This is a genomic window from Verrucomicrobiia bacterium, assembly GCA_019634635.1.
In the GTDB taxonomy this organism is placed as follows: Bacteria; Verrucomicrobiota; Verrucomicrobiia; order Limisphaerales; family UBA9464; genus UBA9464.
On record JAHCBB010000035.1, the window covers coordinates 1 to 47,983 of the forward strand.

Genomic DNA, 47,983 nt, shown 5'->3' on the forward strand with positions numbered 1-47,983 from the left:
CGGCATGGTCGTCGCCAGCGCCCTGCGTCAGGGCATTCAGCCTTCGCGAACGCTCTACTTTCAGAGCGCAACGCCGGCCGGCATGTTTGATCTCAATCCAAACCTCGACCAGCAGCCGCTGCTCCTCGCTGAACTAAATGCACCGACACAACTCAAGACACCCGACAATTATTTCCCCCACGGGGGCTATCGCGGATTCTTGATCGGGGCTACAGGCGAAGCCGTTAACTACTATAACATCGAGGATTTTGCGCTTCAAACAGGCTCGTTTGCGTTCAACACCATTGATGCAAACTGGATCAAGAACCAGACACTGAAACCCCACCTCCCAGATGCGAATTTCAGCAGAGGTTATCTGTGGATAAAAGTAGTGCCGACCTCAAGTCTGTTTCAGGGGTATCTCGGTATCCGCGCTTCGGCCATCAAGCTCTTGCGCCCGGTGACGGACCCTCACGAGACTCTGGCATTCATCGCTCGATCAAGAACCAAAGCGCTTGGGGCGGAGCCGGCGACCCGTGGATCGCTCTCGACGGATAGTCATATCAATCTGGAGCAGTTTGGATTGAGGAGGGCAAGAAGTGATCACAGTGGTCAGTTCATGAGGACGGCCCAGGAAACATCGGCACTATTCCAATCTATAGTCGCACATTTACAATAAAATGAATAAATTCGGCGCCGCCACGACAATTGTCGCACTGACGTTGATGGCAATTTTGTTTTTGAAACCATGGCGACAGTTGTCACCCAGAAAACTACGTCTGATTGCTGAGTCAACTGGCACTTCTTTAGCGAGTGAGGTGACATCCTCAAACGTGCTCTCTTTCCGAATTCCTGAGAGCCTTGATGAAACTTCTCAACGAGAATGGTTGGAAAAGAGGCTCCAGCCAGAATCGCTGAAGGATCCGGAGTTGCTCAAGTACTTTGAAAACAGTCAGCGGGACAGGTTTTATGACTGGCGCCAGCCAATTAACTTCTGGGGGATTGTGCTGGACGACTCCGATCAGCCGGTAGCGGGAGCACAGGTCCATCTCGACTGGAGTGACTTATCCCCAAACGGCACCAGCGAAGCGTGGGTTCAAACGGATGCCAACGGGCGTTTTCAACTTCTGGACAAAAAAGGCAAGGGCATCAGCGTCTCCGTGGAAAAGGAAGGCTATCGCCGATGCCGCTGGGGGGTGATTGGCTTCGAATATGCCAATCCATCGGAGCGAAACTTTCACCGACCCGATCCCAACCGGCCGGTGCTGTTCCGATTGATCCGGCGGGGGCCACCGGAGCCATTGGTCCACCGGCAGCGGATGGAATTTCGGGCTCCGAAGGATACCGGCAGGATTCGCCTCGACCTGCTGGGCCAACGCGCCGTTGGCCCCGAGGAATCCGGGGTGGATCTGGTCATCGAAGCGGTGACCGGCGAGGTGCGCCGGGAACGACTCAACGCCTGGTACGAATGGAAGGTGGTCCTGTCCGTTCCGGACGGGGGGCTGCAGCCCGGCTCGGAATGCCCACCGGCGGCACCCGAGGACGGCTACCTTCCGCGGCTCGAGTTTTCCGGTCGCGTCGAGGGGCGCTATCCGCGCCATGAACTGGATGACTGGTTCTTCGTGAAGTCGCGGGGAGGACAGCACGTCACCCGGATTCGACTGAGGATTCAGTGTGTCCCGGACGGAGGGGGCGCCCCCGAGGTCTCCATTCCCGAGTACTCCCTGAATCCCGCGGGCTCGCTGAATCTGGAGTTCTATCCGGAGATGAACGTTGAGGAGCGATACTACATTCCGGTGGGCCGGTGAACGTGCGCCGACCGTGGCGTGGTGCGTTGCGCGGTGTTGTCGCCCGGTCGAACGGGATGATTCTGCATGGCGTGCGTCTTGCCTGCACGTCCCCGGGTCCATAGCGTCGTCGGCTCATGGATGTCCCGCCCGCCAGTGTCGCGCCGTCGGGGTTTCGGCGCCTGGCGGGCTGGGTGGCGGCGGGGCCGTGGTGCCAGTCCGCCCGGCGCCTGATGGAGCGCAATTTCGAGCAGTATGATCTCCCGCTTTCGCGGTGGGGCAAGCTCGCGGCCGGCTCGTGGCTGATCCTCAATGACTATGCCGAGGGGCGATTCCCGCCGCGCTTCGAGGACCAGCAGGCGGCCTACCGCGCCGAGATGGAGTTTCACTCCTCGATGACGAGTTACACCCGGCAGGAATCCATCGCCGGCCACGTGGTGAAGCCGTTCTGGACCCCGGAGTGGTTCCTCCAGTACTCGAAGTCGTTTGCGCGCCTCTGGGAGGTGCTCCGCAGCCTCGGGCTGCAGCCGGGTGCCCGCCTGCTGGAACTGGGCTGTGGCGCGGGCTGGATGACGGAATTTCTCGCGCTCGGCGGGTATGTCATCACGGGGACGACGATCGCGCCCGACGACGTTCAAATCGGCGAGGGGCGCATGCGCGCGCTCGTGGCGCGGGGCCTGCCGGCGGAGCGATTGCAGTTTCGCCAGGCGCCGATGGAGTCGGTGGACACGGCGGTGGCGGATTTGCCCCGATTCGACGGCGCCTTTGTGTTCGAGGCCTTGCACCACGCCTACGACTGGCAGGCGGCGATCCATGCCGCCGCCCGCTGTCTGAAGCCGGGCGGCTGGCTGCTGCTCGCCAACGAACCCAACCGGGTGCACACCCTGGTGAGCTACCGGGTGTCACGCCTCACCAATACCCACGAGATCGGGATGAGCGGCCCCGCCCTTCGCGCCGAGCTCCGGGCGGCCGGCCTCGGGGAGATTCGCACTTTCGCTCCCCGGCTCGATCTGCGCCTGACCGCACACTGGGTTGCCGGACGGGCAGCCGCATCCGGCCCGGGATCGCCCACGGATCTCCGCGACGTCCCATGATGCCGGCTTTCGCGCATCGCGACCCCTTCGCGGGGCGGTCGGGACGGTCGTCGTGGGGTCATGAAATATCCGGGCTGACGATTCCCGGTGGTTCTGCCGGCAGATGAACGCCCTCGGCGCGGGCCATCACCGCGGTCGCGAGGCAGTTGCCCACCAGGTTCACCGTGGTGCGCGCCATGTCCATGAGTTCGTCCACACCCAGAATCAGCAGGACCCCCTCCAGCGGCAGGCCGAAGGTGACGAGCGTCCCGGCGAGGATGACCTGCGCGGCCCTTGGGACCCCGGCCATGCCCTTGCTCGTGAGCATCAAGGTCAGCAGGATCGCCATCTGCTGTCCGAACCCCAGATCCATCCCTGCGGCCTGCGCCACAAAGATGGACGCCACGGCAAGGTAAAGGGTCGAGCCATCGAGGTTGAACGAGTACCCCATCGGCATCACGAAGGAGACGATGCGCTGGGGAATGCCGAAGGCCACCAGGCGCTTCATGGCTTCCGGCATGGCGGCGTCCGAAGACGTGGTCGTAAAGGCCACCAGAATGGGTTCCTTCAGCATCCCAAGAAACCGTCGCACCGGCACGCGCGCCCATAGCGCCGCGGGCCAGAGCACCGCCAGGCAGAACACGAGCAGGGCTCCGTACAGGGTGAGGATGAGCAGCCCGAGCTGGCGGAGGACGCCGAGGCCCCCGTGTCCGACGGTCACCGCCATGGCGGCACCGATGCCCAGCGGCGCAAACTTCATCACCAGGCCGGTGAACTTGAACATCACTTCCGCCAGTCCCTCGCAGAAACCCAGCACCTGCTGGCGGGGAGGCCCAGACACCTGGGCCAGCGCCACCCCGAACAGGATCGCAAATACCACGACCTGGAGAACATCATTGGACGCGGCCGCCTCGAAAAAGCTCCGTGGGACCAGATGTTCGAGGATCCCGGAGAAGGTCACCGGGGCCGTGGACTCAGGGATCTCCCCGGGCCGGGGCGGCGGCAGGGCCACACCGTCGCCCGGACGCACGACATTGACGGTGATCAGCCCGATGCCCAGGGCGAGGGTCGTCACCACCTCAAAGTAAATCAGGGCCTTCAGCGCCAGCCGCCCGACCGCGCGCAGGTCACCCGCATGTCCCGCGATGCCCACGACCAGGGTGCTGAACACCAGCGGCACCAGGATGCACTTGATCAGGCGGAGGAAGATGTTCGAGACCACCTTCAGGTGCTGGGAACCTTCCGGAAACACCGCGCCAATCGCGACGCCCGCAACCATGGAGATCAGGATCCAGTGGGTCAGCGAGAGGCGGCGCAATCCGGTGAGGACCATCGTGGCGAGGGTGGCGGGGGCCGATTGAAAATCCCAGCGGGAACCGGCCGGTTCCGGGAATCGGGGTCCGCGAGCGTGTGGCGACGCCCACACGAGCGGTTCGTGGTCGCACCAACACCCGGCTGGCGACGCCGCCCGGCGGCCGGGTCAACGGACCACCTGGAGCGATACGGGTATCACTCCCTGGGCCAGCGGTGCGATCCGGGCAAAGGCGCCCTCGCTGAGATCAATGATGCGCCCCTTGAACGGTTTGAACCGGTCATTGATCCGGACCACGACGCTCTTGCCGTTTTCCAGGTTGGTCACCCGCACCCGGGTGCCGAACGGAAAGGACTCATGAGCGGCCGTGATGCCGTTCTTGTCGAAACGCTCGCCGTTCGCCGTCAGGCGGCCCTGATATCTGGCGCCGTAGTAGGTGGCCTTCCCGCGCAGGACGGCCTGCGATCCGCCGCTTCCTGTTGGTGTGGAGGTGGCACGAGACGCACCGGACCCGGACCGGGATCCGGAGGACGCACCAGGGCTGGCGCAGCCCGCCAGGAGGAGTGTCGCCAGGATGGATGCAAGACCGGCGGGAAAACCGGCACCCCGCGGGTTGCGACCCGGCGCGTCCCCTCCAGGGGTGGGGGACCCGGAACGCCCTCCTTGTGATGCAACCCGGACCGCCGCGAATTGATTCCCGGACATGGTTTCCGAACCCTATTGGCGATGGCGCGTCGAGGCCACGAGGAATCCTCTCCCGAGCGGGCGGTCCACAGAACGCAAGCACTCCGGATTCATCACCTTCCTCCCGCAGCCCGTCCTTCCGGGTGCCGCGGAACGTGGTCAGCCGGCGTCGGAGGCCTTCAGTACCGGCACCTGCAGGAACACCGGGGCAACGCGTTCCGGACTGGATGGATGCGGGTCCATGGTGGCCTGGTGCGTCCACCGCATCTCCCGCGCCACCCCGAGGATCGAAAGCCGCGCCAGACAGAACAGCACCGCCGCCGAGGTTCCGACCACGAACCCCGCCACCCCCAGCACCACGGTGGCGGCCAGCATGGCCACCCCGAGGAGCATTTCCGCAGTCATGGCCTGCAGGCCGCTCGGAACGCGCCCGAGGAACTTGTTGGTGCGCACGAACGGGGCGCGTTGATTCCACAGGCACTTCACCCAGCTCGTACTGAAGATCCATCCGAGGCCCACGTGCGCCGCGAACCCCTGACCAATTTCACGCAGGCTCCAGCCCTCCGGACGCAGACTGTGAAACAGCACGCCAAAGCGGAGCACGTAAAAGGTCACCAGGGTGATCCCGGCCACCGGCACGAGGTAGACCTGCTCGGGTCGCATGGTCCCGGTGGCTGCCAGGCCGGCCAGCACCAGCAGGCTGAGGGAGGGCACCAGGTTGAAGTTGAACCAGGCGGTCAGGTGCGCGAGCCAGCCAACCTTCTGTTTCCAGTGGAGTTCCCGGCCAAGGAAAATCCTGCCTCCGTGCCGGCGCAGGATCTGCGCGTTCCCAAACGCCCACCGCCAGCGCTGCTTCTTGAGGTCCCCGAGGTCATGGGGCATGAGGCCCGCGCCCACAATCTCCGGCGCATAAACCGTCCGGAATCCCGCGAGGTTCAACTGCAGTCCCAGGGCCGCGTCCTCGGTCACCACCTGCGTGTTGAATCCCCCCACCGTCTTCAGGGCCGACACGCGGATGAAACTGAGGGTCCCGGTCGCGGGAACACAGCCCAGGCGGTTGGCTGCCGCCATGTAGCCGGAGAAAAAATGACGGTAGTCCAGGGTGACTCCCAGGTTGCCCGGGCCGGCATTGCGATAGTGCTGCGGAAACTGCACCAGGCCCACGGACGCATCCGTCACGTAGGCCATCGCCCGCCGCAGCGCCTCCGGCGCCACGACGTAGTCGGCGTCCACCACGAAAATGAACCGCGCCTCCGGGTTCATGAAGCGGCGGAAATGATTCATCGCGCCCGCTTTGAAACCCTTCAGGCCCTCGGCATGCAGGAACTTGAACCGGGATCCCAACGCACGGCAATGGGCCTCGACCGGACGCCACAGCGACGCGTCCGTCGTGTTGTTGTCCATGACCAGCACTTCGTAATGCTCCCAGTCGAGCCGGGCGAGGCTGTCCAGGGTCTCAAGCAGCAGCGCCGGCGGCTCATTGTGGGCCGGCACATGAATCGAGACGAAGGGTTCCTCAGCCGCCGGCCGGAGTTGCCGTGGTGGTGGCCGGACCGGAAGCCGGGCGGCAACGAACTGGACGCCCAGAATGAACAGGTGCACGGCGGCGTTGACCCCCAACAGGAGGGCATGCCACAGCGGAAACAGGACCAGCAGCAGCACGGCGGCCAGACCGCCGGCGACCCAAACGACTCTTCTCATCAGTTCAAAGCTCCAGGGTTGCGATTGCCCGTCCCCGGGCGCGCCCGGGGACCGTCCTGGTCCACGCGCCGCTCCCTGCGGACCCCATGGACCTGAGCCCTTGTTTTAACCCAGTACCCCGGGTTCCGCCCAGCGATGATTGGCGGAAATTGGAGCGGTCCCACCTTCCGGACCTTCAGCCGGAGGGGCGCCTTTGGTCTGTGCAGCCCGGCAGGACTGTGGCATTTCCTGAAGGTCGCGAGGCTCCGCGGTTTCCGGCTGCGTGGATCGCCTCGTTTCACGCCGCGGCTTGAACGAACGAATTCCGACCATGCCACTGAAAGAGATCGCCCGGAAGGCCCACAAGTTCGCCGCGCCGTATCGTGTCACGAGCGGGAAGCAATTCCGGCTCGATTCGTGGGATCCGGCCGACACGCTGCACCTGGGTTCGGAGGACAAACCCCGCGCCCGCGAGGCGCTCGCGCTGGGTGTGGAGGCCCTCTCCGGGCTTCAGGACCGGCTCTACGCCCAGAACCAGTGGGCAGTCCTGCTCATTTTCCAGGCCATGGATGCCGCCGGAAAGGACGGGGCCATCAAGCACGTGATGTCCGGCATCAACCCCCAGGGATGCCAGGTCTTTTCCTTCAAGGCCCCGTCGGCCGAAGAATTGGACCATGACTTCCTCTGGCGCTGCATGAAGCGGATGCCGGAGCGCGGGCGGATCGGCATCTTCAACCGAAGCTACTACGAGGAGACCCTGGTGGTGCGCGTCCACCCGAAGCTGCTGGAGAAACAGCGACTGCCGCCGGGGCTGGTGACCCGGCGGATCTGGAAGGACCGGTTCCAGGACATCCGGTCTTTCGAGCGCTACCTCGCCCGCAACGGCGTCGCCATCTGCAAGTTTTTCCTGCACGTATCGCACCAGGAACAGAAGCGGCGGTTCCTGGAGCGCGTGGACAACCCGGAGAAGAACTGGAAGTTCTCCGCGTCCGACATCCGCGAGCGGGCGTTCTGGAAGGAGTATCACGAAGCCTACGAGGACATGATCCGCCAGACGGCCGCGCCCCATGCCCCGTGGTACGTGGTCCCCGCGGACAACAAATGGTTCACCCGGGTCGTGGTGGCGGCGGCGGTGATTGACACCCTGCATTCGCTCCACCTGAAGTACCCCAAGGTGGGCGAGGATCAGTTGCGGGAACTGGCCGCCGCCCGCAAGGCCCTGGTGGCGGAGAGATGAAGCCCCGGGCGACCACTCATTTTCCACCACCGGGTGGCCCATCCGGCCGATCCGGACGACGCTCCACAGGCTGATCATTCGCGATGCGCTCCTCCAGACATCCCCTTTTGTACGAGGCGAACACCCGGGTGTGGCTCACCCGCCTGCGACGCCAGCTCGACCGCCGGGTCACCCTCGACGACATCCCCGACCCCGAGCTCGACGCATTGGCGACGGCGGGTTTCGAGTGGGTTTGGATGCTCGGGGTCTGGAAGACCGGCCCTTTGGGACGTGCGATCTCTCGGAGCCGCCCGGAGTGGCGGCGCGAGTTCGAACACGTGCTGCCGGATTTGACGGACGCCGACATCGGCGGCTCCTGTTTCGCCATCCAGGAGTACACCGTTTCGCGGGACCTGGGCGGGGCGGCGGCGCTGAAGCGCCTGCGGGCCCGTCTCGCCTCGCGGGGCCTGCGGCTGATGCTCGACTTTGTCCCAAACCATCTCGCCCCCGATCATCCCTGGGTGGTCTCGCATCCCGATTACTTTGTCTCCGGGACCGCCGAGGATCTCGAACGGGCACCGCAAAATTACTTCCCGACGACCCGCAGGGACGGTGTCTCGCGGATTCTCGCCCATGGACGGGATCCCTGGTTTCCCGGATGGCCCGATACGGTGCAGTTGAACTACGCAAACCCGGAGGTGCAGGCGGCCATGACCGACCAGTTGCTCCAGGTGGCCCGACAGTGTGATGGCGTCCGCTGCGACATGGCCATGCTGCTGCTGCCGGAGGTCTTTGAACGGACCTGGCACCGCGCCGCCCCGGAATTCTGGCCCGGTGCCATCCGGCGGGTCCGCGAGGCTCACCCCGGCTTCCTGTTTCTTGCGGAGGTGTACTGGGATCTCGAATGGACCCTGCAGCAGCAGGGCTTCGACCTTTGCTACGACAAGCGCCTTTACGATCGGGTGTCGAACGGGGCTGCCGGACCGGTGCGAGATCATCTTCGGGCGGACCCCGCATACCAGGCCCGTCTGGCCCGCTTCCTCGAAAATCATGATGAGCCGCGGGCGGCCGCCGCGTTCGACCCGGGCCGCCACGGCGCCGCCGCGGTGCTGACATATCTGGCGCCCGGCCTGCGCTTCTTTCACCAGGGGCAGCGCGAAGGCTGTCGCGTCCGCATCCCAACCCATCTGGTCCGCGGTCCCGAGGAGGTCGTGGATGACTCCCTCCGCCACTTCTACAACGCCTTGTTTGACGTCCTGTCCCTGCCGGCCGTCCGGGAAGGCGACTGGCAGTTGCTGGACACCCCGTCCGCCTGGGAGGGCAACGGCACCTCGGAACACTTCATCGCGTACGCCTGGACGTCCGCCGACGGGCCGCGGGTGCTGGTCACCGTCAATTTCTCGGGGAATCGCGGCCAATGCTTCGTCCGCCTGCCGTGGGCGGACCTCCCCGGGCGCTCCTGGCGTCTGCGCGACCAACTCGGCACGGCCAGCTACGATCGCGAAGGCGACGACCTGGCCGCCCGCGGCCTGTACCTCGACGTTCCTGCATGGCACGCGCACGTCTTCGAGGTGTCGGTTGCCGGCCCCGTGCAGGACGTCCCCGCCGCCTGAGGTGGCGGCAGCGTCTGGGATCTCCCGCGCCGTCATGCCGGATTGCCCGACCTGTCACACGTCCCTCGACACCCGAAGGCAACGGGAGGGACTCTTCTTTTTTTGCCCGGGCTGCCATGGCCGCGCGGTGACCTTCCCGCAGATCCGGCGGGTGACGGGTGACGCCTACATCACCGGGCTCCTGGGGCAACTGAACCGGACCTCCGTGCCCGGCACGCATCCGTGTCCGTTCTGCAGCCGTCCGATGCGTGAATTCCATTCCAAGGGGCCTCCGCTCGAACTGGACGCCTGCAAGGGTTGCGGGGTCGTCTGGTTTGACACCCGGGAGTTTGAATCGGTGCCCGAGGGGGCGGTTTCCTCGGAGCACGAGATCCATCTTCAGGGACTCGAAGCGATGGCCCGGCACCGCCTGGAGCAGCTCCGGAAGGAGCGTGCGTCGGATTCCGCGCCGGAAGAATCCTGGCAATGGGTGCCCGCCATTTTTGGATTTCCAATCGAATCCGACAGTCCCTCCCTGCGGCGGTACCCGATGCTGACGTGGGGCCTCGCTCTCGGGATTGTCCTGGTGAGCGGGATCGCCTTCGTCCACCTGCAGGCGGCCGTGGACCGCTTTGGCTTCCTCCCATCCGAGGCGTTCCGGTTGGGCGGACTGACCTGGATTTCCTCCTTCTTCATTCACGCGGGGTTCCTGCACCTGGTGGGCAACCTGTATTTTCTGCTGATCTTTGGGGACAACGTGGAGGACTACCTTGGTCGCTGGCGCCACGGCCTCCTGATCCTTGGGGCAACCCTTGCCGGGAACCTGGTGCATTTCCTGTTTGATCCCGCATCCTCCCGGCCCTGCGTGGGAGCCAGTGGCGGCATCTCGGGGATCGTCGTCTTCTATGCGCTTCAATTTCCCCACGTCCGGCTCGGATTTCTGTTCCGGTACTTCCTCCGCTTCCGCTGGATCCACATGCCCGCCTGGGCGGCGCTGGTCCTCTGGCTGCTGCTCCAAGGTCTGGGTGTCGTCCACCAGTCCCGCGGTCTCAGCAACGTCGCGGCCACCGCCCACCTCGGCGGCGCGGTGGCCGGATTGGGATTCTGGCTCTGGTGGCGGCGGCATGAGCTCCCCGACGCAAGGGAGGCAGCGGCGTAGTCGGAACACCCCTCAGGGCTTGCGCCGGGACTTGTCGAGTGGCGCCCGCAGGACCTGCGCCCCCCCCGAGACAATCTCCCCACCCACGTCCGTCATCCGGCGGGCATGGCGCCGCAATTCACGCCATGAGGTGCGGGTGAGGCCCATCAGGCCGCCCGGGGTCAACACCAGCTGCGCGGCGCTGCCCAGGGTGAGCATGGGGTTGAACGGACGCATCCGCCGCATGGTGCGCCAGACATCCTCCGGTGCGTGGGCTTCGGCCTCGTTGACCCAGCCCAGCAGGTGCGTGCTCAGCAGGCAGCCGACCATGGAGAGGGCGATCAGGACGTGATAATCACGGATGGGCTGGCCGAGGAATTCTCCCAGGACATCGGGCAGCAGCCGCAGGAGGGCGCCCCCCAGCAGCGGACCAAAGGCGGTCATCAGGCTGGTCAGGGCGAGAAATACGGCGACGTAGGGCGACTTGTTGGCCGGGGCGAGCTTGAGCATCAGGTTGAACTGGCAGAGTTGAAACCCGGCGGTCGTCGCCCCGACCACGAGGAAGCAAAAGGCGAGGTGCCAGAAGAACCGCTCTCCGGCCAGCGACCAACTGGCCAGGGAGACCAGGGCCCATACCAGGGAGCACACGGACAGCACCGGCTTGTTGCCGAAATGGTCGCAGAGGCGTCCCCAGCCCTTGAGCGTGAGCAATGCGCCCACGCCGGCGATCGCGGTGAGCAGGCCCACGTCGCCCATCGGACGGTGCAACCCCTCAATCAGGAACCCTGTGTAGAAGGGCTGCCCGAGGTTGAGCATCAGGCTCCAGGTGCCAACGAAGAGCACCAGCTTCAGGTAGTTGAGATTCCCGATCGGTTGGGCAATTTCGCGGAGGTTGGGCGGCTCCGGGGCGGGGGACAGCACCCCCGGCGGAAAGCGCATCCGGGTGAGGAACAGGAACCCGACCAGGCGCGCCAGTCCTGCGGCCGCGAAGATCCATCCGAAGGTGATCAGCGTATTCTGACCGATGTCCGCCAGCCGGCTCGCGACCACCACGGCCAGAAGGGTCCAGAATCCAAAGATCAGGTTTCGACGTCCGAAGAAGCGTCCGGACAGCCGTGGTGGCACCAACTCGGCAATGGATGCCGACCACGCGACGGACGCGAGGCTGTTGGCCAATGTCGCGATGACGAGGACCCACCCAAAGACCGGGCCGCGTTGCGCCTGCGGCAGCCAGGGCAGGCATCCAACCACGCCCCACGGTGCGGCGCTGCACAGGAACGAGAGGGCCATGATCTGGTACAGGGACCACCGTCGCCGGAGCCAGATCACCAGCGGCGGCTGGATCAGGTTGCAGGCGTGCGGCAGCGCCGCCATCAGGCCGACGGCGGCGGGGCCGAAGCCCAGGGCCGTAATGGCAAAGCCGATGACGAATGGAAAACTCGGCATCGTGAGGTTGAGCATCGGCACGCTGAAGCTCGCCTCGACGGTGGAGTACTTGAGGGAGAGCAACAGTTCACGATGTCGAAGTCGGCTCATGAAGCGGCCCGGCGACGCTGCCACCCTGCCGCTTTCCCGGCGAGCCCGCGCCCGCGTCGTGACCGTCCCGCGTCCGGGAAGCCCGCCGCCGTGTGCCGCGCGGGAAGGAGGGCATTGCGTTGCCGCCCCGAGTCCGTACTCTCCCGGCCGTGGATTCGCAGCTCCTCCAGTATCTGCCGGTACTCCTTCTGTTGCTGGTCGCGATGGGCTTTGCGGGCTCCACACTGGTGGTGTCGGTGCTGCTGGGGAAGCGCGGTCGCCGCACGCGGACCAAGGATGTCGCTTACGAATGTGGCATGGTTCCCGAGGGACCGGGCAGCGCGCGGCTGTCGGTGAAGTTTTTCCTCGTGGCCCTGCTGTTTGTCCTCTTCGACATCGAAGTGGTGTTCCTTTACCCGTGGGCTGTCATTTACAAGACGATGCTCCGGGAAAACGCCGCCCTGATCCTTGGCGGCATGGTCAGCTTCCTGGGCGTCCTCTTCGTCGGCTACCTGTATGCGTTGCGCAAACGGGCGTTTGACTGGGCCCACTGATGGGTGCGCTGGATGGCCTGCCCCCGCCTCCAGGCCCCCGTTTCCAAAGTGAGCCCGCTTCCGGAATGACGGAGCCGCCGGATTGAAGGGCCCCCGCTCATGGCCACAGACTCCCACGCGTTTGATTATCTGGTCCTGGGCAGCGGCATCGCGGGCCTGAATTTTGCCCTCAGAGCCGCCCGTCATGGACGGGTGGCAATCGTCACCAAGAAAAACCGGGCGGATTCGAACACCAACTGGGCCCAGGGAGGCATCGCCAGCGTCACCAGCCGGGAGGACTCCTTCGAACTCCACGTGCGGGACACCTTGGAAGCCGGCGCCGGGCTGTGTCAGGAGCCGGTGGTGCGACTCGTCGTCGAGGAAGGACCGGCGCGGATTCAGGAGTTGCTTGCGCTCGGCGCCTGCTTCACGGAGCGGGTCATCCCCACCGAACCCGACCGCCGCGAACTCGACCTGACCCGGGAAGGGGGTCATTCGAAGCGTCGGGTCCTCCACGCCCGCGACGCCACGGGAGCGGAAGTGGAGCGGACCTTTCTTCGGGCGATCGCCGCCGAACCAGCCATCAGCGTGTTCGAGAACCATCTCGCCATTGATTTGCTGACGTCTGCACGCATCGGACTGCCCGGACCCAACCGCGCCGTGGGGGCCTACGTCCTGGATCGCATCGCGGACCGGGTCGTGACGTTCTCCGCCCCGGTGGTGGTGCTGGCCACCGGAGGCAGCGGGAAGGTGTATCTGTATACGACGAATCCGGACATTGCGACCGGCGACGGCCTGGCGATCGCCTATCGCGCCGGACTTCCGGTGGCCAACATGGAGTTCGTCCAGTTTCATCCCACCTGCCTGTTCCATCCGCGGGCCAAGCATTTCCTCATTTCCGAGGCGGTCCGGGGCGAGGGCGGGGTGCTGCGCGGCCCCGGCGGGGAACGGTTCATGGAACGGTACCATCCCAGGGCCGAGCTGGCGCCAAGGGACGTCGTGGCGCGGGCAATGGATTCCGAGATGAAGCGCACCGGGGCTCCATGCGTTTATCTCGACATCTCGCACCGCCCGGCAGCGTTCATTTGCGAGCACTTCCCCACGATCCATGCCCGGTGTCTCGATCTGGGACTCGACATCACCCGCGAACCGATCCCGGTGGTTCCCGCGGCCCACTACCAGTGCGGCGGGGTGGTGGCCAGCGTGGACGGCGTGACCGAACTCCCGGGCCTCTACGCCATCGGCGAGGTCGCCTGCACCGGGCTGCATGGCGCCAATCGCCTGGCCAGCAATTCCCTGCTGGAGGCGCTGGTCTGTTCCCACCGCGCCGCGTTCCACGCCGCAGGTCGTGTCCCGATGGCCTGCCCGGCAACGCTGCCGCCCTGGGAGGCCGGCCACGCCACCAATCCCGACGAACTGGTCGTGGTCGCCCACAACTGGGACGAGATCCGCCGCACGATGTGGGACTACGTGGGCATCGTCCGGACCCGCAAACGCCTGCTCCGGGCCGAAAAGCGCCTCGCCAACCTTCAGGAGGAAATTCGGGAATACTACTGGGACTTCCGGGTGACGGCCGACCTCCTCGAACTCCGCAACCTTGCCACGGTGGCCGAACTCATTGTCGGTTGCGCCCTCCAACGGGAGGAAAGCCGGGGATTGCACTACAACCTGGATTTCCCCAATCCCGAGCCCTCCTGGGCCCACAGGGATACCCGGATCCAGCGTCCGGTCCTCAAGCCGGAAACCGTCGCGTCCGGCAAACCGGATCAATAAGCTCTGGTTTCCGTTTGACACCCGGAGGCCCGGCCATACAGTGCCCGAAGCAGACAGAAATAGTCCGCTTCGAGACCATGCAAATCACCCGTGCCAGCGAGTACGCCATGTTGGGGTTGATCGCGCTGTCCCGCCGGGCGGCGGGAGAGGTCGTCATGGTGGACACACTGGCGCAGGAGGAGGGCATACCGGCCTCGTTCCTCGGCAAGATTTTCCAAAGCCTCAATCGTGCCGGGGTGGTGCGCTCCGCGCGGGGCAGTGGCGGCGGGTTCGCGCTGGCGCATGCTCCGGAGGCGGTTTCCGTGCTGGGAGTGATCGAGGCGGTGGAGGGGCCGATCGCCCTGCAACGATGTCTCGAACCCGTCCCTGATTGCGGGCACATGGGGGGATGCGCCCTCTGCGGGTTGTTTTCGGAGGCTCAGGATCGGGTGAAGGAAGTGTTTCAAGGAACCACGCTTGCCGACCTCGCGCGCCGTCACACCTCGTTTGTCGAGCATCAGGCGCGGTCCGGCACGTCGGGCCCGAAGCATCCGAAGTCGTCATCGCAGTCCCCGCGTGTGAATTCCCGTGCCCGTCCCCGTGCCGTCCGTCGCCCCTCCGCCGGGATCCTTTCTGACCAAACCATCTAACTTTCAAGACCATGAGTGAAACCTATACCCTCTACAACTCCACCGTCATGGAGCACTTCATGAACCCCAGGAACATGGGCGACCTGAAGGACGCTGATGGCGTCGGCGAAGTCGGTGCCGCGGCCTGCGGCGACATCATGAAGATCAGCCTGAAGATCAAGGACGGGCGGATTGAGGATGCCCGCTTCAAGACGTTCGGCTGCGGTTCAGCAATCGCCAGCTCAAGCATGGCGACCGAACTCATCAAGGGGCGCACGATAGACGAGGCCATGAACTTCTCGAATCAGGAGGTTGTTGAAGCCCTCGGTGGGTTGCCCCCGGTGAAGATCCATTGCTCCGTCCTTGCGGAGGAGGCGTTGAAGGCGGCGCTGGAGGACTACGTGCGCAAGCATCCCGGGCAGGCGCCCAAGGCGGCGGTCGCATCCGAACCTGTGGCCGCCTGACCCGACTCCGGGAACGTCGTCGCCCTTCGTTCAAACGGGGCTCCTCGGGCATCCCCCCCGAGGGGCTCCGACTCACGCCCCTCCGACCTGCCCATGCGCCAAGTCTATCTCGATCACCAGGCAAGCACTCCGGTACGCCCCGAGGTGTTCGACGCCATGAAGCCCTACTTCACCGAGGCGTTTGGCAATCCGTCGTCGTTGCACCAGCACGGCCTGCGGGTCCGCGAGGCGCTGAAAAGGGCGCGCGAGCAAATGGCCGCCCTGATCAACGCCGACAGTGCGGAGGAGATCTTCTTCACGTCCGATGGCACCGAGTCCGCCAATCTCGCCATCAAGGGCGTGGCCTATGCCAACGAGCGACGCGGGCGCCACCTGGTCGTCTCCGCCACGGAGCATCCGTCCGTGATGCAGTCCGTGGAGTTTCTGGAGAAGCAGGGATGGACCTGCACCCGTTTGGGCGTGGATGCCGAGGGCGGGGTGCGACTGGAGGAGCTGCAGGCCGCGATCACACCGCAAACCACCCTGGTCGCCCTGCATCACGTCAATCACGACATCGGCACCGTTCAGCCGGTGCGGGAGGCGGGCCGCCTCTGTGCCGAGCTCGGGGTGCCGTTGTACGTGGACTGCGAGGCCAGCGCCGGCTGGATGCCGGTGGACGTCCGCGAATTCGGAGCCGCCCTGGTCAGCTTCTCGCCCCACCGGTTTTACGGTCCGAAAGGTGTCGGGGTCCTCTACCGCAACCGGCGGGCGCGGATCGTCTCGGTCATTCACGGCGGGGTCCAGGAAGGCGGACGGCGTGCCGGGACCGAAAACGTCCCGGCAATCGTCGGCGGCGGTCTCGCCGCTGAACTGTCCCTGACCGAACTGCCCCGGCGCATCGCGCACACCGGGGCCCTGCAGCAGCGCCTGTGGTCGGGACTCCGCCAGCGGATCCCCTACATCCGGCTCAACGGCCCCGAGCCCGGTCCCCGGCGGATCACGACGAACCTGAACCTCTCCACCGAGTTCATCGAGGGCGAGGGACAGTTGCTGCTCTGTGATCTCAATGGCATTGCCGTGGCCAGCGGCTCCAGTTGCGTCAGCAAGTCGCTGAAGATCTCCCATGTCCTTGCGGCCATCGGGCTCGACCATGCATTGGCGCAGGGAAACATCATCATGACCCTCGGGATGGCCAATACGGAGGACGATGTGGACTACACGATCGAGACCTTCGCGCGCATCGCCGAGAAGCTCCGGTCCATGTCGCCGATGTGGGACGAATTTCAGCGGGGGTTGATTGACTCGGTCATTTCACCGACCGGACGGGGCAAGTCCTTCTCCCAACACGCCGCCGACGTTTCCGGAAAGGCCGCGCACTAGGGGGGACGTCCGGCCCCGGACGGTGGGACGTGACTCTTCCTTCGCTGTCGCGCAGGCTTCCCATTCACTGATGACCGCCCGCCTTTTCGCCGACCTCGGCCTTTCGCCGGAACTCCTCAAAGCCGTGGCCCGGCTGGGTTTCGAGCAGGCCACACCCATCCAGTCCGAGACGATTCCCACCCTGCTGCAGGGTCTGGACGTCGTGGGCCAGTCGCAAACGGGCTCGGGGAAGACCGCGGCATTCGCCCTGCCCGCGCTGGACCGCCTTCGCCCGGAACTGCGCGATCCGCAGGTGCTCATTCTGTGCCCGACCCGGGAACTGGCCGTCCAGGTCAGCGAAGAGGTCCACAAGCTGGCGTGGTTCAAGAAGGGCGTTCGCGCGCTCCCGATCTACGGCGGCCAGAGCTACGAGCGCCAGTTTGCCGGGCTCAAGGCCGCGCCCCAGGTGATCATCGGAACCCCCGGACGCCTGATGGACCACCTGGAGCGTGGCACGCTCCGGCTTGATGGCGTCCAGATGGCCATTCTCGATGAGGCCGATGAGATGCTGAACATGGGCTTCCGCGATGACATTGAATTCCTGCTCGGCAGGACGCCGTCGGCGAGACAGACCGTGCTCTTCTCCGCGACGCTGCCGCGGGCGATCGAGGAGCTCATCCAACGCCATACCCGCTCGCCCCGCTGGATTCGGATCGAGGCCAGGGCCCTTACGGTCCCCACGGTGGAGCAGGTGTATTATGAGGTGGACCGCCGGTCGAAGGCGGAGGCCCTGACCCGGCTGATTGAACTGCACGACGTGGGACGGGCCATCGTCTTCTGCAACACGCAACGCATGGTGGACGAACTGACCGGACATCTGAACGCCAGCGGGTATCGGGCGGATGCCATCCATGGAGGGCTCGCGCAGGCGGCACGGGACCGCGTCATGGCGGGTTTCCGCAAGGCAGCCCTGGATCTGCTGGTCGCCACCGACGTGGCCGCCCGGGGCATTGACGTCGAGGGCATCGAGGTCGTCTTCAATTTCGACCTGCCGTACGATCCGGAGGACTACGTGCATCGCATCGGAAGGACCGGGCGGGCCGGACGCAGCGGGCTCGCCATCTCGTTTGTCTCCGGCCGTGAAGTCTTCGCCATCCGGAACATCGAGCGTTTCACCCGGCAGCGTCTGCGGCGGGGTCAGGTTCCCTCCCATGGAGAGATCGAGGAGGCCCGGTTGCAGCAGCTGATGCAACGGATCCGGACCACCCTCGCCTCGGGCGACTTCCGCCACTACGACCATGTGATCGAGGCGCTCCTGGAGGAAGGCGTGGACTCGCTGGACCTGTCCAATTCCCTGCTGCACCTGTTGTCGCGAGGCGGCGCCGATGGTTCGGCACCCGCCCCTGCGCCGGAGGGGGCGAAGGTCCCCCCCCGTCCGGCGTCCAACGCCCCACGCCCGACGAACGCCCGTCCGACTTCACGACCCACGCCGGACCGCAAGAGCCCGCCCGCGCAACCGAAGGCCCCGGCTCCGGGCCAAACAATGGATGCCACACCGCCGCCGACCCCGGCCACCCCCAGGCCCAAGCCGGAACGAACGAAAGCCGGGAACGACGGCATCCGGCTCTGGCTGGGTGCCGGCACCACGCTGGGGGTTGAGGCGGGTGACATCGTTCGTTGCGTGCTGGGCGAAACCGGCCTTCCCGAAGGCACGGTCTCCGGCGTGGATGTCCGGGACCGCCATGCGTTCATCCGTGTTCCTGCCGAGCACGTTGCGGTCGTGCTGTCGCGCCTCAACCGTGCCGAACTCGGGGGACGACGCCTCAAGGCCAAGGTCGCCTGAACCGTTTCAACGCCCATGATTGACCAGACCGCCATTCTCAACGTCCTGAAGTCCGTCAAATATCCCGGATACAGCCGGGACATTGTGTCGTTTGGCATCGTGAAGGAAGTCCAGGTGGACGGCACGGCTGCGGGCGTGCTCATCGAACTCACGACCCCGAATGCCGCGGTCGGGGAACAGATCGCTGAAGCCGCCCGGCTGGCACTTCGGGACCAGATCCCCGGACTGACCGACGCCCATGTCCAGGTGCGGGTGCCACAGGGTCCTGCACCGGTGCTGGGCGCTCCCGGAGGTGGTGTTCCCCGCGCAAAAGTCACCGGCATCCATCGCCTCATCGCCGTGGCCTCGGGCAAGGGCGGGGTCGGCAAGTCCACCTGCGCGGTCAACCTCGCGTGTGCCTTGAGGCACCTGGGCGCCCGCGTGGGCCTCATGGATGCCGACATCTACGGCCCCAGTGTCCCCCTGATGATGGGGGTTCAGGAGCGTCCGACGGTCAATGACGCCGAACAACTGGTCCCCCCGACGGCGCACGGCGTGAAGCTGATGAGCATTGGCTTCCTGATCCCCGACGACCAGCCCGTGATCTGGCGGGGCCCGATGATCCAGAAGACCATCCAGCAATTCATCCACCAGGTGGACTGGGGCGGCCTGGACTACCTGCTGGTGGACCTCCCGCCCGGCACCGGCGACGCGCAATTGTCCCTTTGCCAGACGGTGCCGCTGGATGGCGGGGTGATCGTCACGACCCCGCAGGCCGCCTCGGTGGGCGTGGTGCGCAAGGGCATCGCGATGCTGGAAAAGGTGCAGGTACCCATACTGGGGATCATCGAGAACATGAGCGGATTCAGTGCTCCGGACGGCTCGCGGATCGAGATCTTCGGCCGCGGCGGCGGCCGCACCGAGGCGGAACGCAAGGGAGTGCCCTTCCTCGGCGAGATCCCGCTGGAGTCCCGAATTCGCGAGGGGGGAGATCGCGGAATCCCCGTCGTCGTTTCCGACCCGAACGGCGCCGCGGGCGAGGCCTTCCTCGGAATCGCCCGGAACCTTCGGGCGCGTCTCGGATGAGGGGCGCCCTGTCAAACGAGGTTTTGACGTCCTGAGGGGATTCCCTAGGATCCCCAAGGTGAAAGCCTTCCGCAACGCCCATTTTCTGAAGCTCCTGCTGTTGATGGGTGGATGGTCGGGAAATGTGTGGCTCCCGGCGCTCGGCGGCGAGAAGGCCGTCATTTCCGTGCCCAACAGGAAGATCCCCGATGCCGCCCGCCCGGGTACTCTTCCGCCGCCAAACACCTTCCAGCCCTTTGATCCGGGCAGCTCCGTCGGTGGCGTTGTGGATCCTGCGGCAGCCCCGCCCTCCGTCCCTCCGGTCGTTCCGGACGCCCGCACGCAGAAGGAGATGTTCGAGCGCGTGGACCGCCGGAAGAACTGGCTGCTGGATGACGACTCCGGCAGGCGGCGCGACACCAGGACGGGCGGGTCCCAGTTGTTGCAGTTCCTCGAGGAGACCGACTACACCGAAAACCCCAGAAAGCCCCAGACCGCGCTCGAGCGCCGCCTCAAGTCCACCAATCGTGACCCTGCACAGTCTGATGCCCGGGACGAACGTGGCTCCCGGCAGGCGGACGAAGAGCAGTGGACACTGGAAGCGGACGAAATGGACGCCACGGCGCCGGATTCCCTGGGGGGGCGCTTTGGGAAAAATGGGCTGATGCCGTCGTGGAACGAGCCTTCCGGTACGCCGATGAAGTACCTCGGCGAAGGCCCCACCGAGACACCGTCCGTTGCCGACCTGCGGCTCTCCACCGGGTCGGCCGCCGGACGGAGCACCGGGCTTGATGTCCTGTCGCAGGAGCGCATGGAACGGCTTCAGCGGACCTTTGGTTCCGACGACCTGCTGGACCGGACCGCCTCCCTGGCAAACTCCGCGGACCAGTTTCGGTCGAGGGACCTGAGATCCGATTTTTACGGGCAGACGTTCGGGCCGGCCGTTCCAGGATCCCCGCTCCCGGGCAGCACCCTCGCCCCTGAGCCCACCAGCCTGCTTGCGGCACCGGGTCGCTCATCCTTGTCGGAGCCGTCGGCCCTAGGGATCGTGGCCAACCCCTATCTCGGCCCCCCGAAGGCCCCCGAGCCGCACGTGTCTCCGGCGGCGCGCATGATGCGCGCCGCACCGGTCACACCGCCGCGATTCCGTCCGTGACCCGCCTTTCGCTCATCCTGGGCGCATGGCTGCTGCTGCTCCCGGGCACGGCTGGCGGCGCGGAACCGGTGATCCGCAAGGTGCTTCCCCACTTGGTGGACACCAAAGGGCGGATCTCCGTCGCTCCCGGCCTTTTCGATCGCTCCGCCTACCAGCAGCACCTGCGGGAAAACCCGTCCAAAATTTCCGCAGTGCGCTTCGACATCCAGTGGGCAGCGCCGCGGTCGGTTCGTGATCAACTGACGCTTCGAATGGAACTTCGAACCGCGCGCGGGGAACCGGGGATGATCCGCACCATCGAGGCGCCGACTCGCGACAACCGCCGACTCGGGGGCTGGTCGTCGGTCCTTTTGGACGGTGACCAATACCGCGAGGGGGGCGAGGTTCTGGCATGGCGTGCCGTGCTCCTGGACGGCGCGGTCGAACTCGCGGAGCAACGGTCCTTTCTCTGGTAGCTGGTAGCGTGCCCACGGCAACCCGCCGACACTCGATGGCAACCCAACGCCAGCGGCGCACCTTGCCCAACCCGCCACGCCCCACCTACGATGGAGCCCTGCGGTGACCCCGACCCCTCCAGCGCGGCCCGGTGGCGCCCTGCCGGACCCCCGGCGGGCACTCAGCCCGTTGAACAGCGTCCGCGCCGGATGCGTGGTGATCGTCAAGCAACTCACCGCCGCCCCTGAGATCAATCAGCGGTTGCGGGAAATGGGCTTTGGTGAGGAGCAGCGGGTCAAGGTGATCACGCTGCAAAACAACGTGCTGTGTCAGGTGTGCAACGCCCGCCTCGGCCTGAGCGCCAAGCTGGCCGAGAGCATCCTCGTGGCCCCGGCCGGTCCGGTTCGCATGGCGGCCTGAGCGGCCGGGAATCCATGGAGCCCCTCGTTTCCCTCACCTCACTGCCCCCCGGGACCGCGGCGGTAATCGCCGAAATCCGCATCCCTCCAGCACACCGGGCCCGCCTACTGGAAATGGGTCTGCTCGTCGGCACCCCAGTGGAGCTGGTGCGCTTCGCCCCGTTGGGGGATCCCGTCGAAATCCGGGTTCGCGGCTACAACCTGTCCCTGCGCCGTCATGAGGCCGAGCAGGTGATGGTCCGTTGACGGCCGCCCCGCAGATGCGCCCGCCACCCCTCATCGTCGTCCTGACCGGCAACCCCAACTGCGGGAAGACGACCCTGTTCAACGCGCTCACCGGACTCCGTGCCCGGGTGGGCAATTACGCCGGCGTCACCGTCGAGCGAAAGGAGGGACCGCTGCTCGGAGCCCCCGCCGAAAGCCCGGTGACCCTCCTCGACCTGCCGGGCACCTACTCGCTCTCCCCGCAATCCCTCGACGAGCAGATTGCCCGTGACGTGCTGTTTCAGCGGGTCCCCGAAGTCCCCGAACCCGGACTTGTCCTCGTCGTCGCCGATGCCTCCAACCTGCAGCGCAATCTGTACTATGCGACGCAGGTGATCGAACTGGGGTATCCCACCTTCCTGGCGCTCAACATGGTGGATGTCGCCCGCGAGAACGGACACCACATTGATGTGGACGGACTTTCCCGCGCCCTCGGCGTCCCCGTGTTCCCCATGGTGGCCAGCGAAGGCACGGGGATCCGCGAGCTCCAGGAGGCCATCCTTCAGTTTGCCGCGCAGCCCGGACGCCATCGCGTGATCCCGCGCCAGTTCAGCGAATTGCCGGAGGTCTTCGGGCGCGAGGCACAGGCCATTGAGGAGCAACTCGAGCGGTTGTTTCCCCAGCGGCGTCGCCTGGCCGCTGCGGAGGCTCTGCTCGTGCTCGCCGACGAGCCCGCTCCTTCCACGGACCGGCATCGCCATCCGGATTCGCTTCAGTCAGCGGTTGCCGGGGCACGGAGCCGCCTCGAGGCGGCGGGCGTGGATTGGCGGAGCGCCGCCATTGAGGCCCGCTACGCCCGTGTCTTCGCCATCGCCAGCCACGTCACCACCGAGACCCCCCCCGACGGCGAGAACGCCTCCGACCGGCTCGACCGCATCCTCACCCATCGGATCTGGGGGTTGCTGATCTTCGTCGGACTGATGGCCCTGATGTTTCAGAGCATCTTCTCCTTCGCCCAGTGGCCGATGGACCTCCTCGACGCGGGTGTGGACTGGTTGGCCGGCAGCGTCAGCGCACGCCTCGGGCCCGGCGCGCTGCAGGACCTGCTGGCCAACGGAGTCATCAAGGGGGTCGGCGCCGTGCTGGTTTTTCTGCCGCAGATCTGCCTGCTCTTCCTGTTCATCGCGATCCTCGAGGACACCGGGTACATGGCGCGGGCAGCTTTTCTGATGGATCGCCTGATGTCCCGGGTGGGGCTGCACGGGAAGAGCTTCATCCCCATGTTGTCCTCTTTTGCCTGCGCGATCCCCGGGATCATGGCGACCCGCACAATCGAGTCTCCGAAGGACCGGCTGGCCACGATCCTGGTCGCGCCGCTGATGAGCTGCTCGGCGCGGCTGCCCGTATACACGGTCTTGATCGCGGCCTGCATTCCCCAGATCCGGGTGCTGGGGATCTTCGGCCTCCCCGGGCTCACCCTGCTGGGCATGTACCTGCTTGGGCTGGTCGGAGCGCTGGCCATGGCCTGGGTGTTCAAGAAGACCCTGCTGCGCGGCGAACCGCCGCCGCTGATTCTGGAGCTGCCTCCGTACAAGCGTCCGGTGGCCAGGGTCATCCTGCGTCACATGTGGGATCGCGCCGGCCTGTTCGTCCGCCGGGCCGGAACGGTCATCCTCGGGATCAACATCCTGCTCTGGTTTCTCGCCACCCACCCGCGCCCGGTGACGATCGAGTCCGACTTCGATGCGCGGCGGGTGGACTTGGTGCGCCCGCTCTTTCCTGGCGTGACCAGCGGCCCGGAGGCCGCGGACCGCATGGACACCCTCCGCAACGACCCGGACCATGCGTGGCGCGTCGCCGCATTCGATCGCCTGGCAAAAGAGCAGGCCGGCGAGGCGCTCCGGCAGAGCTACGCCGGGCGACTGGGACATCTGGTCGAGCCGGTGATCCGTCCGCTCGGATTCGACTGGAAAATCGGCATCGGCCTTGTGGCCTCGTTCGCCGCCCGGGAGGTGTTCGTGAGCACGATGTCGGTGGTGTACAATGTCGGTGATGTGGACCCGGGGGATGCGGTGGGTACGAGGGGATTGGCGGAGGTCCTGCAGGCGGAGAGGCGTCCGGATGGGACTCCCGTGTACACCACGCTGACTGGCCTCACACTGATGGTGTTCTACGTGTTCGCCATGCAGTGCGTCAGCACGGTTGCGATCGTGCGACGTGAGACCAACGGTTGGCGCTGGCCGCTGTTCCAACTGGCCTACATGACCGCACTGGCCTGGGGGCTTGCCTTCCTGACCTACCAGACGGGTCGCTGGCTCGCCGGATAGCGGTGGACGGCCGTCGTCCGGAATCTGCACGCATGCGACTGCTCTGGCTGTTTCTCGGACTGGCCGCGGTGTTGCTGATTCCCTTCCTGCTCTGGGGGCACCGCCTCGACCTGACCCCGGAGGCCGCCGCGGACGGATTGCGACGACACGGAGCCTGGGCCTGGGCGGCCGCGTGGCTGCTGCTCGCCGCCGATCTGGTGCTCCCGGTGCCCGCCACCGCGATCCTCGCCGCACTCGGGTTCCTCTACGGACCCGTGCTCGGCGGGAGCATCGGGGCCGCGGGATCCCTCACCTCGGGGATGATCGGGTACGGACTTTGCCGCGCCCTTGGCCGGGGGGTTGCGTTGCGCCTCGTGGGTGTCCGGGACCTGGAGCGCGGGACCCGGCTCTTCCAACGATGGGGTGCCTGGCTGGTCGTGCTCTCCCGATGGCTCCCGCTGTTTCCTGAAGTGATTTCCTGCGCAGCCGGATTGATCCGGATGCGCTGGACTACGTTCGCGGCCGCCCTGGTCTGCGGGTCCGTGCCGATGAGTTTTACCTACGCCTGGGTTGGCCACGCGGGAAACCGTCACCCCGGCATTGCCACCGCACTCAGCCTGCTGGGCCCCCCGTTGCTCTGGCTGCTGATCGGCCGGTTGTTGGTGAGGCGCTCCCCGGATCCGGGGCCGGCCGACCGCGCGGATTCGGGGCGTTCCTGATCCCGGGTTCACGGTCCGGCGGCGCCTACGGAGCGAGGCCCGGCAGGCCCGACTGCAGACCGGATTCCGCAGGCCGGGCCAGCGCGAGGGTCAGCAGCCGCCGCACCTCGTACTCCAGCACCGGATCCCGGTCCCGCCCGGCCTGCCCGGCGATGCCGCGGCTGATGGCATCGCGCACCACCTGCACCGCACCCCTGAGGTCGCCGCGTCGCTCGGCGTCGAGCATCATCCGCAACACGACCGCCGCCGGCGCCCGGGAATCCGACTGGAAATTCACCAGCCCGGTTTCCTCGGAGGGCGGCGCGAAGACCAGCGTTGCGAGCTCCCGGAACCGCGCATCCTCCCCACGGTCCCACAACACTTCCGCCAGATGCGCGCGGTGCAGTCGCCGCTCCTCCGGATCCACCGCGATCAGTTCCGCCAACAACGCTTCGAGGGATGCCGAATCCGGGACGTAATACGCCGTCCGACGCGCCCGATGCACGTTCAACAGTGCGGTCGCTTCAATCCGGAGCAGCGGCACGGCCCGTTGTTCCCGCGCGACTCGAAAATTCGGACGCGCCGCCAGCATCGCCGACGGGGCTTCCGCGCTGGGCACATTGCGGTCCAGACCGGCCAGCCACTCGAGGGCATACAGGTCGTCCGGGGCGACCTCCAGCCATCGGCGCACCTGCGACCGGAGGATGGTGGCCTCCGGGATCGAGGACGCCCGGAACAACGTCGCGAACTGGCGGAAGTCCGCAGGTCCCAGCTCGGCGAGCGGGCGCCACTGTGAGAGCAGCATGCGGGAGCGGGGTTGCTGGGGTTCGCCGACGACAAAGAGCTTCTCCGCATTGCCACGCTCGAAAAACGCGCGTTGTGCCGCATATTCCAGGATCGGATGGAAATCGCTGTGAATGGGCGTTTCTGGAAACGCCTCCGGCACGGACGCGCCCGCACCCTGCGGGATCAGTTCAAGTCCCAGCAGGGTCATCGGGGACTGGATGCCGACCGAGGCGAGCTCGTCGCGGACCCCGGGTTCGTTGAAGCGCCGCTGCAGGTCGGCGAGATCGGGCATCATCGGCCCCAGGGTCCCGATGAGCAGCACGTCCCCCGGGCCGATGTGCCACACGCCCACGTTGGGGAACACCGAGCTGAACGTGTGGATGACGATGTCCACGATCCGGTCGCTGGATTCATACACCTGAAACCATTGGGCCACGACGCCCCCGGGATTCAGTCGCGACCGGAGGTTCAGATAATACTCGCGGGAAAACACCCCGGCGACACCGGCCATCCACGGATTTGACGGCTCGGTGGCAATGACGTCGTAAGTTCGAGGCGTGGTTTGAAGGAACGTTTTGGCATCCTCGATGACCAGGTGGACCCGCGGATCCAACAACGCCGAGTGATTGGCCGGGCCGAAGAAGCGTCCGGCGACCTCCACCACCTCCGGCGAGATTTCCACGACTTCCACCCGGGTGATGGACGGATGACGAAGGAACGAGCCGACGGTCACCCCGCTGCCAAGTCCCACGACCAGTGCTTCACGGCCGCCGGGTCCCACCAGCATGGGTACATGGGCCATGAGCACCTGGGTGGACATGTCACCCACCGAGGTGGCGTCGGTCTTGCCATTGACCCGCAGGGAAAGCTGCTCGACCCCCGAGGACAGGCGGTCGGCAATGACGGCAACGCTGGATCCGGCGCCGTCGCGGTAGAATCGAAGGTCCACGGCGTCCACCATGGCCCGGTAGTCCGCCAGGGTGGGTCGGGTGATCCCGGCCCGCCAGATCCCGAGCGCGAAGGCCCGCTCCCATCTCGGTTGCAACCGGACTGCGCCCCACCACGTGACCACGAGCACCGCGGCGGGCACCGCCCAGACCAGGGCCCGGTGACGCCAGCGCGGGGCGAGGATGGCCATGCCCAGCAGGGCGTTCACTGCAATTCCCAGGGCGAACGTCCTGGCCAGCCCGAGCATCGGCAGCAGCACGAGGCCCCCGACCACCGCACCCAGAACGGTCCCGAGGGTGTTCAACGCGAACACCCGGCCCACCGAGCGTCCGCTCACCGCCAGTGCCGCGGTCGCCGCCCGGCTCGCCAGCGGCAGCGTGGTGCCGAGGCAGGCGGCGGGCAGGAACATGACTCCGAAACACACCAACGCCTGGATCAACTCGTACAGCGCGAACGCCCCGGCGGTGCGCCCGAGCAGCTCCGACAATTCCACGAACCACCACGGCAACAGGTCGTAGAACCAGATGGACACAAACAACGACGCCGCCAGCGCGAGCTCCGCCTTGCCAAAGGCCTCCAGGGTGCCGCCCGGATGCCGCCATCGCGCGACCCACCAGCCACCCGCCGCGATGCCGCTGATGAAGGTCGCCAGCATGAGCGAATAGGCGTGGGTGCTGGAGCCCAGCGAAAGCGCCAGCAGGCGGGTCCAGGCCACCTCGTAGACCATGGCCACAAACCCCGAGATGCCGATGGCCGCCAGCGCCAGCCGCAGTTGCGCCGGGGTGAAGGTCTCCGCGACCGGTTCGGCCGTCGCCGCGGGCACCGGATCGTCCGATTCCCCCGTCGCCCTGCTGACTCCCCACGCCACCAACCCCACAGCGAGGCTCAGCACCGCCCCCAGTTGAACCGTCGGCTCCAGACCCATCCCCGGAATCAGCCACCAATCGGCCCACAAGGTGCCGAACACCGCCCCAGTGCTGTTGATGGCGTACAGGGTGGCCACCCGCCCCCGCAGTTCCGACAGCGAGCGCGTCACAAACCGCGTGAGCACCGGCAGCGTTGCGCCCATCAGCACCGTTGGAAGGAGAATGGTCGCCCCCGCGAACAGGAATTGCAGCGTCAGCCGCGCCACGCCTTCGGGGCCGGCGGCGCGGACCACCCCGATGAACGCCCCCTGCATCAGGCTGAAATACTTCGGGAACAGGAGGGCAAAAACCCCGATGCCCAGCTCAAGACCGGCGTACATCAAGAGCGGACGCCGGACACGATCCGCCACCGCACCCAACCACGCATTGCCCAGCGCCAGCCCGCCCATGAAGGCCGCCAGCACTGCGATGACCGCATAGCTGGTATGCCCAAGGAAAAGAGCGAGGTAGCGGGTCCAGACCACCTGGTACAGCAGCCCGGCGACCCCCGAGATGAAGAAGGAACCGAGGACCACTGCGAGGACCGTCCGCGGGTGACGATTCATGGAGGGCACCCTATCGGCGGAGCCCGTGGGGGGCGAGTCCCACGGACGGCCCCCGATCGTGAAGCGGACCTCTGGCGAGCCGCGCGCGGGTGCAGTCGCCACCCGCCGGGTTCGCGGTTCCATATCCGAACGGTTGACCTGTCCCTTTCTCCGGTCCCTTTCTCCGAACCCTTTCCCAATGACCTGTCCCCTTGTCGCTTGTCGTCCCCCGAAACCCTTCCCAATGACCCCAATCGGTTGACCTGTCCCTTTGTCCGAACCGGATCGCCCACCCAATGACCTGTCCCTTTGGCCGTGAATCCAAGCCATGGCCTCCTGAAGTTCCGTACCCGCACTGTTGACCTGTCCCTTTGGCCGGTCCGAACGGTTGACCTGTCCCCTTGTCCGCACCCAATGACCTGTCCCTTTGGCCGTGAATCCAAGCCATGGCCTCCTGAGGCTCCGTACCCGCACTGTTGACCTGTCCCGAATGGCGCTTAGTTAAGCCCTAACGTTTTCTTGGTGAGGCGTTTGCGACGGGTGGTGCTCGGAAGCGTTTTCCACATGTACTCGAGACTTTGTTGGTGCATTTGCTCCAAGATTTCCCATGCCTTCCGATTCCTCTGGATAGCGTGTTTGATCCAATCAAACTGCTCCCGGCTCAAGGCAACCGTGACGGTCTTCTGATTCACCCTCCGCGACCACTGGTAGCGCGGACCGCCTTGGCCAGGTTGGTCTCGTTCCACCACGCTGCCCAGCGCCACCCAGCCGGTCTGCGCCAATTGTGCCCGCAAGCGCTCATATTCCTGGGGGTAGGACTCGTTGGAGTTTTTCACGGGCAAAATAGTACTTTGTGGTGGATTCCGCGTCAACAATGGGACAGTGTATGCACTGTCCGATATGTCAACTCCTGATTTCCCCTCGTGGGCTGGCGGATTTCAACGTGCCTACAAGAAGTTCCACACTCCCGCCCAGCATTCCGTCCACCAACTCGAACGCTTGTTTGAACCCTGGATTCCCGCCTGGCGCCTCTCCCAGCAGGACGAGAAGGACTTTTCGCGTCAGCGGCAGTGGACGTTGCGACTGACGTTCTGGTGCTTCCTCTGGCAGGTCGCCCAGGCCGGTTCCTCCTGTCGTGATGCGGTGCGCCAAGCCATCGCGTTGTGCACCTCTCAAGGCCTTCCCGCGCCGACCGATGACCGGACCGCCTATTGCATGGCGCGAGCCAAGTTGCCTGTGGAACGTCTGGAGGAGATCCACAATCAGGTCGTGCAGGACGCGGAGCGCCGGGTGACCCAGGGCGATCTGTGGTGCGGCCGACGCGTCCGCGCGCTGGACGGCACCTGCGTCACCATGGCCGATACCCCGGAAAATCAGGCCGTGTTTCCTCAGTCCAATACCCAGAAGCCCGGATGCGGCTTCCCGGTGGCACGGATCCTGGCCAGTTTCTGCTTGGCCACCGGCATGATGGTTCATTGGGTCACCGGGCACTGGTACCAGCATGAGTTGAGCCTGCTGGCCTCACTCCTGGAGTGCTTCTCCGCCGGCGAGGTGCTCCTGGGGGATCGGGGGTTTGGAAACTTTCCGGTCTTGGCGCAATGTTTGGCCCGCGGATTGGATGGGGTCTTTCGAGCCAACACCGCCATGCGCCGGCTGGATTTTCGCCGGGGCAAACGTCTGGGAACCGACGACCGCCTGGTCGTCTGGCATCGCGGCAGCCAACCCCGATACATGAGTGAGGAGTTCTGGGCCCAGTTGCCCGACGAAATCACGGTTCGGGTGGTGCGAGTCGCGATGCGAGTGCCCGGCTTCCGAACCCGTTCCGTGCTCCTGGTCACCACGCTGCTGGATCCGGTGAGGTATCCGCCCCAGGCCCTGGCCGAACTCTACCTGCGTCGCTGGGAAATGGAGCTGAGCTTCCGGCACCTCAAGACGACACTGCAGATGGAGCACTTGAGCTGCAAATCGCCGGCCATGATTGATCGGGAATTGCGCCTGCATTTCCTGTCACACAATCTGGTGCGCCGGGTGGCCCTGGAGGCCGCCCGCCGTCACCTCGTCCCCCTGCAGCGGATCAGCTTTAAGGGCACTCTTGGCGCGGTGCACACCTTTGCCGAAGCCTGCCTCCGCGCCCCCAGCGCCAAACGACGGCAACGGATTCAGCAGCAACTGTACAAAGTCGTGGCGGCAGATTTGGTGCCCGAGCGTCCCGGACGACGAGAACCCAGAGCGGTCAAGCGTCGTCCAAAGCCCTATCCGCTCTTGACGGCTCCACGCCGGGTTTATAGGGAAATCCCGCACAAAAACCGCTACCGACGCTCAGTCAAAAGCCCCAGTTTTGTTGGCTCTTAACTTAGCGCCATTCTGACCTGTCCCTTCGTCCGCCCCTTTGTCCGCTTTGTCCGGTCCCTTGGGCCGCCCGATCTCGAAACACCAAACCGGATCGCCGATTCTCTTGCGCCCGGGCGTCGCGACCACAGGGTGGTGCCGCATGACGGATTCCCGCCGGGTCTTGATTGTCGGCTGTGGCTATGTCGGGCTCGCGCTCGCCCGCCGCTTGTTGGCATCCGGCCATCAGGTTTTCGGCCTGAGACGTTCGACAGGCGATCTGCCGGAACTTGCTGCAGCGGGGGTTGCACCGCTCGCCGGCGACGTGACACGCCCGGAAACGCTCGCGTCGCTGCCCGGCCCGTTTGACTGGGTGATCAATGCCGTATCGTCCTCCCGCGGAGGCCCCGCCGCGTATGCCAGCGTGTATCGCGATGGAATGCGTCATCTGCTCGAATGGCTGGCACGGACCCCCCCGGCCGCGTTCGCGTACACCAGCAGCACCAGCGTGTATGGACAGACCACCGGTGAGTGGGTGGACGAGACCGCGCCCGCCGAGCCGTCCACCGACACCGGGCGGGTCCTGGTCGAGGTGGAACAGTTGGTGCGCGACGCGACCCTGACCGGGCTGGTTCCCGGATGCATCGTGCGGGTGGCCGGCATCTACGGCCCCGGTCGGGGCCACCTCTTCCAGCAATTCCTCCGCGGAGAGGCCCGGCAGCAGGGGGACGGCTCCCGGTGGATCAACATGATCCATCGCGATGACGTCGCCGGGGCGCTTCACGCGGTGCTGGAGCACGGGCGACCGGGCGATACCTACAACGCCGTGGACGATCAGCCCGTCCGTCAGCGGGAATTCCTGGGATGGCTGGCTTCCGAACTTGGCCGCCCGATGGCCCCAACCGCCGATCCGGCGGAGGCGGGTCCAAGGAAACGCGGCATCACCGACAAGCGGGTGAGCAACCGGAAGCTGCGCGCCACCACCGGCTGGGCCCCGCACTTCCCCACCTTTCGCGAGGGTTATGCCGACGCCATCGCCGCGGCGCGTGCGCGTGGGAACCGGTCGGTAGGGTAGCGAATGCAGCCGCGGGACGCGCGGTGTTCTCCCGCTTCACCCGATGCGATAGGCGATCTTTCGGACGATCGTCTTGCCGAAGGCGTCTTGAACCCTTTCGAGGATCTCCTCACGGCGGTATCGGACGAGTTCCTCAAGCCAGACACTGTTGTCCACGGCCACCACAAGAGTCCCCCGGACGAGGGCAACCGGTTGGGCGTGGGCGGCGATTTGGGGATCAACGATCTGGTTCCAGAGGATGGCGATCTGGGACTCGGCCTGGCGGCGGTCAATCCGGATCCCCTGAAGGACTCTCGGCAGCAGATCCGCAAGGGAACGTCCCGCGGAGTCCCTCGCGCGTTCCGCCTCGGTGAGGTCCACCCCCCGCCATGCGGCGAGCACGCGACGGCGCCCGCGATCGCCCCCTCTCCGGGGCCGGCTGGCTGGTGGATCTGCAGGCAACACGCCCAGTTCGACCGCTGGCCCCGAATCGGTCAAGTCGCACGGGCTCCACCCGGGAGGGCTTGCGTTCATGCGGCCCACCGGAGTCTCTCCGCCCAGAGCCTCTCAACGCGCAGCATGGGCAGCGGCATCGGCAAGCATCTGCTCGTAAGCGTCCTGCCCTCCGAAGTACTTGAAATTGATCTTCGACCCCAGTTTCGGGATTTCGGCATTCAGAACCGCCCAGTCCTGGGCCCGCCACGCGTGCAGGGCAAAATTATGGTGCCATCCGACCGCCTCCGGCTGGTCCTTGAAGAACGCCTCGAACGAGCTGCGAATCTCCCGCCAGACCACCGGCTCACGGAAATAGGCGAGATCCACCTTCGCGGAGGTGCGGGAGCAGCGCTCAAGCTCCTCGTGGATGTCCACGAGGGTAAGCCGGGGGCGTCCGGCAGCACCCGGCTCGGTCAGACACTGGCGGCCAAATTCCAGGACCTCCTTGATCGAACCGTGCCATTTCGGCATCAGGTAGGTCGCCTTGCCATGGTGCAACTCATAGGAACCTACCGTCAGATTTCTACCGCGCTGAAACCAAAGTTCCATCTCTCTGCGATTGTGCCCGCGCCCGATGCAGACCCAGATCATCCGCTCGGGCGTGGTCGGGAGCGAGGGATCGAGCCGCCAGGCGTTGCGAAGCGCAGTCTCCGCCGTTGACAGGCGCGTCTCAAAGAGCCGCCAACCGGTTTCCGTCACGTCCGAGGCCCAACCCCCTCCGCGAGCCGTCCATGCGAACGTCGTGGATCGGTCGCCGAGAAATAGTTGGGCTGCCGCGGAATCCCCATGGCGCGAGACGAGCAGCGTTTCCACAGCAGGCCAGTGAAGGTCCACCAGCGCCGATGTGTTGAGCTGTGCCGCGAGGGATCGCCCGAGATCTTCGAACTCATTCTCGGGAAATCCTGGCCGCTCAAGGGCCTCCCGAAACCGGGCCATGGCGTCCGAGAGGGCACGGAGCGCCTGGGCGGACGGCGGCGTCGAGCGCGGTGCCGGGTGGAGCGCTTCGTAGGCCCAGTAATGCCCGTAGCTCTTGAGGAGCGGGTCGTAACCGCTGGCCTCCAGCGAACTGGCGATTTCCGTGATGTTGATCAGGGCCCGGGCTGCCCGGTCGCCCCGCCTCCAATGAATGTACTGGACCAGTGGGTCCGGACATCCGGAATCAAGAGCCGCTCGCGCCAACCGGACCATCTCCCGGCCCGATTCCGTGGTCCACTCAACCGCGCCTGAGCGGGCATCGGCAAACTGTTTCAAGGCCGAAAGGGCCGCCGGGTCCCACTTTGGATCCCGCCGTCCGTGGACCTGATAACCGCCGACAAAGAGTTCGAGAAACCGCGCCACCTTCTCCGGAGCCTGGGGCGTCCCGAGCTCCGGGGCGGCTGGGGTCTCCTCCACCGCGGCTGAAGCTCCCAAGACAAGACCTCCGGCTGCGATGAGAAGACGGAAGACTTTGAATGCCCGGGTGTTCATCGCGAAGAAATCAGGACCAATCGCGGCCGCTGGCAATCCCGGAAAATGCGCCGTGAGGGGTCGCGGAATCGAGATCCGGCGAAGGCTCCGCGGAGCTTCGCCCTGTCGGGAAGGGAGCCGGTGGGTGACCCGGTGGGGCCCGCGACGCGCCAGCGCCCTTTGGGTCCGCAGACGATGACCCTGCGGTTCGGATCCTTACAGCAGCGTGCCCTGCACGGTGGCATTCCCGGTTTCCGCAACCTCGGAGAGGAGGCTTTTGAACCCACAGCGCGCGTAGAAGCTCCGGAGCGCGGGCAGATCCGGAGTGCGCGGCAAAAGCTGATCGAGGCCGGGGCCTCCAGACTTCGCCTCATGAAGCCGAACCATGAGCTGGTTGCGCTTCACAGCTTCGGCGGCGCCAGCGAGGGCATTGCGCTGGGACTCCGAACGGATCTCCGGCAACCGGGCATAGAGCGTCTCGATCGAGCCATACTTCCGGAGCAGCTCTGCCGCAGTCTTTGGGCCCACGCCCGGGACCCCGGGAATGTTGTCCACGGCGTCACCCACCAACGCCAGCCAGTCCGCCACCTGCCCTGGTGTGACCCCGGTCTTGGTCACGACGTCCGTCGCCCCCCAGATCTTCTCGGACTTGTCGTTGGGGTTGAGGATGCCGATGCGGTCGTTGACGAGTTGCAGGAAATCCTTGTCCGCACTGGCAATCACCACACCCCAGCCGGCCGCCTCCGCCCGGCGGGCGTAGGTGCCGATCCAGTCATCCGCCTCGGTGCCGTCTTCGCAATGTTGCGGATACCCCGCCGCATCCAGCCAGGCCTCGATCTGGGGAAACTGCCGCTCGAGCGGTTCCGGAGTGGGCGCCCGGTTCGCCTTGTACTCCGGCAGCGCCGCGGCCCGTTCGGCGGCGAGACCGGCATCCCAGACGACAAGGATATGTGTGGGTTTCAGGTGACCCACCATCTTTTGCAGCATCTTCACAAAGCCGTAGATCGCATTGGTCGGTGCGCCGTCCGGGGCATTGAGCGACCGGATGGCATGGAAGGCGCGGTAGGCGTATCCATGGCCGTCCACGAGCAGCAGGCGATTCGACATCCGGCGAGGCTGCGCTCCCGGACCCGTCCGGCGAGAAAATTTCGTCCGGCACGACGGTTCGGGCTGCGCATTGCCTCGGGGGACCGGCCGTTGCAAGGTGCCCGCATCTGCCGTTCAACCGTCGTTGGCCCATGCACATTGTTTACGAACATCGGCGCCCCATCTCGGTCGAGGAGTTCATTGACGTCCTTCGACGGTCCACCCTGGCGGAGCGTCGTCCCGTGGAGGATCCAGGGTGCATGGCGGCGATGCTGAAGCACGCCAACCTGCTGTGCACGGCGTGGGATGGAGACCGCCTCGTCGGAGTGGCCCGATCCCTGACGGACTTTGAGTACTGTTGCTACCTCGCCGAACTCGCGGTGGATTTCCACTACCAGAGGCAGGGCATCGGCCGGGAGCTGATGCGACTGACCCAATCGCGACTGGGTCCCCGGGCTCTCCTGATCCTTCTGGCGGCCCCCAAGGCGGTGGATTATTACCGCCCGCTGGGGTTTGATGCCCACCCCTCCGCCTGGACGATTCCGGCGACCCGCGCCATCGGGGAACCGGGATGAAATCGCTCCCTGCGATGCTCAGGCCCCCATGGCCGCCGGTTCCTGGAACTGCAGCGCCGCCAGGCGGCGATAGGTGCCGCCAGGGCGCGCCATCAGGAGATCGTGCGATCCGGATTCCGTGACGGTGCCGTCCTCGATCACATAGATGCGGTCCACCTGGCGCACGGTGGAAAGCCGGTGTGCCACGACGAATGCCGTGCGGCCGGCCAGCAACTCGCCGAGCGCCTCCTGAACCAGTCGCTCGCTTTCCGAATCCAGCGAGCTGGTGGCCTCGTCCAGGATCAGGATGGCCGGGTCCTTGAGCAGGGCCCGGGCGATGGCGATGCGCTGCCGCTGGCCGCCGGACAGTTTCACACCCCGGTCCCCCACCCGGGTTTGGTAGCCCTCGGGAAACCGTTCGATGAATTCATGGCAGGCCGCGCGACGGGCCGCCGCATGCACCTCGGCGGCGGTGGCGTCCGGTTTCCCGTACCGGATGTTCTCCTCGATCGAGCCACCGAAGAGCAGGACCTCCTGGGGCACGATCGCCATGTTGCCGCGCACCGTCGGCAGCGGGTAGGTGTCTGCCGGACGCCCGTCGAGAAACAGGCGACCCGAGGTCGGTTCATAGAGGCGCAACAACAGGGAGACGATGGTGGATTTCCCGGCGCCACTCGGACCCACGAGGGCGATGCGTTCGCCCGGTGCCGCGTGGAGCGTGAGCCGCTGCAGGGCGGCGACGTCGGGACGGGACGGATACCGGAACTCAACCGCGTCGAAGCGGACCTCGCCGCGCAGCCGTGGCACCGGGCCGGAGGATGCGCCGGATGTCATCGGAATCTCGGGCGTCTCGTCGAGGAGTTCCCGGACGCGTTCGGTGGCGCCGAGGGTCTTCTGCATCTGGCTGAACACCTCGGCGAAGGACGCCACCGAGCCGCCGACAAACGTGGTGTACAGGATGAACCGGGTCAGTTCGCCGAAGGTCATCTCACCCGCCTGCATCAGGCGCGCCCCGAACCAGAACACCAGCACGATGGATCCGAAGACACCAAAGATGATGAAGGACACCAGCGAGGCGCGCAGGCGGGCGGTTTGAAGGATCACCCCCAGAAAATCCGCGAGGTGCCGGGAGTACCGGGCGAGTTCAAAGCGCTCATTCCCGAAGGCCTTCACATTCACGATGCCGTGGAGGGATTCCTCGACCACCGTGCCGCCCTCCGCGAGGTGATCCTGCGCCGTGCGTGACAGCGCACGGATCCGGCGCCCGATGAGGACCGCGGCGAGCAGCAGCACGGGGAAGGTGGAGATCATCACGGCGCCCAGCCGCCAGGAGGTGGTGATGATGAGCACGATGCCGCCGGTGAGGAGCACGCTTTGGCGGAGGAACTGGGGTACGGTTCCGGTGAGCGTTTCCTGGATCACGGTGAGGTCGGCAGAGAGGCGGCTTGAGAGTTCGCCGACGCGACGGCGGGCGAAGAACGCCATCGGCAGGCCGAGCAGGCGCCCGAAGGTCTCCCGCCGCAGGTCGGCAAGCGCGCTTTCCCCGCAGCGGTTGAATCCGTACGAGGAGAAAAATGAGAAAAACGCCTGCACAGCCAACGTCGCGACCAGCAGGAGCGCCAGGCGGTTCAGCAGATTCCCGCCCCCCGCCAGCACCGGCTGCGTGGAGGCGTCCAGAAGGCGTCCGGTCAGGTAAGGAAACGCGAGGCCAAGGGACGAGGCCAGCAGCAGGGCCACGAGGGAGCCCGCGAAGCGCCGGCGGTACGGATGGAGATGCCGGAAGATCCGCAGCGCCTGGCGAAGGGACTCCACGCGAGGGCGGGAGGGTGTTGCGGGATCCGGGGACGAGGACGGCGACGACACGCGCCAACGTGGAATGGCAGCGCCCGGGACGCAATGCCTCGACGGGCGGCACGCGGGCCGGCAGGCGTCGTCGCCGGGCGTTGACGGGGGCGGCCGATGGCCCCGGACCCCCGGGGCGCTTGCCGGTGGGAAGCCTCCGCCGGTAGGCTGTCCGGACATGAACGGTCTCTCCCCTCGTCGGGTTCGGGAACTGCTCGAGGCGGGCGCCCGCACCCGGATTCTCGTTCTGGGCGATGTCATGCTCGATCATTTCATCTGGGGCCGCGTCACGCGGATCTCGCCGGAGGCTCCGGTGCCCGTGGTGGAGTTCGAGCGTGAGAGTTTCATGCCCGGCGGTGCGGCCAATCTGGCGCGAAACCTGACCGCACTGGGCGGGCAGGCGCAGTTGATCGGAGTGGTCGGTGAGGACTTTCACGGAACCCAGCTCCGACTGCTTCTGGAGGACCAGCAGGTGGACTGCCGCGGACTCCTCGGACTGCCGGGGCACCTGACGACCACGAAAACGCGCATCGTCGCACACCAGCAGCAGGTCACGCGCCTCGATCGCGAATCGTGCGGGGACATCAGCGAGGCCACGGCCCGCCGGCTCCTGAGGCAGTTCGACGACGCCCTCGAGGGAGCGCACGCGGTCAGCATTGGTGACTATGGCAAGGGGGTGGTTTCCGCCAGCCTGCTTCAGGCGGTGAAGGAGCGCTGCCATGCGCGTGGATGCTGGCTGAGCGTGGATCCCAAGCCGGTGCATCACCGGGATCTCACCGGGGTGTCGCTGATCACGCCCAACCGGAAGGAAGCCTTCGAACTGGCGGGTCAGGACGACACGGCGCGCCAGGCGGACCCGCTCCAGGACGCCCCGTTGCGCGCCGTCGCCGATCATCTGCTTGCCGGGCTGGCACCGGAGGTCCTGCTGATCACGCTGGGCGAACTCGGGATGCTGCTGTGTCGCCCGGGCCGGGATCCCATCCACGTCCCCACCGTGGCCCGCGAGGTGTACGACGTGTCGGGTGCCGGCGACACGGTGATCGCCAGTTTCACGCTGGCCATTGCGGCCGGGGCCGACCCCGTGGAGGCGGCGATCTTCTCCAACCACGCCGCCGGAGTGGTCGTGGGCAAAATGGGCACGGCCACTGTGAATCCGGCGGAGCTCCAGGCCAGTTTTGAGGAACCCGCATGACCCCCTCCACGGTCCGGGCGGTATTTCTGGATCGCGATGGCACCCTCAACGTCGAACGTCACTACCTGTCGCGCCCGGACGACTTCGAGTTGTACCCTGGCGCGGGGCCGGCCCTCCGACGCCTGGCGGACGCCGGGTTTCGCCTCTTTATGGTCACCAACCAGTCGGGCATCGGACGCGGCCGTTTCACCTGGCGCGACCTCGAGGCCGTCCACGACCGGATGACCGCATTACTGAAGGAGCACGGCGTGCGTCTGGACCGGATCTATGTGGCGCCCGAGGCGCCGGGGCAGCCCGGCCGGCTGCGGAAGCCCTCGCCCCAGGCCTTGTGGGATGCTCGCGAGGAATTCGGCGTGGATCTGGGGAGCAGCTACATGGTCGGGGACAAATGGATTGACGTGGAGACCGGACAACGTGCCGGTTGCGCGGCGTCCCTTCTGGTACGCACGGGGTATGGCGGGGAGACCGCCCGCCTTGAGGCCGCAAGGCTCCGGGAGACGGCGACTGTGGTGGTGGATGATCTGGCCGCGGCGGCGTCATGGATCCTGGATCCTTCGCACAAGACGCCGCGACCCGGCTGAGGTGGAGACGGCCGCTCAGGGTGATGCCCCGGCCTTCCGGCGCCAGACGTAGCGTCCCATGAGCACTCCCAAGGTGGCGGTTATCGGGATCGCCAGCAGTCCACCCAGGATGCCTCCCATCAGCGCGGTGCCGACCATCAGGGCGACAATCACGGTCAGCGGGTGGAGTCCGACCCGATCGCCGATGATGCGGGGCTGCAGGACGAACCCCTCAATCACCTGGACCACTCCAAAGACGACGAGCACCAACAGCGGGAGCCTCCAGCCTTCAAACTGGAGCAGGGCGACCACCAGTGCGGTGCCGCAGGTGAGTGCCGCGCCGAGAAAGGGGACGATCGTGACCACGCTGGCCATGGCGCCAAGCAACAGGGCGTAGGGCAGCCCGATGAGGCTGAAGCCCACGGCATACAGCACCCCGTCACACAGCGCGACCAGGACCTGTCCGCGGAAAAATACGATCAGAGCCTCGTTGATGCTGCGAAGGACGAAGATCGCCTCGGTCTTCACATCGGGATCGGACACCGGGAGATAGTCGGTCCAGGACCGGGCGATCCGGGGTTGCTCCAGGAGGAAGAAAAACGTGTACACGGGCACGAGGAGCAGTCCGGCCAGAAGTCCGAACCACGCCGCCACCCGCCCCAGTTTTCCGAGGCTCCAATGCACGAAATCCGGCCCGATGGTCGCGATCCAGGTGCCGACGGACTTGAGGGCGCGGGGATCAAAGGCGCGGATCCATACCGGCGACTCCGCGGTGGAGGCGGCGGGCTCGGGCAGGGCGGCGATCGCCTGGGTCGGGGGCTCCTCCGCAGTCCCGGACGGATCCGTCGCGATGGGCTCGGTGGGCGATGGAACCGGCGGTGCGGCGTTGGTCACGGGAGGGGGCTCGGTGCGGCTTGAGGCTCCTCCGCCGGGAATGGCCTTGCGCAGTGAGTCGAGGCGCTGCCGCCATTCGTCCGGCATCAGCCGCAGCACTGAGGCCGGCGGCCGCTCGATCCAATGCTCGATTCTGACCCGCGCCTTGGCGGCGTAAGCGGGCACCTGGGACGCCAGATCGCGGGCCTCGACCAGGACCCGCGGCACCACGCTGCCCAGCATCCCGAGGATCAGGACCGCGCCCGCAAAGAATACGAGGCAGACGGCACGCAACCGGGGAATGCGGCGCTCCACGAGCCAATCCGCCACGGGCGCCAGCAGGTAGCTCAGCACGACACCGATCGCCAGGGGCCAGAGGACCGGCGAGAGCAGATCAATGAGCCGGCCGAGACCGAACAGCAGGAGGGCCAGCAACGCGAGCGAAAGCGCCACGGCGAACGTCGTGACCGAGAACCAGATGACTCGCGCCTGGCGGGAGGTTGGGGGCGGAAACGACACGGTGTGCGGCTTCAGGAATTCCCAAGGGACCTCGATTTCGCGGCGGCAGCCCGCACGGCACGCATCAGCGTGCCGCGAAGCCCCCCGTCCTCCAGCACCTGCACCGCCTCGATGGTCGTGCCGCCCGGGCTGCATACCGCGTCCTTCAGCACTCCGGGGTGCTGTCCGGTCTGCAGCACCATCGTGGCCGCCCCAAGCAACGTCTGCGCCGCGAGTTGTTGGGCGATGTCGCGCGGCAGCCCGGCAGCCACGCCGCCGTCGGCAAGCGCCTCGATCATCAGAAAGGCGTAGGCGGGTCCGCTGCCGCTCAGTCCGGTCACGGCGTCCAGCAGCGGCTCCGCGACCGGGATCGCCAGCCCGACACTGGCCAGCAGCCGCTGCACGACCTCGGTGTCCGCCGGTGTCGCCGCCGCGCCCGCGGCGTACGCCGAGGCCGACGCGCCGACAAGCGCCGGCGTGTTGGGCATCACGCGAATGATGCGCACCCCGGGCGCCGCGGTCTCCAGGATGGACAGCGGGACTCCCGCGGCAATGGACACCACCAGGTGCCTCGAAGGCTCCAGCAGCCCGCGCAGCCCGTTCAAGACCCCGGGGACGTGCCCGGGCTTCACCGCCAGAAACAGGAGATCCGCCTCCCTCGCCACCTCCGCATTGGATGACACGGCACGTCCGCCGGTCGCAGCGACAAAGGCGTCGAGGGCCGGGCGCGCCGGATCACTCGCCACCAGACCGGAGGGGCCGACCAGTCCTGCACCGAGAAAGCCGCGCGCCAGTGCCGTTGCCATCTTGCCGGCACCGAGAAACCCGAGGGAGGGAAGCGACACGGCGGCTGTCTAGCAGCGCACGCCCCGCGACGCGACGGGAAAGAGGACCTTCAGCCCTCCCGGTCGGCCGACCGGATCCTTTGGCGCAGCGGGCGTTCCGGGCGGCGCCGGCGCCGGGGAAACGGATCAAACCCGCGCCGGCCGCCGGCATCGGCGGGCGGATCGGTCCGCACCGGACGCGGAAGCTCAGGCGCTGGCAGCAAGGGTGTGGCCATGCAGGTGCTCGTGGAGATCCAAAATCTTGGCGACGGCCGCGGGAAGATCCGCGACCACGAAATCGTGGTGATCGTCGCCGATCCACGGAGAGTTCAGCATCACGCTGGTGCATCCGGCCACCTGGGCGGCCTTGGCATCCATCCACTTGTCGCTGACGACAAACGACCGGTCCAGATCGAGGCTCCACTGGAAGGCGGCTTCCAGGAACATGCCGGGCTGGGGCTTGTGGCAGGGGTGATCCGGGTCGTCATACGGGCACATCAGCAGGGCATCGAGCGGCAGTTTGCGCTGCAACAGGGCGTGCATGAGATCGAGTTCCCGGCGGCTGAGGAGGCCCTCGGAAACCGCCGGCTGGTTGGTCGTGCCGATCAGGACGAATCCGGCGCGTTTGAGCACCGCCAGACAGCGCGGGGCGTCCGGATGGACCCGGAGCTCATCCAGTCTCAAGGGAGGCGCGGGGCGTCCCTGCACCGTGTCGCAAAGATTGAGGATCCCATCGCGTTCGAAGAAGACGGCTGCTCTCATGCCTCAGAGCATAGCATTGGGCCTGCCAGATTCGGGCAAAGGAGTTCGGGTCACATTTGGGCAACAAGCCGGAGTTCGGTGGCCCGGCAGGGGGTGGGTTCGGATCGTTCGGCCCGCCCCATCCGGTTTCTCCGCGGCGGGCCGGGGAATAGTCCCCAGGTTCCCGGGGCTGGTTACTCGCCGAGGCCCTCGCTGGCAGCGAGTTGCGCCTCCATCCAGCGGACCGTCGGCAGCACGCGGGCGACGGCGTTGGCCTCGGTCTGTCCGGCGAAGGGCTTCAGGAAGAACTTGGCGACGCCCACCGCGTCGCCATTGCGGTCCCGGAGCGGTGCGGTCACGAGAATTTCCTGATCGCCACGGCCGTAATAGGTCTCGTTGCTGTCCAGCACGCCGGTCTCCACATCGGACGCCGCCAGCCCAATCTCCCCGGGGTTCCTGGCCGCCAGGACGTGCAATTCGGGCCGGGTCGCTGTGGTGCCGTAAATTCTCAAATTCAAGAGCCGCGGCTGCCGTTCAAGGACGCCTTTCAGGAGCGTCTCGGCAAAGGACACCAGCGGCCGATAGTTGATCCGCACATCGGCGAACTCGCAAACCGTATCCGACTTGGTGAGAAACCCGATCTGGCCCGCGGCGGGCGCGTTGTCGGTGAGGGTCGGCATGACGCGCTGTCCATCGAGGAACACGTCGAACTTGTTCCCCTCGGCCTTCACCGAGAGTTCGTACCACTGGCCGCTGCGGATGGGCAGGTCATTGCCCACCGGGGCGGTCCGCCGTCCGTCCACAAAGCGGTAGAATCGCACATTGCCGCCGAGCGCGCTGACCCGCACCACGCAGAAGTTCCGCTCGTCCGTCATGCGGAACACGATCCCTGCAATCTGTTCCGCCACCCCGCCGACGATGCGGAAGCGCGTGGTGAACGTGAAGTCGCCGAACCGCTCATCCGCAAGATACAAGACCGGGAACCGCTCATCGCTGGGGTCCTTTGACAACTGGGCCACGACGGGGATCTGGGCATTGGAGGCCGCCCGGTCGCTGAACGGTTCGATCAGCGAGGGCACCCGGGCCATCTGCACCTGCCAGTCCGCCGGAGGACCCTCACCGGCGACAAACGCCTTGAAGCCCGCCGGCGTCCGCCCCGGCTGGTTGGTGGAGAAATCCAGGACCCGCTCGGCGGCCGCGAGCCGCGGGACCCCGGGAAGCAGAGCGATCAGCAGCAACAGGACCCACGGGCGCCTTCGGCCCCGTTCGCGCCCCGCATCCGTTCCGTCCTGGTTCCGCATCGCGGCGTCCTACCACTTCATGTCCGCCACCGTGCGCCCGGCCGGGATGAAGGGCAGCACGTGCTCCGAGTAGGGCGTCATCACGTTCAGAACGTAGGGCGTGCTGGCATCCAGCATCCGCTGCAGCGCGGCGCGGAGGTCGCGGCGGAACATCACCTGCTCGGCCGGCACGTTGAAGCTGTTGGCCACCCGCACGAAGTCCGGATAGACCTGTGCCCGGTTCCCGGGGTCGCCGAGGTAGGTGTGGCCGCGGTTGCCGGCGTAGAAATTGTCCTCCCACTGCACCACCATGCCGAGGTGCTGGTTGTTGAGGATGATGGCCTTGGCCGCGATCTTCTCCACGTGCGCGGTCGCCAGTTCCTGGATGTTCATCAGGAACGAGCCGTCCCCATCAATGTCAATCACCTGCTTGTCCGGACGCGCCACCTTGGCCCCGAGGGCCGCGGGATAGCCGTACCCCATGGACCCGAGGCCGCCGGAGGTGATGAAGGTGCGCGGCTCGTCGTACTTGAACCATTGCCCGGACCACATCTGGTGCTGGCCCACGCCCGTGGTGATGATGGCATCCCCCCCGGTCATCTCGTACAGCATCTCGATGACCATTTGCGGCAGGATCACCTGGTCCTCCTGGCCCCGGAGGTGGTCCTTCATGTGGTCGCTGCCGGCGATCTCCGGAGTGACCTCGTAGTGGAAGGACGCCTTGGCCTTCCATGCCTCGATCTGACGATGCCACCCCGGGTAGGTTTTCCGGATGCCCCCGCGCCGCGCGATGAGCGCGTTCAGCCGGCTCAGCGCGTCGCGGATGTCCCCGTGCACCGCCAGTTGCACGCGCTTGTTCTTGTTGTGCTCGGAGGCGTCGAGATCCACGTGGACGATCGTCGCGTGCTTCGCGAACTCGCTGAAGGCCCCGGTGACACGGTCGTCGAAGCGCACGCCCAGCGCGAGGAGCACGTCGGCGCCCTCGTGGATCCGGACCATGGGTTGCGACGGATCGGTCCGCGGCTCGAATTCGCCGCTGACCGCCCAGTTGGCCACGGCCGATCCGTGCATGCCGAGCCAGCGCAGGGACAACGGGTGCGTTTCGGGAAAGCCCCCGATGCCCATCAAGGTGGTGGTGACCGGGATCCGGGTGGTCTCGGCAAACTTGCGGAGTTCCGCGGCGGCGCCCGAGGTGATGATGCCGCCGCCGCAATAGATGACGGGGCGATCGGCCTTCTCGATCAGCCCGATGATCTCGTTCAATTCCAGATCGCCGGCGGTGATGTTGGGATTGTAGCCACGCAGACCGCGCCGGATCTCCTCCGGGGTGGGCCACACGGGCTGGGCCTTTGCCTGCTGAAGGTTCTTCGGGAAATCAATCACCACCGGACCCGGCCGGCCGGTCTCCGCGATGTAAAAAGCCTCCGCGACCACCCGGGGGATGTCCTTGATGTCGGTGATCAGGTAGCTGTGCTTCACGATCGGCAGCGTGACGCCGACCATGTCGGTCTCCTGAAAGGCGCCCCGGCCGATCATGGACTGGGTCACCTGCCCGGTGATGGCCACGAGGGGGCAGGAATCCATGTAGGCGTCGGCAATGGCTGTCACGAGGTTGGTGGCCCCCGGCCCGGAGGTCCCCATGCACACGCCGGCCTTGCCGGTGGCGCGCGCGTAGCCCTCGGCGGCGAAACTGCCCCCCTGTTCGTGGCGGGGCAGGATGGTGCGGATCTTCGACCGGGTGAGCGACTGGTGGATCTCCATGCTCGCGCCGCCCGGATAGGCGAAGATGACCTCCACGCCGGCGCGCTCGAGCGCCTCGACGAAGATGTCGCGTCCGGGCTTCAGCGGCCCGACTTCGTGCGGCGCCGCTGCGCCGGACGTCACGGGATGGGCGGAGGAGGTTGTGGTGCTCTGGCTCATGATCAGTCTCGATTTTTGGCCCGGACGGCGTCGGTTCTCCGGCGACGAAAAACCCACGGCCGTCACCAGCCGTGGGTTCCTGTTGCAATCCGGCCTAGGCGCAGCAGGAACCCGCGGTGGTGTCGCCACCGACCCCGGGTCGTACAACTGGAGCTGCGCCGTTCATTGAACTGCATCTATGGGAGGTTTCTTCCAGCGAATGGTCAAGTGGACACTTCAGTCCGGTGAGGGATCTGTTGGAAAGCGCCTCCTACCCGGCGGGCTGAGGCATCGGACCGGCGGGCTGAGGCATCGGACCGGTGGGCAGAGGCTTTCGCCGGGTGGGGTGAAGCATTTTCCGGGTGGGGTGAGGCTCTGCCGAACCGTCCGTGCAACCTGACGCCGGGCGTGTGGATTCGTCCAAGGGATCGGGGGAAGCACCAAGGTGGCGGGGCTCCCCGCGTTCCCCGGCGCTTCAGTCCGGTGAGGGATCTGTTGGAAAGCGCCTCCTACCCGGCGGGCTGAGGCATCGGACCGGCGGGCAGAGGCTTTCGCCGGGTGGGGTGAAGCATTTGCCGGGTGGGGTGAGGCTCTGCCGAACCGTCCGCGCAACCTGACGCCGGGCGTGTGGATTCGTCCAAGGGATCGGGGGAATCACCAAGGTGGCGGGGCTCCCCGCGTTCCCCGGCGCTCGTCCACGGCCGCGACGGAATTGATCAGGGTCGCGGTGAAACCCGACCCTACCCATTGCCGGGATCAGCCTCCGGGAGCTCACCGGGCCCCCGCAGGTGCCGGGGAGTGTAGTCAAACCAGGGAAGCTGGATCATCGGCTGGTTCCACCAGCCGCGTCCGGACCCGGTGCGCGCGATGAACTCCGAAACGGTGAACAGGAACGAGGTTGCGAACCAAAGGGCCAGGATGGCCATGGTGGCCGTGATCCGCCCGGCGCGGGTCGCCAGCCATGCGGCGAGCCGCACCAGACGCCGCCGCTCCGGCACTGGGGTCGGCACCAGAAGTTCCAGCCGTCGAAGGGCCTGCCATTCCCGTTCGTCCAGGTCCTCTTCCGTGATCGCCCCCCGCTGCCAGGCGTCCCGGAGGGCATTGGCATACATCCGGGCCGCCAGCAACCGGAGGCTCACATAGAGGGGAAACAACCCGAGAGCCGCGACGGCAAAGAACCGCTGCGACACCTCGAGCTGACGTTCCCGCGGCAGGTCCAGCAACCCGGGAATGTATTGTGCGATCGCCGGCGCCAGCTTCACCAGAAACACCGCCACGCAGGCCCCCGCCCAGGCGAGGGCGACACCGAAACCGGCCGGCCATTCCCTCCGCACCAGCAGCCAGACGAGGCGAAACTGATAGAACGATCGCCAGTTCCCGGTGCTCGCCTGGCGTGCCTGCGCCATCGGGAGATACACCATGGCCACCGGGAACAGGAGCATGCCGAGGACAAAGATCGTGGGACCAAACCACGCGTGCTCGTAGCCCTTGTTGAAGGAGTTCTGCCAGCCGGCAAACCACGAGACGGCCCACAACAGGCATCCGGGCAGGGTGATCACCCAGGTGTTGAGGATCATCGCGGCGCCCACCCGTGCATTCGTTCCCAGACCGCCCAGCCACCGGACAACTTGGAACCGCCGCCCTCCGGGGCCGGCCTCGTCCTGCCGTGGACCCGCAAACCACGTCGGCCAGCCGGCAAGCTCGCAGGTGGCCGGGTCCTCCGCGACGAAGGCTTCGAAGGAGACGCCGCGAGCCCGCGGCGGACTCCGCCGCCACCAGGCCCGCACCACCTCCCGTCGGGCGGCCCGGGCGGTCCATCCCACCACCAAAACGCTGAACAGCGGCACCAGGCAAAGCCACGCCCCGAGCAGCCAGCGCCCAAGGCCCACCCCCAGCCGCAGAATGGCGCGCCCGGTGGCCGCCGCGTGCAATGGCAGCGCCCCGGCCGCCTCTCCCGTCGCGGAGGACGACCGGGGCGCCGCAGGGCTGCCCCTTTCGTGAGCCGCTGACGAAGTGGAGGTTCGGTCCGGAGTCACGCAAACGCCTCCTCCAGCACGGCACCCTCGGCAAACGGTGTCGGGAATCCCATGAAGCGTCCCACGGTCGCGGCAACCTGGACCTGGCTGACGACGCGATCCACGACCTGTCCGCGCGGTACCCCCGGGCCGAGGAACAGGGCAAAGATCTCGTGGGCGGACCGGCTCCCGAAGTGATGCTGGCACGGCACGGCCATGAACGGATTGTCGTCGCGCCCGCAGTCGGGGACGACCACCCAAAGCGTGTTGTCGCGGTACCCGGGCTCGGCTTCGACCAGCCCCACCAGCTTCCGCAGCTCATCGTCCATGATGGCCATGCCCCGGGTATAATGGTCGAGATAGCCCCAATGCACGTAATCCACGTCCTGATAGTTGATCATGACCAGACGCGGCTGCAGCTCGCGGATGGCCCGGAGGGTCAACTCGGTCAGCAGACGGTCACCGCGCGGGTTCACGAGGCCGCTGTCGCCGTAGTACTCCCTCCAGCGGGCCCAGAATGCCCCGAGGGCCGGTCCCGGACCCGAGGCCCCGGCCGCCCGGTAGTCGAGGGACTCCAGTTCCCGCAGTTCCTTCCGCGACTTCTCCAGTGCCGCGCCGGTGAACCGCCCGTCCGCGAGCTGCTGCTGGAGCAGCCACGTCTTGTACCGACGCAGGCTCAGGGTCTGGGATCGGTACCGGACCCCGAACAGGTGATGGTTGCTGAAGTTGTAGAACTCCTCGTCGCCCCGGTCCTCGCCATTGACGAGCAGGGCCTGGTGGTCCGGCACGTCGAAAGCCTCGCGGAAATACTCGAAGAGCGTCGGCACCTTCGCCTCGAACCGTGCGCCCAGGAACCGCCGGGGCACCTCAGGCCGCATCTCCGCGACATCGCGGAACCGATCATAACGGCCGGTGAGGAGGAACAAGGTGCCCTCGCCGTGGCTGGTCTGGTAATCATGGAACCGGTCAATCTCCATGCGGCTGAAGAGGACCCCGCGCCGGGACAGTTCATGGGTCAGAAATGGGGCGCGGGTGTGTCGGGGATCAATGGACTCGCGGCGGCGCGATCCGCCGCCCCACCGGACGATGACCACGTTGGGCCCGCGATACTCCGGTCGGGGCCCGGCGGTCTCCGCGGCGGGCGCGACCTTCGCGTCCGGCGGGGCTTCAAGTGACGCGAGACAGCCAACCCCCGCGCCTGCGCCGGCCAGCAGGAAGGAACGGCGAGGCAGGAGTCTGGATGAAGGAGTCATCAGAGCGTGTGAATGTCCCGCACCAATAGCACCCCCGGCACGCGACAAAAGTTTCTGTCGCA

The 47,983-nt window shown here is 66.4% G+C and carries 41 protein-coding genes; 24 read left to right on the plus strand and 17 right to left on the minus strand.

What is annotated here, in order from left to right:
* The 3 genes from KF791_17540 to KF791_17550 form a co-directional block, all read left to right on the plus strand.
* Positions 1-658 (plus strand): hypothetical protein (locus tag KF791_17540; GenBank protein ID MBX3734382.1); only part of this gene is annotated, 658 nt, incomplete at its 5' end.
* Positions 659-866: 208 nt separating this feature from the next.
* On the plus strand, positions 867-1,787 hold the full coding sequence (locus KF791_17545; GenBank protein ID MBX3734383.1) for a carboxypeptidase regulatory-like domain-containing protein: 921 nt from the start codon (positions 867-869) through the stop codon (positions 1,785-1,787).
* Positions 1,788-1,903: 116 nt separating this feature from the next.
* Positions 1,904-2,860, plus strand: coding sequence for a class I SAM-dependent methyltransferase (locus tag KF791_17550; GenBank protein ID MBX3734384.1), 957 nt, complete (start codon positions 1,904-1,906; stop codon positions 2,858-2,860).
* Between the two features lie 58 nt (positions 2,861-2,918).
* On the opposite strand, the gene KF791_17555 is transcribed toward KF791_17550, so the two are convergent.
* From KF791_17555 to KF791_17565, 3 genes are all read right to left on the minus strand, one after another.
* Entirely contained in the window at positions 2,919-4,172 is a 1,254-nt protein-coding gene (locus tag KF791_17555; GenBank protein ID MBX3734385.1) for a cation:dicarboxylase symporter family transporter, read from the minus strand.
* Between the two features lie 147 nt (positions 4,173-4,319).
* The gene (locus tag KF791_17560; protein MBX3734386.1) at positions 4,320-4,856 is read right to left on the minus strand and encodes a septal ring lytic transglycosylase RlpA family protein; all 537 of its coding nucleotides are present in this window, start codon (positions 4,854-4,856) and stop codon (positions 4,320-4,322) included.
* Between the two features lie 138 nt (positions 4,857-4,994).
* Positions 4,995-6,536 carry a glycosyltransferase gene (locus tag KF791_17565; GenBank protein ID MBX3734387.1) on the minus strand — a complete coding sequence of 514 codons (1,542 nt, stop codon included), beginning with the start codon at positions 6,534-6,536 and terminating at the stop codon, positions 4,995-4,997.
* Positions 6,537-6,846: 310 nt separating this feature from the next.
* Here KF791_17565 and KF791_17570 point away from each other — a divergent pair, with 310 nt between their 5' ends.
* The 3 genes from KF791_17570 (at position 6,847) to KF791_17580 (ending at position 10,482) form a co-directional block, all read left to right on the plus strand.
* On the plus strand, positions 6,847-7,752 hold the full coding sequence (locus KF791_17570; GenBank protein MBX3734388.1) for a polyphosphate kinase 2 family protein: 906 nt from the start codon (positions 6,847-6,849) through the stop codon (positions 7,750-7,752).
* A gap of 83 nt (positions 7,753-7,835) precedes the next feature.
* On the plus strand, positions 7,836-9,344 hold the full coding sequence (locus KF791_17575; GenBank protein MBX3734389.1) for an alpha-amylase: 1,509 nt from the start codon (positions 7,836-7,838) through the stop codon (positions 9,342-9,344).
* Between the two features lie 34 nt (positions 9,345-9,378).
* Positions 9,379-10,482 carry a rhomboid family intramembrane serine protease gene (locus tag KF791_17580; GenBank protein ID MBX3734390.1) on the plus strand — a complete coding sequence of 368 codons (1,104 nt, stop codon included), beginning with the start codon at positions 9,379-9,381 and terminating at the stop codon, positions 10,480-10,482.
* Between the two features lie 12 nt (positions 10,483-10,494).
* Here KF791_17580 and KF791_17585 read toward each other — a convergent pair whose 3' ends face one another.
* A complete protein-coding gene (locus KF791_17585; GenBank protein ID MBX3734391.1) occupies positions 10,495-11,997 on the minus strand; it encodes an MFS transporter in 1,503 nt (500 codons plus the stop codon).
* Positions 11,998-12,200: 203 nt separating this feature from the next.
* On the opposite strand from KF791_17585, the gene KF791_17590 reads away from it, so the two are divergent.
* The 13 genes from KF791_17590 to KF791_17650 all read left to right on the plus strand — a co-directional run bounded on the left by KF791_17590 (position 12,201) and on the right by KF791_17650 (position 24,818).
* Complete coding sequence (locus tag KF791_17590) at positions 12,201-12,530, plus strand: NADH-quinone oxidoreductase subunit A (GenBank protein MBX3734392.1); 330 nt, start codon at positions 12,201-12,203, stop codon at positions 12,528-12,530.
* A gap of 99 nt (positions 12,531-12,629) precedes the next feature.
* Positions 12,630-14,282, plus strand: coding sequence for an L-aspartate oxidase (gene nadB / locus KF791_17595; GenBank protein MBX3734393.1), 1,653 nt, complete (start codon positions 12,630-12,632; stop codon positions 14,280-14,282).
* A gap of 77 nt (positions 14,283-14,359) precedes the next feature.
* Positions 14,360-14,911, plus strand: a complete 552-nt coding sequence (locus tag KF791_17600) for an Rrf2 family transcriptional regulator (protein ID MBX3734394.1) — start codon at positions 14,360-14,362, stop codon at positions 14,909-14,911.
* Positions 14,912-14,922: 11 nt separating this feature from the next.
* Positions 14,923-15,354, plus strand: coding sequence for a Fe-S cluster assembly scaffold protein NifU (gene nifU / locus KF791_17605; protein MBX3734395.1), 432 nt, complete (start codon positions 14,923-14,925; stop codon positions 15,352-15,354).
* 93 nt (positions 15,355-15,447) lie between these two features.
* Positions 15,448-16,713 (plus strand): cysteine desulfurase, encoded by a 1,266-nt coding sequence (locus KF791_17610; GenBank protein ID MBX3734396.1) that lies wholly within the window; start codon positions 15,448-15,450, stop codon positions 16,711-16,713.
* A 70-nt stretch (positions 16,714-16,783) separates the two neighbouring features.
* Entirely contained in the window at positions 16,784-18,535 is a 1,752-nt protein-coding gene (locus KF791_17615) for a DEAD/DEAH box helicase (GenBank protein MBX3734397.1), read from the plus strand.
* A 15-nt stretch (positions 18,536-18,550) separates the two neighbouring features.
* Positions 18,551-19,600 (plus strand): Mrp/NBP35 family ATP-binding protein, encoded by a 1,050-nt coding sequence (locus KF791_17620; protein MBX3734398.1) that lies wholly within the window; start codon positions 18,551-18,553, stop codon positions 19,598-19,600.
* A gap of 58 nt (positions 19,601-19,658) precedes the next feature.
* On the plus strand, positions 19,659-20,735 hold the full coding sequence (locus KF791_17625) for a hypothetical protein (protein MBX3734399.1): 1,077 nt from the start codon (positions 19,659-19,661) through the stop codon (positions 20,733-20,735).
* Complete coding sequence (locus KF791_17630; GenBank protein ID MBX3734400.1) at positions 20,732-21,190, plus strand: hypothetical protein; 459 nt, start codon at positions 20,732-20,734, stop codon at positions 21,188-21,190. Before KF791_17625 ends, KF791_17630 begins: the two co-directional genes overlap by 4 nt.
* A 103-nt stretch (positions 21,191-21,293) precedes the next feature.
* On the plus strand, positions 21,294-21,590 hold the full coding sequence (locus KF791_17635) for a ferrous iron transport protein A (GenBank protein MBX3734401.1): 297 nt from the start codon (positions 21,294-21,296) through the stop codon (positions 21,588-21,590).
* A 14-nt stretch (positions 21,591-21,604) separates the two neighbouring features.
* The gene (locus KF791_17640; protein ID MBX3734402.1) at positions 21,605-21,835 is read left to right on the plus strand and encodes a ferrous iron transport protein A; all 231 of its coding nucleotides are present in this window, start codon (positions 21,605-21,607) and stop codon (positions 21,833-21,835) included.
* 14 nt (positions 21,836-21,849) lie between these two features.
* Positions 21,850-24,120, plus strand: coding sequence for a ferrous iron transport protein B (gene feoB, locus KF791_17645; GenBank protein MBX3734403.1), 2,271 nt, complete (start codon positions 21,850-21,852; stop codon positions 24,118-24,120).
* Positions 24,121-24,152: 32 nt separating this feature from the next.
* Complete coding sequence (locus KF791_17650; GenBank protein ID MBX3734404.1) at positions 24,153-24,818, plus strand: VTT domain-containing protein; 666 nt, start codon at positions 24,153-24,155, stop codon at positions 24,816-24,818.
* Positions 24,819-24,843: 25 nt separating this feature from the next.
* Here KF791_17650 and KF791_17655 read toward each other — a convergent pair whose 3' ends face one another.
* Both KF791_17655 and KF791_17660 read right to left on the minus strand, forming a co-directional pair.
* On the minus strand, positions 24,844-28,002 hold the full coding sequence (locus tag KF791_17655) for a fused MFS/spermidine synthase (GenBank protein MBX3734405.1): 3,159 nt from the start codon (positions 28,000-28,002) through the stop codon (positions 24,844-24,846).
* A gap of 476 nt (positions 28,003-28,478) precedes the next feature.
* Positions 28,479-28,817, minus strand: a complete 339-nt coding sequence (locus KF791_17660) for a hypothetical protein (GenBank protein MBX3734406.1) — start codon at positions 28,815-28,817, stop codon at positions 28,479-28,481.
* Positions 28,818-28,881: 64 nt separating this feature from the next.
* On the opposite strand from KF791_17660, the gene KF791_17665 reads away from it, so the two are divergent.
* Together KF791_17665 and KF791_17670 are read left to right on the plus strand one after the other, a co-directional pair.
* Positions 28,882-30,333: an IS4 family transposase gene (locus tag KF791_17665; protein MBX3734407.1), complete on the plus strand. Its 1,452-nt coding sequence runs from the start codon at positions 28,882-28,884 to the stop codon at positions 30,331-30,333.
* Between the two features lie 139 nt (positions 30,334-30,472).
* Positions 30,473-31,384 carry an SDR family oxidoreductase gene (locus KF791_17670; protein ID MBX3734408.1) on the plus strand — a complete coding sequence of 304 codons (912 nt, stop codon included), beginning with the start codon at positions 30,473-30,475 and terminating at the stop codon, positions 31,382-31,384.
* A gap of 36 nt (positions 31,385-31,420) precedes the next feature.
* On the opposite strand, the gene KF791_17675 is transcribed toward KF791_17670, so the two are convergent.
* The 3 genes from KF791_17675 to KF791_17685 all read right to left on the minus strand — a co-directional run bounded on the left by KF791_17675 (position 31,421) and on the right by KF791_17685 (position 34,411).
* Positions 31,421-31,765, minus strand: coding sequence for a DUF721 domain-containing protein (locus KF791_17675; GenBank protein MBX3734409.1), 345 nt, complete (start codon positions 31,763-31,765; stop codon positions 31,421-31,423).
* 165 nt (positions 31,766-31,930) lie between these two features.
* Positions 31,931-33,325 carry a hypothetical protein gene (locus tag KF791_17680; protein ID MBX3734410.1) on the minus strand — a complete coding sequence of 465 codons (1,395 nt, stop codon included), beginning with the start codon at positions 33,323-33,325 and terminating at the stop codon, positions 31,931-31,933.
* A 195-nt stretch (positions 33,326-33,520) separates the two neighbouring features.
* Positions 33,521-34,411, minus strand: coding sequence for a hypothetical protein (locus KF791_17685; GenBank protein ID MBX3734411.1), 891 nt, complete (start codon positions 34,409-34,411; stop codon positions 33,521-33,523).
* 131 nt (positions 34,412-34,542) lie between these two features.
* Between KF791_17685 and KF791_17690 the strand changes: the two genes are divergently transcribed.
* A complete protein-coding gene (locus KF791_17690; protein ID MBX3734412.1) occupies positions 34,543-34,965 on the plus strand; it encodes a GNAT family N-acetyltransferase in 423 nt (140 codons plus the stop codon).
* 18 nt (positions 34,966-34,983) lie between these two features.
* On the opposite strand, the gene KF791_17695 is transcribed toward KF791_17690, so the two are convergent.
* Positions 34,984-36,966, minus strand: coding sequence for an ATP-binding cassette domain-containing protein (locus KF791_17695; GenBank protein MBX3734413.1), 1,983 nt, complete (start codon positions 36,964-36,966; stop codon positions 34,984-34,986).
* Here KF791_17695 and KF791_17700 point away from each other — a divergent pair.
* Both KF791_17700 and KF791_17705 read left to right on the plus strand, forming a co-directional pair.
* Positions 36,965-37,978, plus strand: a complete 1,014-nt coding sequence (locus KF791_17700) for a carbohydrate kinase (protein MBX3734414.1) — start codon at positions 36,965-36,967, stop codon at positions 37,976-37,978. The genes KF791_17695 and KF791_17700 overlap by 2 nt on opposite strands.
* The gene (locus tag KF791_17705) at positions 37,975-38,559 is read left to right on the plus strand and encodes an HAD family hydrolase (GenBank protein ID MBX3734415.1); all 585 of its coding nucleotides are present in this window, start codon (positions 37,975-37,977) and stop codon (positions 38,557-38,559) included. The genes KF791_17700 and KF791_17705 overlap by 4 nt, the downstream gene beginning before the upstream one ends.
* A gap of 15 nt (positions 38,560-38,574) precedes the next feature.
* Here KF791_17705 and KF791_17710 read toward each other — a convergent pair whose 3' ends face one another.
* From KF791_17710 to KF791_17740, 7 genes are all read right to left on the minus strand, one after another.
* Positions 38,575-39,930: an AI-2E family transporter gene (locus KF791_17710; GenBank protein ID MBX3734416.1), complete on the minus strand. Its 1,356-nt coding sequence runs from the start codon at positions 39,928-39,930 to the stop codon at positions 38,575-38,577.
* Between the two features lie 11 nt (positions 39,931-39,941).
* Positions 39,942-40,715: a pyrroline-5-carboxylate reductase gene (gene proC, locus KF791_17715; GenBank protein MBX3734417.1), complete on the minus strand. Its 774-nt coding sequence runs from the start codon at positions 40,713-40,715 to the stop codon at positions 39,942-39,944.
* A gap of 225 nt (positions 40,716-40,940) precedes the next feature.
* On the minus strand, positions 40,941-41,495 hold the full coding sequence (locus KF791_17720) for an HAD-IIIA family hydrolase (GenBank protein MBX3734418.1): 555 nt from the start codon (positions 41,493-41,495) through the stop codon (positions 40,941-40,943).
* A gap of 173 nt (positions 41,496-41,668) precedes the next feature.
* Entirely contained in the window at positions 41,669-42,775 is a 1,107-nt protein-coding gene (locus KF791_17725) for a hypothetical protein (protein MBX3734419.1), read from the minus strand.
* Between the two features lie 9 nt (positions 42,776-42,784).
* A complete protein-coding gene (ilvB, locus tag KF791_17730) occupies positions 42,785-44,674 on the minus strand; it encodes a biosynthetic-type acetolactate synthase large subunit (GenBank protein MBX3734420.1) in 1,890 nt (629 codons plus the stop codon).
* A 719-nt stretch (positions 44,675-45,393) separates the two neighbouring features.
* Entirely contained in the window at positions 45,394-46,689 is a 1,296-nt protein-coding gene (locus KF791_17735; protein MBX3734421.1) for a hypothetical protein, read from the minus strand.
* The gene (locus KF791_17740; protein MBX3734422.1) at positions 46,686-47,921 is read right to left on the minus strand and encodes a hypothetical protein; all 1,236 of its coding nucleotides are present in this window, start codon (positions 47,919-47,921) and stop codon (positions 46,686-46,688) included. Before KF791_17740 ends, KF791_17735 begins: the two co-directional genes overlap by 4 nt.
* Between the last annotated feature and the right edge of the window lie 62 nt (positions 47,922-47,983).

Coding starts and splice junctions, on each gene's coding strand:
- KF791_17705 (MBX3734415.1), top strand. CDS start 37,975: ATGACCCCCTCCACGGTCCGGGCGGTATTTCTGGATCGCGATGGCACC.
- KF791_17620 (MBX3734398.1), top strand. CDS start 18,551: ATGATTGACCAGACCGCCATTCTCAACGTCCTGAAGTCCGTCAAATAT.
- KF791_17740 (MBX3734422.1), bottom strand. CDS start 47,921: ATGACTCCTTCATCCAGACTCCTGCCTCGCCGTTCCTTCCTGCTGGCC.
- KF791_17690 (MBX3734412.1), top strand. CDS start 34,543: ATGCACATTGTTTACGAACATCGGCGCCCCATCTCGGTCGAGGAGTTC.
- KF791_17685 (MBX3734411.1), bottom strand. CDS start 34,411: ATGTCGAATCGCCTGCTGCTCGTGGACGGCCATGGATACGCCTACCGC.
- ilvB (MBX3734420.1), bottom strand. CDS start 44,674: ATGAGCCAGAGCACCACAACCTCCTCCGCCCATCCCGTGACGTCCGGC.
- KF791_17580 (MBX3734390.1), top strand. CDS start 9,379: ATGCCGGATTGCCCGACCTGTCACACGTCCCTCGACACCCGAAGGCAA.
- nadB (MBX3734393.1), top strand. CDS start 12,630: ATGGCCACAGACTCCCACGCGTTTGATTATCTGGTCCTGGGCAGCGGC.
- KF791_17575 (MBX3734389.1), top strand. CDS start 7,836: ATGCGCTCCTCCAGACATCCCCTTTTGTACGAGGCGAACACCCGGGTG.
- KF791_17655 (MBX3734405.1), bottom strand. CDS start 28,002: ATGAATCGTCACCCGCGGACGGTCCTCGCAGTGGTCCTCGGTTCCTTC.
- KF791_17725 (MBX3734419.1), bottom strand. CDS start 42,775: ATGCGGAACCAGGACGGAACGGATGCGGGGCGCGAACGGGGCCGAAGG.
- feoB (MBX3734403.1), top strand. CDS start 21,850: ATGCGCCCGCCACCCCTCATCGTCGTCCTGACCGGCAACCCCAACTGC.
- proC (MBX3734417.1), bottom strand. CDS start 40,715: ATGGCAACGGCACTGGCGCGCGGCTTTCTCGGTGCAGGACTGGTCGGC.
- KF791_17565 (MBX3734387.1), bottom strand. CDS start 6,536: ATGAGAAGAGTCGTTTGGGTCGCCGGCGGTCTGGCCGCCGTGCTGCTG.
- KF791_17590 (MBX3734392.1), top strand. CDS start 12,201: ATGGGCTTTGCGGGCTCCACACTGGTGGTGTCGGTGCTGCTGGGGAAG.
- KF791_17665 (MBX3734407.1), top strand. CDS start 28,882: ATGTCAACTCCTGATTTCCCCTCGTGGGCTGGCGGATTTCAACGTGCC.
- KF791_17560 (MBX3734386.1), bottom strand. CDS start 4,856: ATGTCCGGGAATCAATTCGCGGCGGTCCGGGTTGCATCACAAGGAGGG.
- KF791_17550 (MBX3734384.1), top strand. CDS start 1,904: ATGGATGTCCCGCCCGCCAGTGTCGCGCCGTCGGGGTTTCGGCGCCTG.
- KF791_17600 (MBX3734394.1), top strand. CDS start 14,360: ATGCAAATCACCCGTGCCAGCGAGTACGCCATGTTGGGGTTGATCGCG.
- nifU (MBX3734395.1), top strand. CDS start 14,923: ATGAGTGAAACCTATACCCTCTACAACTCCACCGTCATGGAGCACTTC.
- KF791_17720 (MBX3734418.1), bottom strand. CDS start 41,495: ATGAGAGCAGCCGTCTTCTTCGAACGCGATGGGATCCTCAATCTTTGC.
- KF791_17610 (MBX3734396.1), top strand. CDS start 15,448: ATGCGCCAAGTCTATCTCGATCACCAGGCAAGCACTCCGGTACGCCCC.
- KF791_17570 (MBX3734388.1), top strand. CDS start 6,847: ATGCCACTGAAAGAGATCGCCCGGAAGGCCCACAAGTTCGCCGCGCCG.
- KF791_17650 (MBX3734404.1), top strand. CDS start 24,153: ATGCGACTGCTCTGGCTGTTTCTCGGACTGGCCGCGGTGTTGCTGATT.
- KF791_17680 (MBX3734410.1), bottom strand. CDS start 33,325: ATGAACACCCGGGCATTCAAAGTCTTCCGTCTTCTCATCGCAGCCGGA.
- KF791_17615 (MBX3734397.1), top strand. CDS start 16,784: ATGACCGCCCGCCTTTTCGCCGACCTCGGCCTTTCGCCGGAACTCCTC.
- KF791_17640 (MBX3734402.1), top strand. CDS start 21,605: ATGGAGCCCCTCGTTTCCCTCACCTCACTGCCCCCCGGGACCGCGGCG.
- KF791_17700 (MBX3734414.1), top strand. CDS start 36,965: ATGAACGGTCTCTCCCCTCGTCGGGTTCGGGAACTGCTCGAGGCGGGC.
- KF791_17695 (MBX3734413.1), bottom strand. CDS start 36,966: ATGTCCGGACAGCCTACCGGCGGAGGCTTCCCACCGGCAAGCGCCCCG.
- KF791_17555 (MBX3734385.1), bottom strand. CDS start 4,172: ATGGTCCTCACCGGATTGCGCCGCCTCTCGCTGACCCACTGGATCCTG.
- KF791_17585 (MBX3734391.1), bottom strand. CDS start 11,997: ATGAGCCGACTTCGACATCGTGAACTGTTGCTCTCCCTCAAGTACTCC.
- KF791_17670 (MBX3734408.1), top strand. CDS start 30,473: ATGACGGATTCCCGCCGGGTCTTGATTGTCGGCTGTGGCTATGTCGGG.